The sequence below is a fragment of the Allobosea sp. P4_E12 genome (assembly GCF_056401655.1).
Map to the genome: position 1 here is coordinate 55,871 of NZ_JBFUIY010000011.1, position 54,861 is coordinate 110,731.

General features: G+C 65.3%; 58 protein-coding genes (2 of these 58 only partly in view). 20 read left to right on the top strand and 38 right to left on the bottom strand.

Features of this window, described 5'->3' with window-relative positions:
• The 6 genes from AC1DW9_RS15855 to AC1DW9_RS15880 form a co-directional block, all read right to left on the bottom strand.
• Positions 1-603: the 5' end (the start) of an L-aspartate oxidase gene (locus AC1DW9_RS15855; RefSeq protein WP_441506516.1), read on the bottom strand. 957 nt of this gene lie to the left of the window's left edge; only the first 603 of its 1,560 coding nucleotides appear in the window; it begins with the start codon at positions 601-603; the stop codon falls past the left edge of the window.
• Positions 604-656: 53 nt separating this feature from the next.
• Entirely contained in the window at positions 657-1,760 is a 1,104-nt protein-coding gene (gene nadA, locus AC1DW9_RS15860) for a quinolinate synthase NadA (protein WP_441506515.1), read from the bottom strand.
• Positions 1,761-1,939: 179 nt separating this feature from the next.
• Positions 1,940-2,209: a hypothetical protein gene (locus AC1DW9_RS15865; RefSeq protein WP_441506514.1), complete on the bottom strand. Its 270-nt coding sequence runs from the start codon at positions 2,207-2,209 to the stop codon at positions 1,940-1,942.
• Between the two features lie 8 nt (positions 2,210-2,217).
• Positions 2,218-2,490 (bottom strand): translation initiation factor IF-1, encoded by a 273-nt coding sequence (infA, locus tag AC1DW9_RS15870; protein WP_054207590.1) that lies wholly within the window; start codon positions 2,488-2,490, stop codon positions 2,218-2,220.
• Positions 2,491-2,573: 83 nt separating this feature from the next.
• Positions 2,574-4,019 carry a DEAD/DEAH box helicase gene (locus tag AC1DW9_RS15875; protein ID WP_441506513.1) on the bottom strand — a complete coding sequence of 482 codons (1,446 nt, stop codon included), beginning with the start codon at positions 4,017-4,019 and terminating at the stop codon, positions 2,574-2,576.
• A 190-nt stretch (positions 4,020-4,209) separates the two neighbouring features.
• Positions 4,210-4,419: a cold-shock protein gene (locus tag AC1DW9_RS15880; protein WP_043233725.1), complete on the bottom strand. Its 210-nt coding sequence runs from the start codon at positions 4,417-4,419 to the stop codon at positions 4,210-4,212.
• 363 nt (positions 4,420-4,782) lie between these two features.
• On the opposite strand from AC1DW9_RS15880, the gene AC1DW9_RS15885 reads away from it, so the two are divergent.
• Positions 4,783-4,926: a hypothetical protein gene (locus AC1DW9_RS15885; protein ID WP_476769646.1), complete on the top strand. Its 144-nt coding sequence runs from the start codon at positions 4,783-4,785 to the stop codon at positions 4,924-4,926.
• 3 nt (positions 4,927-4,929) lie between these two features.
• On the opposite strand, the gene AC1DW9_RS15890 is transcribed toward AC1DW9_RS15885, so the two are convergent.
• The 4 genes from AC1DW9_RS15890 to AC1DW9_RS15905 form a co-directional block, all read right to left on the bottom strand.
• On the bottom strand, positions 4,930-5,634 hold the full coding sequence (locus tag AC1DW9_RS15890) for an HAD-IA family hydrolase (RefSeq protein ID WP_441506512.1): 705 nt from the start codon (positions 5,632-5,634) through the stop codon (positions 4,930-4,932).
• 3 nt (positions 5,635-5,637) lie between these two features.
• Positions 5,638-6,459: an alpha/beta fold hydrolase gene (locus AC1DW9_RS15895; protein ID WP_476769647.1), complete on the bottom strand. Its 822-nt coding sequence runs from the start codon at positions 6,457-6,459 to the stop codon at positions 5,638-5,640.
• A gap of 131 nt (positions 6,460-6,590) precedes the next feature.
• Positions 6,591-9,275, bottom strand: a complete 2,685-nt coding sequence (gene ppdK, locus AC1DW9_RS15900) for a pyruvate, phosphate dikinase (RefSeq protein WP_441506510.1) — start codon at positions 9,273-9,275, stop codon at positions 6,591-6,593.
• 177 nt (positions 9,276-9,452) lie between these two features.
• A complete protein-coding gene (locus tag AC1DW9_RS15905) occupies positions 9,453-9,950 on the bottom strand; it encodes a YcgN family cysteine cluster protein (protein ID WP_441506509.1) in 498 nt (165 codons plus the stop codon).
• A gap of 267 nt (positions 9,951-10,217) precedes the next feature.
• Between AC1DW9_RS15905 and AC1DW9_RS15910 the strand changes: the two genes are divergently transcribed.
• From AC1DW9_RS15910 to AC1DW9_RS15920, 3 genes are read left to right on the top strand one after another with little or no spacing between them, the layout of a single operon-like run.
• The gene (locus tag AC1DW9_RS15910) at positions 10,218-12,443 is read left to right on the top strand and encodes a transglycosylase domain-containing protein (RefSeq protein ID WP_441506508.1); all 2,226 of its coding nucleotides are present in this window, start codon (positions 10,218-10,220) and stop codon (positions 12,441-12,443) included.
• Positions 12,444-12,455: 12 nt separating this feature from the next.
• A complete protein-coding gene (locus tag AC1DW9_RS15915) occupies positions 12,456-13,031 on the top strand; it encodes a DUF1214 domain-containing protein (RefSeq protein WP_441506507.1) in 576 nt (191 codons plus the stop codon).
• The gene (locus AC1DW9_RS15920; protein ID WP_441506506.1) at positions 13,028-13,669 is read left to right on the top strand and encodes a DUF1254 domain-containing protein; all 642 of its coding nucleotides are present in this window, start codon (positions 13,028-13,030) and stop codon (positions 13,667-13,669) included. Before AC1DW9_RS15915 ends, AC1DW9_RS15920 begins: the two co-directional genes overlap by 4 nt.
• Here AC1DW9_RS15920 and AC1DW9_RS15925 read toward each other — a convergent pair whose 3' ends face one another.
• A complete protein-coding gene (locus AC1DW9_RS15925) occupies positions 13,670-14,464 on the bottom strand; it encodes a hypothetical protein (protein ID WP_441506505.1) in 795 nt (264 codons plus the stop codon). It lies immediately after the preceding gene.
• Positions 14,461-14,670 (bottom strand): hypothetical protein, encoded by a 210-nt coding sequence (locus tag AC1DW9_RS15930; RefSeq protein WP_441506504.1) that lies wholly within the window; start codon positions 14,668-14,670, stop codon positions 14,461-14,463. The genes AC1DW9_RS15925 and AC1DW9_RS15930 overlap by 4 nt, the downstream gene beginning before the upstream one ends.
• Before the next feature lie 180 nt (positions 14,671-14,850).
• Here AC1DW9_RS15930 and AC1DW9_RS15935 point away from each other — a divergent pair, with 180 nt between their 5' ends.
• On the top strand, positions 14,851-15,984 hold the full coding sequence (locus AC1DW9_RS15935) for a DUF2336 domain-containing protein (RefSeq protein WP_441506503.1): 1,134 nt from the start codon (positions 14,851-14,853) through the stop codon (positions 15,982-15,984).
• A 23-nt stretch (positions 15,985-16,007) separates the two neighbouring features.
• Here the strand turns inward: AC1DW9_RS15935 and AC1DW9_RS15940 are convergent, their stop codons facing one another.
• Genes AC1DW9_RS15940 through AC1DW9_RS15950 form a run of 3 tightly spaced genes read right to left on the bottom strand, consistent with a single transcriptional unit; the run spans position 16,008 to position 18,788 of the window.
• Entirely contained in the window at positions 16,008-16,343 is a 336-nt protein-coding gene (locus AC1DW9_RS15940; RefSeq protein WP_069877409.1) for a DUF1491 family protein, read from the bottom strand.
• A gap of 23 nt (positions 16,344-16,366) precedes the next feature.
• Positions 16,367-16,951, bottom strand: a complete 585-nt coding sequence (locus tag AC1DW9_RS15945; protein WP_441506502.1) for a hypothetical protein — start codon at positions 16,949-16,951, stop codon at positions 16,367-16,369.
• 13 nt (positions 16,952-16,964) lie between these two features.
• Positions 16,965-18,788 (bottom strand): PAS domain-containing sensor histidine kinase, encoded by a 1,824-nt coding sequence (locus AC1DW9_RS15950; RefSeq protein WP_441506501.1) that lies wholly within the window; start codon positions 18,786-18,788, stop codon positions 16,965-16,967.
• Positions 18,789-19,115: 327 nt separating this feature from the next.
• Here AC1DW9_RS15950 and AC1DW9_RS15955 point away from each other — a divergent pair, with 327 nt between their 5' ends.
• Both AC1DW9_RS15955 and AC1DW9_RS15960 read left to right on the top strand, forming a co-directional pair.
• Positions 19,116-19,391 carry a hypothetical protein gene (locus AC1DW9_RS15955; RefSeq protein WP_441488986.1) on the top strand — a complete coding sequence of 92 codons (276 nt, stop codon included), beginning with the start codon at positions 19,116-19,118 and terminating at the stop codon, positions 19,389-19,391.
• 110 nt (positions 19,392-19,501) lie between these two features.
• On the top strand, positions 19,502-19,927 hold the full coding sequence (locus AC1DW9_RS15960; RefSeq protein WP_441506500.1) for a SufE family protein: 426 nt from the start codon (positions 19,502-19,504) through the stop codon (positions 19,925-19,927).
• A gap of 274 nt (positions 19,928-20,201) precedes the next feature.
• Here AC1DW9_RS15960 and AC1DW9_RS15965 read toward each other — a convergent pair whose 3' ends face one another.
• Positions 20,202-20,618, bottom strand: a complete 417-nt coding sequence (locus AC1DW9_RS15965) for a Ros/MucR family transcriptional regulator (protein WP_043233741.1) — start codon at positions 20,616-20,618, stop codon at positions 20,202-20,204.
• A 471-nt stretch (positions 20,619-21,089) separates the two neighbouring features.
• Between AC1DW9_RS15965 and AC1DW9_RS15970 the strand changes: the two genes are divergently transcribed.
• Positions 21,090-23,216, top strand: a complete 2,127-nt coding sequence (locus tag AC1DW9_RS15970) for a S9 family peptidase (protein WP_441506499.1) — start codon at positions 21,090-21,092, stop codon at positions 23,214-23,216.
• Here the strand turns inward: AC1DW9_RS15970 and AC1DW9_RS15975 are convergent, their stop codons facing one another.
• A complete protein-coding gene (locus AC1DW9_RS15975; RefSeq protein WP_441506498.1) occupies positions 23,217-24,611 on the bottom strand; it encodes a hypothetical protein in 1,395 nt (464 codons plus the stop codon).
• A gap of 326 nt (positions 24,612-24,937) precedes the next feature.
• Here AC1DW9_RS15975 and AC1DW9_RS15980 point away from each other — a divergent pair, with 326 nt between their 5' ends.
• Positions 24,938-25,537 (top strand): superoxide dismutase, encoded by a 600-nt coding sequence (locus tag AC1DW9_RS15980; protein WP_069877416.1) that lies wholly within the window; start codon positions 24,938-24,940, stop codon positions 25,535-25,537.
• Between the two features lie 72 nt (positions 25,538-25,609).
• On the opposite strand, the gene AC1DW9_RS15985 is transcribed toward AC1DW9_RS15980, so the two are convergent.
• Both AC1DW9_RS15985 and AC1DW9_RS15990 read right to left on the bottom strand, forming a co-directional pair.
• Positions 25,610-27,271 carry a methyl-accepting chemotaxis protein gene (locus AC1DW9_RS15985; protein ID WP_441506497.1) on the bottom strand — a complete coding sequence of 554 codons (1,662 nt, stop codon included), beginning with the start codon at positions 27,269-27,271 and terminating at the stop codon, positions 25,610-25,612.
• Positions 27,272-27,441: 170 nt separating this feature from the next.
• Positions 27,442-28,272 (bottom strand): ChbG/HpnK family deacetylase, encoded by an 831-nt coding sequence (locus AC1DW9_RS15990; protein WP_476769676.1) that lies wholly within the window; start codon positions 28,270-28,272, stop codon positions 27,442-27,444.
• 163 nt (positions 28,273-28,435) lie between these two features.
• Here AC1DW9_RS15990 and AC1DW9_RS15995 point away from each other — a divergent pair, with 163 nt between their 5' ends.
• Together AC1DW9_RS15995 and murJ are read left to right on the top strand one after the other, a co-directional pair.
• Positions 28,436-29,470: a glycosyltransferase family 2 protein gene (locus AC1DW9_RS15995; RefSeq protein ID WP_441488979.1), complete on the top strand. Its 1,035-nt coding sequence runs from the start codon at positions 28,436-28,438 to the stop codon at positions 29,468-29,470.
• 124 nt (positions 29,471-29,594) lie between these two features.
• Positions 29,595-31,121, top strand: a complete 1,527-nt coding sequence (gene murJ / locus AC1DW9_RS16000) for a murein biosynthesis integral membrane protein MurJ (RefSeq protein ID WP_441489227.1) — start codon at positions 29,595-29,597, stop codon at positions 31,119-31,121.
• A 12-nt stretch (positions 31,122-31,133) separates the two neighbouring features.
• Here the strand turns inward: murJ and AC1DW9_RS16005 are convergent, their stop codons facing one another.
• From AC1DW9_RS16005 to AC1DW9_RS16020, 4 genes are all read right to left on the bottom strand, one after another.
• Entirely contained in the window at positions 31,134-32,114 is a 981-nt protein-coding gene (locus AC1DW9_RS16005; RefSeq protein WP_441488978.1) for an NAD(P)H-dependent flavin oxidoreductase, read from the bottom strand.
• A gap of 5 nt (positions 32,115-32,119) precedes the next feature.
• Entirely contained in the window at positions 32,120-32,986 is an 867-nt protein-coding gene (locus AC1DW9_RS16010) for a branched-chain amino acid aminotransferase (RefSeq protein WP_441488977.1), read from the bottom strand.
• A 125-nt stretch (positions 32,987-33,111) separates the two neighbouring features.
• Positions 33,112-33,429 (bottom strand): AzlD family protein, encoded by a 318-nt coding sequence (locus tag AC1DW9_RS16015; protein WP_113515472.1) that lies wholly within the window; start codon positions 33,427-33,429, stop codon positions 33,112-33,114.
• The gene (locus tag AC1DW9_RS16020; protein WP_476855125.1) at positions 33,416-34,147 is read right to left on the bottom strand and encodes an AzlC family ABC transporter permease; all 732 of its coding nucleotides are present in this window, start codon (positions 34,145-34,147) and stop codon (positions 33,416-33,418) included. Before AC1DW9_RS16020 ends, AC1DW9_RS16015 begins: the two co-directional genes overlap by 14 nt.
• 131 nt (positions 34,148-34,278) lie before the next feature.
• On the opposite strand from AC1DW9_RS16020, the gene AC1DW9_RS16025 reads away from it, so the two are divergent.
• Complete coding sequence (locus AC1DW9_RS16025) at positions 34,279-34,887, top strand: 4'-phosphopantetheinyl transferase family protein (RefSeq protein WP_441506495.1); 609 nt, start codon at positions 34,279-34,281, stop codon at positions 34,885-34,887.
• Between the two features lie 8 nt (positions 34,888-34,895).
• On the opposite strand, the gene AC1DW9_RS16030 is transcribed toward AC1DW9_RS16025, so the two are convergent.
• From AC1DW9_RS16030 to pheS, 8 genes are all read right to left on the bottom strand, one after another.
• Positions 34,896-35,636 (bottom strand): TerC family protein, encoded by a 741-nt coding sequence (locus AC1DW9_RS16030; protein WP_441488974.1) that lies wholly within the window; start codon positions 35,634-35,636, stop codon positions 34,896-34,898.
• Positions 35,637-35,654: 18 nt separating this feature from the next.
• On the bottom strand, positions 35,655-36,359 hold the full coding sequence (locus AC1DW9_RS16035) for a TerC family protein (protein ID WP_441488973.1): 705 nt from the start codon (positions 36,357-36,359) through the stop codon (positions 35,655-35,657).
• A gap of 72 nt (positions 36,360-36,431) precedes the next feature.
• The gene (locus tag AC1DW9_RS16040) at positions 36,432-37,511 is read right to left on the bottom strand and encodes a tartrate dehydrogenase (protein ID WP_069877427.1); all 1,080 of its coding nucleotides are present in this window, start codon (positions 37,509-37,511) and stop codon (positions 36,432-36,434) included.
• A complete protein-coding gene (locus AC1DW9_RS16045; protein ID WP_441506494.1) occupies positions 37,508-38,305 on the bottom strand; it encodes an alpha/beta fold hydrolase in 798 nt (265 codons plus the stop codon). Before AC1DW9_RS16045 ends, AC1DW9_RS16040 begins: the two co-directional genes overlap by 4 nt.
• 359 nt (positions 38,306-38,664) lie before the next feature.
• Complete coding sequence (gene pheT / locus AC1DW9_RS16050; protein ID WP_441506493.1) at positions 38,665-41,088, bottom strand: phenylalanine--tRNA ligase subunit beta; 2,424 nt, start codon at positions 41,086-41,088, stop codon at positions 38,665-38,667.
• Positions 41,085-41,501: an ASCH domain-containing protein gene (locus AC1DW9_RS16055; RefSeq protein ID WP_441506556.1), complete on the bottom strand. Its 417-nt coding sequence runs from the start codon at positions 41,499-41,501 to the stop codon at positions 41,085-41,087. The genes pheT and AC1DW9_RS16055 overlap by 4 nt, the downstream gene beginning before the upstream one ends.
• 2 nt (positions 41,502-41,503) lie before the next feature.
• Entirely contained in the window at positions 41,504-42,691 is a 1,188-nt protein-coding gene (locus AC1DW9_RS16060; protein WP_441506492.1) for a ceramide glucosyltransferase, read from the bottom strand.
• Positions 42,692-42,719: 28 nt separating this feature from the next.
• Positions 42,720-43,802 (bottom strand): phenylalanine--tRNA ligase subunit alpha, encoded by a 1,083-nt coding sequence (gene pheS, locus AC1DW9_RS16065; protein WP_476769749.1) that lies wholly within the window; start codon positions 43,800-43,802, stop codon positions 42,720-42,722.
• A 129-nt stretch (positions 43,803-43,931) separates the two neighbouring features.
• Between pheS and AC1DW9_RS16070 the strand changes: the two genes are divergently transcribed.
• From AC1DW9_RS16070 to AC1DW9_RS16085, 4 genes are all read left to right on the top strand, one after another.
• Positions 43,932-44,366 (top strand): hypothetical protein, encoded by a 435-nt coding sequence (locus AC1DW9_RS16070; protein WP_441506490.1) that lies wholly within the window; start codon positions 43,932-43,934, stop codon positions 44,364-44,366.
• A gap of 3 nt (positions 44,367-44,369) precedes the next feature.
• Positions 44,370-44,885: a hypothetical protein gene (locus tag AC1DW9_RS16075; RefSeq protein ID WP_441506489.1), complete on the top strand. Its 516-nt coding sequence runs from the start codon at positions 44,370-44,372 to the stop codon at positions 44,883-44,885.
• A complete protein-coding gene (locus AC1DW9_RS16080) occupies positions 44,882-45,478 on the top strand; it encodes an SCO family protein (protein WP_441506488.1) in 597 nt (198 codons plus the stop codon). Before AC1DW9_RS16075 ends, AC1DW9_RS16080 begins: the two co-directional genes overlap by 4 nt.
• Before the next feature lie 147 nt (positions 45,479-45,625).
• A complete protein-coding gene (locus AC1DW9_RS16085) occupies positions 45,626-46,387 on the top strand; it encodes an LOG family protein (protein ID WP_441506487.1) in 762 nt (253 codons plus the stop codon).
• 59 nt (positions 46,388-46,446) lie between these two features.
• Here the strand turns inward: AC1DW9_RS16085 and rplT are convergent, their stop codons facing one another.
• The 4 genes from rplT to AC1DW9_RS16105 form a co-directional block, all read right to left on the bottom strand.
• Positions 46,447-46,821, bottom strand: coding sequence for a 50S ribosomal protein L20 (gene rplT / locus AC1DW9_RS16090; RefSeq protein ID WP_043233082.1), 375 nt, complete (start codon positions 46,819-46,821; stop codon positions 46,447-46,449).
• A 28-nt stretch (positions 46,822-46,849) separates the two neighbouring features.
• Entirely contained in the window at positions 46,850-47,050 is a 201-nt protein-coding gene (gene rpmI, locus AC1DW9_RS16095; RefSeq protein WP_043233081.1) for a 50S ribosomal protein L35, read from the bottom strand.
• 201 nt (positions 47,051-47,251) lie between these two features.
• Positions 47,252-47,581, bottom strand: a complete 330-nt coding sequence (locus AC1DW9_RS16100; protein WP_476769747.1) for a VOC family protein — start codon at positions 47,579-47,581, stop codon at positions 47,252-47,254.
• Between the two features lie 102 nt (positions 47,582-47,683).
• On the bottom strand, positions 47,684-48,577 hold the full coding sequence (locus AC1DW9_RS16105; protein WP_441506485.1) for a LysR family transcriptional regulator: 894 nt from the start codon (positions 48,575-48,577) through the stop codon (positions 47,684-47,686).
• A gap of 96 nt (positions 48,578-48,673) precedes the next feature.
• Here AC1DW9_RS16105 and AC1DW9_RS16110 point away from each other — a divergent pair, with 96 nt between their 5' ends.
• Positions 48,674-49,669: an aldo/keto reductase gene (locus AC1DW9_RS16110; RefSeq protein ID WP_441506484.1), complete on the top strand. Its 996-nt coding sequence runs from the start codon at positions 48,674-48,676 to the stop codon at positions 49,667-49,669.
• A gap of 149 nt (positions 49,670-49,818) precedes the next feature.
• Here the strand turns inward: AC1DW9_RS16110 and AC1DW9_RS16115 are convergent, their stop codons facing one another.
• Entirely contained in the window at positions 49,819-51,042 is a 1,224-nt protein-coding gene (locus AC1DW9_RS16115; protein ID WP_441506483.1) for an MFS transporter, read from the bottom strand.
• Positions 51,043-51,159: 117 nt separating this feature from the next.
• Here AC1DW9_RS16115 and AC1DW9_RS16120 point away from each other — a divergent pair, with 117 nt between their 5' ends.
• Both AC1DW9_RS16120 and AC1DW9_RS16125 read left to right on the top strand, forming a co-directional pair.
• Positions 51,160-51,765, top strand: a complete 606-nt coding sequence (locus tag AC1DW9_RS16120; protein ID WP_441506482.1) for a TetR/AcrR family transcriptional regulator — start codon at positions 51,160-51,162, stop codon at positions 51,763-51,765.
• Positions 51,766-52,015: 250 nt separating this feature from the next.
• Positions 52,016-52,309 (top strand): GYD domain-containing protein, encoded by a 294-nt coding sequence (locus AC1DW9_RS16125; RefSeq protein ID WP_441488959.1) that lies wholly within the window; start codon positions 52,016-52,018, stop codon positions 52,307-52,309.
• 192 nt (positions 52,310-52,501) lie between these two features.
• Here AC1DW9_RS16125 and infC read toward each other — a convergent pair whose 3' ends face one another.
• Both infC and AC1DW9_RS16135 read right to left on the bottom strand, forming a co-directional pair.
• Positions 52,502-53,044 (bottom strand): translation initiation factor IF-3, encoded by a 543-nt coding sequence (gene infC, locus AC1DW9_RS16130; RefSeq protein ID WP_069877443.1) that lies wholly within the window; start codon positions 53,042-53,044, stop codon positions 52,502-52,504.
• A gap of 107 nt (positions 53,045-53,151) precedes the next feature.
• Complete coding sequence (locus AC1DW9_RS16135; protein ID WP_476776306.1) at positions 53,152-54,369, bottom strand: glycosyltransferase family 4 protein; 1,218 nt, start codon at positions 54,367-54,369, stop codon at positions 53,152-53,154.
• Positions 54,370-54,481: 112 nt separating this feature from the next.
• Here AC1DW9_RS16135 and AC1DW9_RS16140 point away from each other — a divergent pair, with 112 nt between their 5' ends.
• Positions 54,482-54,861, top strand: the beginning of a protein-coding gene (locus tag AC1DW9_RS16140) for an alpha/beta hydrolase (RefSeq protein WP_441506481.1). Its footprint extends 394 nt past the window's final position; the window shows 380 of its 774 coding nt (coding positions 1-380); the start codon lies at positions 54,482-54,484; its stop codon lies off the right edge, out of view.

Sequence of the window (54,861 nt, forward strand, 5' to 3'; positions counted from 1 at the left end):
CGCGTAGAGATGGCCGATGCCTCCCGTGGCCAACACGGTCGCGACGGCATGAAATCGCGTCGCCTCGCGCGCCGCCCCGTGCTCGCCGCGCGCCAGCACACCCGTGCAGGCGCCATCGGTAAGAAGCAGGTCCTCGGCAATGAACCCTTCCCGGACGGTGATCGAAGGCGTCTGCCGCACCGTCGCAATCAGCGCCTGCATGATCGCGGCGCCGGCACCATCGCCGCCGACGCGGACGACACGATGCTCCGAATGCGCGGCCTCGCGCGACTGCACGAGTCGCCCGGCGAGATCGCGATCGAAGGGGACGCCATAGGACAGAAGATCATGGACGCGTTCGGCAGCCTCATTGGCAACCATATGCGCGACGGCCTCGTCGACGATGCCGGCACCCGCCGCGATCGTATCGGCAGCGTGTTTGCCGGCCGTGTCGCCCTCGGACATCGCCGCGGCAATGCCGCCTTGCGCCCAGCTCGAGGAAGAGCCCTCGCCGAGCGGGCGCGGCGCCAGCACCGTGCAGGGCAGCGGCGCCAGTTTCAAGGCCGTGAACAGCCCCGCCAGCCCGCCGCCGACGATGAGGATATCCGCTTGGATGTCAGGCATGAGGGCCAATCCGCCGCCAGCGCCCCTCCCCCTGAAGGGAGAGGCATGCGGGTTTACATCGTCAGGTTGACCATTCGCTCAACCGAGCGCCGGGCCTTCTCGGCCATCGCCGGATCGATCACCACCTCGTGCTGCATATAGACCAGCGACTCGAGGATCTTGGGCAAGGTAATGCGCTTCATATGCGGGCAGAGATTGCAGGGCCGCACGAATTCGACGCCCTTCGTCTCGGCTGCAACATTGTCCGCCATTGAGCATTCGGTGACGAGCAGGACGCGGCCCGGCAGCTCATGCTTGACCCAGTCGATCATGCCCTTGGTCGAACCAGCGTAATCGGCAACTGCCACGACTTCCGGCGGGCATTCCGGATGGGCGACGATTTTGATGCTCGGATCGGCCTCGCGGTAGCGCACGAGCTCTTCGGCGGTGAAGCGCTCATGCACCTCGCAGGCGCCTGCCCAGGAGATGATCTTCACCTTGGTCTGCGCCGCGACGTTCTTCGCCAGATACTGGTCAGGCACGAAGATGACTTCCGGCACGCCCAGGCTCTCGACCACCTGCACGGCATTCGACGAGGTGCAGCAGATATCGACCTCCGCCTTCACATCGGCCGAGGTGTTGACATAGGCGACGACCGGACGGCCGGGATAGCGCTCGCGCAACAGACGGATATCGGCGCCCGTGATCGAAGAGGCCAGCGAGCAGCCGGCCTTCATGTCCGGCATCAGCACGATCTTGTCGGGGCTGAGCAGCTTCGAGGTCTCGGCCATGAAATGCACGCCGCCCTGCACGATGACCTCTGCCTTGGTCTTCGAGGCCACCTTGGCGAGCTGCAAGGAGTCGCCGACGATGTCGGAGACACAATGGAAGATCTCCGGCGTCATGTAGTTATGGCCGAGGATGACCGCGTTGCGGACCTGTTTCAGCTCGTTGATCGCCTTGATCGTCGGCGCGAAGAAGGGCCACTCCACCGCCGGAATGACGGCCTTGACCTTCTCGTAGAGATGCGCGGTCGCGGCCTCGACCTCAGGCGTCCAGGTCAGGTCTGGCATCGGCAATGGTCGGAAGCGCGGATCGTCCCTGCGGCGCGCGACAGTGACCGGGGCGACAGCGTTGTCGGCCTCGAAGCCCCGAGTCTTTTCCAAGCCCAAAGACATGGCATCCTCCTCATCCCTGCGATGCCGGAGCTCCGCTCCGGGTCGCCGCCGGCCTGTTGCTAGCCAGCTATGCTCGTTTTGAGCATAAGGATATTAGCACGTCTCCCCGATGCTGACCAGCACTCGGCATCCCGCGCCAGCGCGCGGTCCTTCATGTGTTTGGGGAATATGGCAGGCAGTCAGGCGATGCCGCCGGTGACCAGCGCCAGGACGCCAAGACCGAGCACGAAGGCCAGGATCCGGGCGGGCATCCCGACAAGGGCGCCGGGCGGACGGCCCGTCACGAAACCAAAGACGACTTCGATGAGGCCGAGCCCGATCAGGACGAACAGATAGCGCGGGAAAGCTGCCGATCCCGCCAGCCATCCAATGTGAGCCGCGAGTGCGACAAGGCCTCCGAGGCCTGCGCCTGCAGCGAGGAAGAGCAGTTCAACCCGGCTGAAGCGCATGCTGTGGCTCAACGCCGACGGAAGTTCTGATTGCGCGGCGGCCCACCCGGAGCCGGTCCCGCCGTCTTCTGACGGAAGTTGATGCGGCCGCGATCAAGATCATAAGGCGACATCTCGACGACGACCCGGTCTCCGGCGATCGTGCGGATGCGGTTCTTCTTCATCTTGCCGGCCGCGTAGGCCAGGATCACATGGTCATTGTCGAGCTTCACCCGATAGTTTCCATCGGGCAGCACCTCGACCACCGTGCCGTCGAACTCGAGAAGTTCTTCTTTCGCCATTCCTTGGTCCTTCTTCTGCGCCTTGGGCGGACGACCGGATCAGAGGGATCCGCCGGCCCGATCGTCCCCTGGCTATCCGCGCGTCAGTTCGCGCGGCGCCGGGCGCCGCCATTGCGACGTTGCTCTGTTCTTTGCTGCAAGAACGCGACGCCGCCAAGTCCTTCCTTGCCGGCAACGCTGTCTTTTCGCGCCGAAGGCGCCTCAGTGCGCTGCGGCGGACGGTCATTGCGCGGAGTCTCGCTGCGCTGACCGGCGGCATGCTGGGGCTTGCCCGCCTGCTGCGGCTTCGCGCCCTGGCGCTGGCCCTGCGGCCGGCCATGATCGCGCCCGCCACCGGAGCCCTGGCCATTGCGGCCGCGACCCTGGTTCTGCGGCGGCTTCTTGGGCGTGCGACCATCCCAGTGCGGCACCTCGCCGACCGGGGTCAGCGAAACGCGGGTCAGCTTCTCGATCGCCGCCAGATCGCCGCGCTCTTCCGGGGTGCAGAAGGCAATGGCGACGCCGGTGGCACCAGCGCGCGCGGTGCGGCCGATGCGGTGGACATAGGTTTCCGCCACGTTCGGCAGGTCGAAATTGACGACATGGCTGACGCCGTCGACATCGATGCCGCGCGCCGCGATATCGGTCGCGACCAGAATGCGCAGTTCGCCATCACGGAAAGCGCCGAGAGCGCGCTCGCGCTGGCCCTGGCTCTTGTTGCCGTGGATGGCAGCCGACTTGATGCCGGACTGCTCGAGCTGGCGCACGACCTTGTCCGCACCGTGCTTGGTGCGCGTGAACACGATCGCGCGCTCCATCTCCGCCACGCCGAGCGTCTTCGCCAGCAGCGCCGGCTTGTGGCCGGGATCGGTGAAGATGACGCGCTGCTCGACCTTCTCGGCAGTCGTGGCAACCGGCGTCACCGCGACCTCGACCGGATTGGTCAGATAGGCCGAGGCGATCTCGCGGATCTGCTTCGGCATGGTCGCCGAGAACAGAAGCGTCTGGCGCTTGGCCGGGATCAGCGTCGCAATCCGGCGCAGGGCATGGATGAAGCCGAGATCAAGCATCTGATCGGCCTCGTCGAGCACCAGGAACTCGATCTCGCGCAGCGAGACTGCGCGCTGGTCGACGAGATCAAGCAGGCGGCCGGGCGTGGCGACGAGGATGTCGACGGTCTGGCCAAGCGCACGGATCTGCTTGCCGACTGGCACGCCGCCGAAGATCACGGCCGATTTGACCGTGGTGAACTGGGCGTAGGTGCGGATGCTGGTCTCGATCTGCGCCGCAAGCTCACGCGTCGGGCTCAGGATGAGTGCGCGCACCGAACGCGGCTGCATGCGCCGGGGGTTGTTCAGCAACCGGTGCAGCATCGGCAGCGAGAAGGCGGCCGTCTTGCCCGTGCCCGTCTGGGCCGCGCCGAACAGATCCTTGCCTTCGAGAATAGGGGGGATGGCCTGCGCCTGGATGGGCGTCGGCTTGGAATAACCTTCAGCCGCGAGCGCCTTGAGAAGCTGCTCGGCGAGGCCGAGGTCTGTAAATTGTGTCAAAACAGGTCTTTCTGAAGCCGAAACGCAAGGGGCGCATGTGGAAACCGGCTGCGCCACCGAATGGGTTCGGCATTGAAGTACGTCATTCCGCCCGGCGAACCGCTAGCCACTGCGCCGAAAGGTATTGTTGTAAAGGTATCGATAGAGAGAGCCGGGAGAGTGCGAGCACCCTCCCGGTCAGTATTCAGCCTCAGGCGACGACGAGGTTGCCGGCCGAGGACTTGCCGGTCTTGCGATCGGCGATCAGCTCGAAGGAGACGACCTGACCATCGCGAAGTTCGCGCAGACCAGCACGCTCGACAGCGCTGATGTGGACGAAAACGTCCTGGCCGCCGGCCTCAGGGGTGATGAAGCCATAGCCCTTGGTGGTGTTGAACCACTTCACGGTGCCCTTGTTCATAGGGTAGTCCTTACGTTTCAGATCCGCGTTCGTATGTGGAAGACACGACTTGACGCGCGGACGCCTCGCCGTGGCCTTGATAACGATGTGTGGTGGATCTGAATCGTGCCCGCCGACCGGGAAATCCCGCGCGGAGGATTGGCCAGAACCCGGCCGCATCTCGTCTTACATGGGCGGCACTAGCATAAATTGCAATGCGGGTCCAGCGCAGCGCCCTGATGCGCAACGGCGCCCCCTTCCCGGCATCCGCGCAAGACGGGAGCATCGGAGAAGGCGGCCCGCGGAGGCCCGCTCTGCGTCGAGGCTGCATCCCTCGACCCGTCGCATCAACGTCTTCGTCGGCGTGCCGACAGAATAACCGCAATGAGCGATGTCAATCGGCAGGCCGAACTCTTTGCCGATCTGGTCTTCGAACGGGGACTGCTCGCTTGCGCCCTGGAACGGATGCCTTCCGGGCCGCTCCTCAGCTTTGACGCGGCGGATGGTCCGACCAGGGGCCGTCGCTAGCGCTCATTCGATCTCGCCCAGAAGCCCGACGAGGCCGCCAAGATCCGCCAGGCGGCGATAGCGCTGCTCCGCGACCGGTTCCTCGGCATGTTCGAGCACCCAGGTCAGCTCATGCGGCACATGCACAGCCCAGGCCCCCGCCTGCAGCGCCGGCACGATGTCCGACTTCAGCGAGTTACCCACCATCATCGCATGTCTCGGCCCGTCACCATGACGCGCGAAGATGCGTTCATAGGTCGTGACACTCTTGTCGCTGACGATCTCGACCGCCTGGAAGAAATCGCCCAGCCCGGACTGGGCGAGCTTGCGTTCCTGATCGAAAAGATCGCCCTTGGTGATCAGGACCAACCTGTATTCGGAGGCCAGCGCCTCCAGTGTTTCCTGTGCCCCCGGAAGCGTCTCGACCGGATGCGCCAGCATCTCGCGCCCGGCGGCAAGGATTTCGGCGATGACGGAAGCCGGCACATTGCCGCCTGTGACCTCGATCGCGGTCTCGATCATCGAGAGCGTGAAGCCCTTGATGCCAAATCCGTAGAAGCCGAGATTGCGACGCTCGGCGTCCAGCAACCTGCCGGAGATTTCGGCGGCTTCGCCGTGCTCGCCGAGCAGGGCGACGAAACGCTCCTCCGTCAGCCGGAAGAACTGCTCGTTCTGCCAGAGCGTGTCATCGGCATCGAAGCCGATCGTGGTGAGCGCGCGAGACGGCACGGTTCAGCCCTTCAACTCGGAGATGAAGCGGTCGAGCTCGGCATTGAAGCGCGCCGCATCCTCGAAATAGACGGAATGGCCGGTTTCGGGAACGCTGACGAAGCGGCCCCTGGGAGCATGGGCAGCGACCGCCGCGACGCCACAAGGCGGGACGACGAGGTCGTCGGCGCCGGACAGGAACAAGGCTGGACAATCGAGTGCGGCGAGGTCGGACGGCGGGCGGTTGCGCGCCTCCCAGATGCGTTGCCGAACCAGCGCCTTGTCCAGACCTGCATTGATGCGGTCGATCGATTTGTAGAGTTCGTAGAGCGCCGGCAAGCGTTTCGCGAAGGCTTCGCCGCAGGCAGGATGGATACCGCTCCTGGCCCAACGCGGCAGTGTCTCATCGACACGCTGCTGCCAGGCCGCGAGTTCGCTCGAGATATTCCTTCCGGCCTTGCCGAAATCGAGCGTGCCGGTGGTGCAGGCCATGACGAGCCCGCTCACCCGACCGGGGTTCGCCAGCGCATAATCCACACAACTCCAGCCGCCCATGGATTGCGCGACCAGAACCGGCCGCTCCAACGACAGATGGGTGATCAGCGCGGCGAGGTCGCCGGCATAGTCTGCCGGATCGGGGCCTCCGGCCACCGGCTCCGACGGCGCGAAACCGCGATGAGCGAAGGTGACGCAGCTGTACTGCGGACTGAAATGAGCGACCTGCTGCCACCAGGACAAATGATTGCCGCCCAGTCCATGAGCGAAGACGATGGGCGGGCCAGAGCCCGTGACCTCGTAATAGAGCTTGCCGAAGGGGCGGGAGAGTTGGCCGATACGCGTCTGCATGGCGCGAAACTAGACCGGCGGCCGTTCTCGCGGCAATGCAGGATTGTCGGTCTCAGGCCGAGCATGGCGCAGGCCCGGGACCGACGTCCAGGAGATGGTCGGCTCGAGGCCGACCATCAGGATCTCCCTGCTCAGGCGTCCTTGGCCTTGATCGCGCCCAGTGCGGCTTGCGCCGCGGCCAGGCGTGCGATCGGCACCCGGAAGGGCGAGCAGGAGACGTAGTCGAGACCGATGCTCTCGCAGAAGCCGATCGAGGCGGGGTCGCCACCATGCTCGCCGCAGATGCCCAGCTTGATCCGCGGACGGCTCCGGCGACCGCGCTCGACCGCGAGCTTGACGAGTTCGCCGACGCCCTCCTGGTCGATGGTGACGAAGGGGTCGAATTCCAGGATGCCCTTGGCGGTATAGGAGCCGAGGAAGGAACCCGCGTCGTCGCGGCTGATGCCGAGCGTGGTCTGGGTCAGGTCATTGGTGCCGAAGGAGAAGAATTCGGCGCTGCGGGCGATCTCCTCGGCACGCAAGGCGGCGCGCGGCAGCTCGATCATCGTGCCGACCTGATAGGTGAACTCGGTCTTGCTCTCGCCGATCACGGCCTTCGCCATGGCGTCGATGCGGGCCTTGACGAGGTCGAACTCGGCGACGCCCATCACCAGCGGCACCATCACCTCCGGGATGACCGGCTTGCCGGTCTCGCGCGCCGAGATCACGGCGGCCTCGAAGATGGCGCGGGCCTGCATCTCGGCGATTTCAGGGTACGCCACCGCCAGCCTGCAGCCGCGGAAGCCGAGCATCGGGTTGAACTCGTGCAGCTCGGCCGCCCGGCGCCGGAGCACGTCCGGCGTCACCGCCATGGCGCGCGCCACCTCGGCGATCTCCTCGTCGGTATGCGGCAGGAACTCGTGCAGCGGCGGATCGAGCAGCCGGATCGTGACCGGCAGGCCCTGCATGATGGTGAAGAGCTCGACGAAATCCTGCCGCTGCATCGGCAGGAGCTTGGCCAGCGCGTCGCGCCGTCCCTTGTCGTCGCCGGCGAGGATCATCTCCCGCATCGGCAGGATGCGATCCTCGTCGAAGAACATGTGCTCGGTGCGGCAGAGCCCGATGCCCTCGGCGCCGAAATCGCGGGCCGCGCGGGCATCGCGCGGCGTCTCGGCATTGGCACGGACCTTGAGGCGCCGAACCTTGTCGGCCCAGCCCATCAGCGTGCCGAAATCGCCGGAAAGCTCCGGCTGTTGCATCTTGACCTCGCCAAGCAGAACCTGGCCGAGGGTGCCGTCGATCGTGATGAAATCGCCGGCCCGCAGCGTGGTCGGCCCCACCGTCAGCGTGCCCTTGGCATAGTCGACCCGGATCTGGCCGGCGCCGGAGACGCAGGGCTTGCCCATCCCGCGCGCCACGACCGCCGCATGCGAGGTCATGCCGCCACGCGTGGTCAAGATGCCTTCGGCGGCATGCATGCCGTGGATATCTTCCGGACTGGTCTCGACCCGGACCAGGATGACCTTGCGGCCTGTCTTCTTGGCAGCCTCCGCATCGTCTGAATTGAAGACGATCTCCCCGGCCGCCGCACCGGGCGAAGCCGGCAGGCCGGTCGTCAGCACGCGGCGCTCGGCCTTGGGATCGATCGCCGGGTGCAGGAGCTGTTCGAGGGCGCCGGGCTCGACGCGGCCGATCGCCTCCTCCTCGCCGATCAATCCCTCCTGTGCCAGATCGACCGCGATCCTGAGCGCGGCCTTGGCGGTACGCTTGCCGGACCGGGTCTGCAGCATCCAGAGCTTGCCCTCCTGGATGGTGAACTCCATGTCCTGCATGTCGCGATAATGCTTCTCGAGGATGCCGTAGATCCGGCAGAGCTCGGCATAGGCCGCGGGCATCGCCTTCTCCATGGAAGGCTTGTCCGAGCCGGCGGCCTGACGCGCCACCTCGGTGATGTCCTGCGGAGTGCGGATGCCGGCAACGACATCCTCACCCTGCGCATTGATCAGAAACTCGCCATAGAGCGCGTTCTCGCCGGTCGAGGGATTGCGGGTGAAGGCGACGCCGGTGGCCGAGGTCTCGCCCATGTTGCCGAACACCATCGACTGGACATTGACGGCCGTGCCCCAGGAGGCAGGGATATTGTTGAGTTCGCGGTATTTGATCGCGCGGGCATTCATCCAGGACGAGAACACTGCGCCGACGGCGCCCCAGAGCTGCTCCTGCGGCTCCTGCGGGAACTCGGCACCGAGCGCCTTCTTCACGATGTCCTTGTAACGACCGACAAGCACCTTCCAGTCATCGGCCGAGAGATCGGTATCGAGATGCAAGCCCTTGCGCTCCTTGTAGTCTTCGAGCGCCTCCTCGAAATGGCCGTGATCGACGTCGAGCACGACGTTCGAATACATGGTGATGAAGCGGCGATAGCTGTCCCAGGCGAAGCGGGCGTCGCCCGAGGCCTTCGCCACGGCCTCGACGGTGACGTCGTTGAGGCCAAGGTTGAGGACGGTGTCCATCATGCCTGGCATCGAGGCGCGAGCGCCGGAGCGCACCGACACCAGAAGCGGATTGGCAGGATCGCCGAAGAGCTTGCCGGTGAGACGCCCCATCTCGGCAAGCGCAGCCTTCACCTGCCCGGCGAGATCGGACGGGAAATTCTTGCCATTATCGTAATAATGGGTGCAGACCTCGGTGGTGATCGTAAAGCCGGGCGGAACCGGCAAGCCCAGATTGCTCATCTCGGCGAGGTTTGCACCCTTGCCGCCGAGCAGGTTCTTCATGCCCGCTTCACCCTCGGCCTTGCCGTCGCCGAAGGTGTAGACCCACTTCCCACCAGCCATCACAACTACCTCTTCATCCAGCCGGGCTCAGCAACGCGCCGGCGATCCAAAAGTTTCATGCGAAGCGCCGCCGGCAGAGACAGCCGGGCGGCAGGGACGGGCGAGGTCATGCCGAAAAGCGGATGAACAATCAATGAGCGAGGCTGCAGCAGGATTGCTGCAGATCTGCGACGCTCCTCAGCCACGCAAAGGGTTGCGCGCCGCACGCGGCCAACGCAGCGGCCAATTGACGATACGTTCGGGCAGGTCGTCCTCATCGACGTCATCTTCACTGGCGAAGACCCGGCCGCGCACGGAGACGCCGGCCGTGACGACCGTCTCGGGGTCGCCAGACACCAGCGGATGCCACCAGGGCAGGTCACGCCCCTCCCCGACCAGCCGATAGGCGCAGGTCGGCGGCAACCACGGCAGCGTGCGAACGTCTTCCGGGGTCAGCGTCACGCAATCGGGAACGAGCGTCGAGCGATGGGAGTAATCCTTGCAGCGGCATGTCCCGGCATCGAACAATCGGCAGCCAATATCGGTCGCGTGGATGCGGCCGGTATCGTCGTCCTCGAGCTTCACCAGGCAGCAGCGCCCACAGCCGTCACAGAGCGATTCCCACTCCTGCATGGTCATCTCGTCGAGCGTCTTGCTAAGCCAGAATGGCTCTGGCCGGATGGGTGCGTCCGTCATGAAGGCGCTTATGCGCCCTCGTGGGGTTCGTGGGAAGCGCCGCGATGCCGCGCATCCCAGCTGCACGTCGATCCGGGCGGACTGTTTCGCAATGGCACGGATCGTCTGGCGCGAAACCTGCTGTTCATCTGCTTAAAGGATGACACTGGCCTTCACGCGCGCGAAGGTCGATCCTATGTCCCTACCAAGGGGCACTTTGGGTTGCCAACACCATCCGGTCGCGGCAGGAGATAACCGCAGTTTTTCGTCAGGGTGGCCCGGGCGGCGATGGAGTTCAGGAAGGCAAACTGGACGACCCGTCTCAAGCGCTTCGCGCTTGCCGTCGATTCATGGATCGACGACACGCTCTGGGGCGCGGGCCGTCGCGCGGGCGAAGCCTATGAACGTTTGCGCAGCTATGCCGACCGGCTGACCGTCTCCGGCGGCAAGCGGCTCGCAGCGGAGTTCGCCAGCGAGGGCCTGAATGTCGGGATCGCCGGCGCTCTCGTCATGCTCATGCTCGCAATCCCGGCCTTCCACGAAGGCCGCGAGGAGGCGCTCAAGCATCAAGTCTTCGCGGTGACCTTCCTGGACCGATACGGCTCCGAGCTCGGTCATCGCGGCGCGCGCCATGACGATTCGCTGAAGCTCGAGGAACTGCCGGACCATCTCATCAAGGCCGTCCTGGCAACCGAGGACCGGCGCTTCTACGACCATTTCGGCATCGACATCTTCGGCACCTTTCGCGCGATCACCGTGAACGCGCGCGCCTCGGGCGTGGTGCAGGGCGGCTCGTCGCTGACCCAACAGCTCGCCAAGAACCTCTTCCTGAGCAATGAGCGCTCGCTCGACCGCAAGATCAAGGAAGCGTTCCTGGCTCTGTGGCTCGAATACAGGCTGACCAAGAACGAGATCCTCAAGCTCTATCTCGACCGCGCCTATATGGGCGGCGGCACCTTCGGCGTGGCGGCTGCGTCAGAATATTATTTCGGCAAATCCGTGAAGGATGTCAGCGTGGCCGAGGCCGCCATGCTGGCAGGACTGTTCAAGGCGCCGACCAAATATGCGCCGCATGTCAATCTGCCGGCAGCCCGCGCCCGCGCCAATGACGTGCTGAACGCGATGGTCGATGCCGGGTTCATGACCGCAGGCCAGATCGACAGCGCGAAGCGCAACCCGGCGACCCCGGTCGACCGTAAGCGCGACGTCAGCCCCGATTACTATCTCGACTGGGCCTTCGAAGAGGTTCGCAAGCTGGCTGATGAGGGCAAGATCGGCCCGGACCGGGTCCTGACCGTCAAGACGCCGCATGATCCGGCGATCCAGGATCGCGCCGACCACGCGATCGAGACGGTCCTGCGCCAACACGGCCCGGCCTATCATGCGAAGCAGGCGGCGACCGTGGTGATGGACCCTGACGGCGCCGTGCGCGCGATCGTCGGGGGGCGCGACTATGGTGCGAGCCAGTTCAACCGCGCGACGGCCGCAAGGCAGCCCGGCTCTTCGTTCAAGCCGTTCGTCTATGCGGCAGCACTCTCCGCGGGGCTCTATCGTCCTAACACGATCGTGACCGACCGCCCGGTCTGCATCGGCAACTGGTGCCCGAACAATTACGGACGCTCCTATGCCGGGTCGATGCCGTTGACGGTGGCGCTGGCGAAGTCGATCAACACGATCCCGGTGCAGATGTCGATCGCGATCGGCCGCGCCACCGGCGAGACCCACGAGGCGCGCGCGGCACGCATCGGCCGGATGAAGATCATCGAGACGGCGCACGCCATGGGCTTGACCACGCCGCTGACCGACACGGTCTCGCTGCCCATCGGCGCAGCCGAAGTCACGGTCATGGATATGGCCGCAGGCTATTCCGTGTTCGCCAATGGCGGGCTGCGGGCCAAGCCCTATGCCGCGATCGATATCCATAATTCGCAGGGCGAGCTGATCTACCGGCATGATCGCGACGACGGCACCGGCAAGCGCGTGCTGAGCGTCCAGGTCGCGCAGGACATGAACTTCATGCTGTCCAAGGTTCCGACCGAAGGCACCGGGCGTCGCGCCGCGCTCGACGGCGTCGTGACGGCCGGCAAGACGGGCACCACCAATGGCTACAAGGACGCCTGGTATGTCGGCTATTCCGGCAATCTGGTCGGCGCGGTGTGGTTCGGCAACGACGACTCGTCGGAGACGGCGAATATGACGGGTGGTTCCCTGCCGGCAATGACCTGGAAGGAGATCATGCAGTTCGCCCATCAGGGGCTGGAGCTGAAACCGATCCCGGGTGTCACGCCTGTGACCGACCCGAAGGTCGCAGCACTCGCCAAGGCCAATGCTCCGGCAGCCGATGCCGCAGCGCTGGGCGCCGGCGCAGGACATATGCCGCGCCAGTCCTTCGAGGTTCTCTCGGCGGTCGGCGCGATGTTCCGCACGATCGAGCCGGTGCGGGCGGCAGGACGGACGGCCCAGGCCGGCATCCAGGACCTGACGCCACCGGGTGGCGCAAGCCGCATCCGCTGAACAGGCTTAGCCGTGCGCCTCCTAACGCTCTCCTACATCATCGCACTCGGTGCCGGGCTCGGGCTCGCCTCGGCGCATTATGCCGTCGCGGAGCGCCCTCCGCTCGGACGGCTGCAGGTCGGTTCATGGACCGCCTGGCCGCGCAGCGGCGGGCGTGATGTCGATCCCTATATGCGGGCCTATCTGGCCCGCGGCGTGCATCTGCCCCTTGGCTCCGGCGAAGGGCTCGAGTTCATCGCCGAACGCGACGAGAGCGGCCAGGTGCTCGACGGGCGCTGCCGCTATCTCGTCACCGGAACGACGCCGACGACGCGAGGCTGGACACTGAACGTCACGGACGCCGATGGCCACGCCTTTCACCTGCCGCTCGAACGCAGCGGATTCACCGATGCCGAGATCGTGCGCGACGAGAGCGCCGGTGTCCGGGTGGTTGCCGGGACGACGCCGGAGGCGGGGAACTGGCTGCCATTGCCCATTCGCGGGCGGTTCCAGTTTCGGCTGAGGCTCTATGATACCCCGATCTCTGGACATGCCAGCGAACTGCGCCCCGAGTCCCTTCCCCGCATCGGCCGGATCGATTGCCGATGACAAGTTTCGAGCCCTCCCACGGTGTTTCCGGTCCGGTCGTCGCGAAGGCAAAGCGGGCGATGAATTGGCGTCTGCGCATCACGACCGCGATCCGCCGCTTCGCACTGGCGACGCTGGCCGGGCTGGTGCTGGCCGGAATCGTCCATATCGTGATCGTGCTGCTGATCCCGCTCTTGTCGGAGCGCGATGCGGCAACGGCTTATGCGGCCTTGGGCGCCGGGGGGCAGGCCGAACTGGTATCGGCGCAGACCGCAGGCCTGCCGGCCCCGCGTGATGCCGACCCTGCCCTGGTGACCGCCGTTTGCAGCTATGATCTGAGTGCCGGCCCGATGCGGGTGGTGGCTCGCGTCGGATCACTGCCGCTGGGACTATCGCTGCACCGGCGTGGCGGCGGTGTCGGCTACGCCATCACGGACCGGGCCGCGATCCGCGGGGTTCTGGAATTCGTGGTGATGACCAGCGAACAGCTCGACGAGCGATTGGCACGCGACGAGGAGGGAGAGACCACCCGCGAACTGCGTGTCGTGTCCGACACGGAGCAAGGCCTGATCGTCGCGCGTGTCCTGGCGAAGCTGCCTTCCGACCGGCCCGATGCCGAGGCGATGGCCAAAGGCGTCGCCTGCGGCCTGGCGGATTGATCAGCCCTTGTAGACCACCGGCCTGGACGGCTCGTCACTCCGGAAGGTGCCGATCAGCGGCAACTTGCAGAGGGGCCCGGCCTCGGCCTCGAGCGCCATGATGCTGCGTTCGGCCCTGACCGCGTCGCGCGCCGGCATCTCGACGACGAGATTGGCCAGCGCATAGCGGTAGCTTTCCAGCCGGAAGGCGACACGCTCGCAGACCCAGAGAATCAGGCCTTCATTCTCGATCACGCGCGCCAGGGCCGGATCGTTCTGATCGGGCGGCACGAGAGGCGATGCCTCCAGCGTCTTCATCCGGATCCGGTCTGCCGCTACCACCCTGGCTGCATTGCCCCGGAACGGCCCGATCAGCAGGCGGTCGGCGTGGGCATCCTCGGCCAGCCGATTGTAGCGCGAGGCCTGCGACCGAAAGGAGCCGGATATCAGCGACCGATGATAATCGGAGATGTTGCTGGACTGAGCGGCTGCCGGCAGGATTCGGGCATAGGCCAGATCGGAGACCTGGCGCTCGAAGACATTGCGTTCATGTGCCGGCATGACGAAGCGCCAGGCGCGATCGCGCAACTGCTCCTCGTCGTCTGTCATATGGAAATACGATACGGCCTCGCCACGTGCGATTGCGGAGCCGAGGCCGATGCTTGGCGCAATGGTATCGTTCCAGATACCGGGACGCGGGCGGCCGAAGTCGCCGCTGCCCGGCGCACAGCCCGCTGCCGACAGGGCCACCGCCAGAGCCCATTGCAGGCTCCCCCTGCCCGCACCGGAACGCATACGCCGCAACAGGAGCATCACGCCGGCTGCCTGACACTCTTCGGAGCGGACTTGGCACGGGACCGGGTGCTCGGCTTGCGCTCCGGCCTGCCGGAAGCGCGCGGCTCCGGCGGGCGCTCGTAGCGAACACCGGTGAAGAACAGGATCGTTCCGGCTTCCCGGGGAATGGCCGGGAGCAGGCCAGCAACCCTGCGCCGACGCGGCGCGAAAGGAATGACGACGGCCATGATGCGCCTCCTTGGTTGGCGCCTTGGTTGCGGTCGAGGCAGGGAACGGATGGCACGGCGCGGGCCGGCGCCGGCAGCCGAGGCCCTCAAACCGCATCAGGCCCCGACATGGTTAACGCCACATTAACGCGTCGGGCATAAGTTGACGGAAACCACCCGAGTCTCCGACGAGTTGTCAGTATGCCGTCCCGAATCTCCGCCGATCTTGCGCAGCTCGCTCGTCTCGCGCGTGACGGCGGGCTCGATCTCAGCCAGGTTTCACTGCGTGTGAAAGCCGATCTGCTGATGTCGACTGCCCAGCCCTCCAGCGAGGATCTGGAGGCGTTTCGGGAGATGGCACTCGCCCTGATTCCCGCCATCGATGAGGGCACAGCCATCATCCTGGCGCGCAAGCTTGCCGGGTGGCGCCATGCGCAGGCTGATGTCCTGCAGGCGCTCAAGGCACGCGGTGGGGCTGTTCTGTCGACGCTGATGCGCCATGGCGGCCCGATCTCGCCCTCCGAGCTCGAAGACATTGCAGCCCATGGCGACGCAGCAGCTGCCATTGTCGTTGCCGAACGGGCCGACCTGCCGGCCAAGGCCAGCCTGATGCTGGCGGGTCGGGGCGAGCGGGCAGTCGATCTGGCGCTCCTCGCCAACCCGTCCGCCCCCCTGCCCCGGCCCGTGCTCGACCTCCTGCTCGACCGGGCGCGAGACGATGCCGCCTATGTGCCGGGCCTGCTTGTGCGGCGAGACATCAACAGCGCAGATCTGATCCCGCTCTTCCTGCATGCCGGAGCCGAACGACGCCGCGCCACAATCGAATCGCTTGCGGCGCTGGAGGCGGTCAGCCCATCGGAGAGACGCCCGGCGCCGACGCCGGAGACCTTTGCAGGCTGGCTCGCCACCGCCGAACAGGATCGCGATGGCCTCTTCGGTGCGCTCTCGAGCCAGCTGGGCACGGGCATCCGTCTCGCCGAGGCAATGGCCCGCGATCACTCGCGCGACCTGACGGCACTGACCTTGATCGCCGGCGGCGTCAGCGTCGAGGACGCGACGCGCCTCCTGATCCGGCTTGGCGACGATGCCGCCCATTCGGTGGAGCGCATTTTCGCCCTGGTGGCGCTGATGCGCTCGGTCACCCCAGGGGTGGCCTATCGGCTCGTCATGCAGATATCCGGCGAGAGCAAGGGTCTGTCCAGCCGCAAGGGCCAGCACCAGCCCCTCCTCGACCCGAGTGGAACGCCTGCCCGTTCCGGCGCCGCCAGGCCCGAAACTCGCTCGGTCCTCGACGAGGTCAGACGCGGACTTCGCGGCGGGCGCGAGCACGGCTGAGCGTTCGTATACGCTGCCGGGGGTCAGCCCTCGGCAAGGGCCAGTCTGGGATCGCCCTTCCGGTTCTCGATCTCGACGAGCCAGAGGTCCGGATCGAAACGACGTTCGCGCTCCACCCGTTCCTCAACGCTTAGCGGGTCGGAATCGAGGATCAGCTGAAAGCGGCGTGCGCCGCTCTCGTCCGCCAGCGCCTGCGGCGCAGGCCCGTAGAGCGCGGCGGTGCCGTCAAGCCGGTCGAGTTTGACGAAGATCGCCCCGGCCTCGCTGGCACCGCGGCGGCGCAGGACGGCATCGAAGCCGTCGAGTGCCGCCTGCCGCAAATAGGCTGAGACCCAAAAATCGCTGGTAAGACGCGCCATCGTCGGAAGGTACGCGATCTGCCTCAGTTTTCCACGGTGCGGCGCGGCGAAGCCGGCTTGGCCGAAGCCACGCCCCGGATTTCCGCCGGAGGCCGCATGTCGACACCGTTGATCAGATCGGCGATCGGATCCCGGTCACGCACCGGGGCGGGAGCACGCTGTGCGGCCGCCTGGGCCGGCGCAGGGCGCGGGGCCGCATTGACGGATGCCGGTGGACGCGGCGCCGCTTCACGAGCCGCCTGCGTCAAGCCGCCCGGGCGCGAAGGGGGCAATTGCGCGGGCTCCGCCGGAACGGATGCGGCCGGAGCGGGAGCGGCAGGGGCCTGCTCGGTGCGCCGCTCCGCGTTGCGCGGCGACGGGGTGGCCGTCGTGGATTGTGAGAGGATTGGCGAGGGATGACGCGCCTTCTGAAACAGGAGCGCGTTCATCAGGATGGCCGCGGCGGCAGCCGAGAACAGGGTCAGGATCAGGCTACGACCCGGGCGACGCAAGGTTGCGCGCCAGATCCGCATCAGGAAGGACGCCTTGCGGCGAGCCGGCGGGGCGCGTCTCGCCGGAGCGGACAGGGTCGCGTTCGAGTGAGCGCGGGCTGCGAGTGTGACGGACATGGTCGGCTCTCGATCAGGCAGTCAGACGATAGGGTTCTTTGGTTTCGAAGCCGCGGCGCGGCGCTCGGGCGAAGGTAACGATCTTTGCGGGCTCGGAGGCCTGGGCGACGCCGCCAACCGGTAACCTCACCGAGACGCGCGTGCCGACACCTGGAGCGCTCTCCACCGTCAGGCGGCCACCATGCAGGCCGACGAGGCCACGCACCACCGACAGGCCGAGACCGGTGCCCTCATAGGCGCGGTCATAGGAGCCCTTGGCCTGGAAGAAGGGGTCGCCCAACCGTGGCAGATCCGCGGCCGCAATGCCGATGCCGGTATCGGACACCGAAAGATCGAGCATATCGCCGTCACGCACCACGGCCAGCGTGACCCGGCCGCCAGCCGGCGTGAACTTGATCGCGTTCGAAAGCAGATTCAGCAGGACCTGCTTCAGCGCACGACGGTCGCCACGCAGCAACGGCAGATCCGGGCCGATGACGCGTTCCAGGGCAACCTTCTCCGCTTCGGCACGTAGCGCCATCAGCCTGCAGCCGTCCTGGGCAAGTTCCGCAAGATCGAGCGGCTCCTGCTCGATCGCCATGACTCCGCTCTCGATCTTGGAGACATCGAGCAAGGTATTGACGACATCGAGCAGGTGATGGCCGGAAGCATGAATGATATTGGCGTATTCGAGGCGCTTGCCAGCATCGAGCAGGCCGTAACTGTCGGTTCCCAGCATTTCCGAGAAGCCGATGATCGCGTTCAGCGGTGTGCGCAGCTCATGGCTCACCGTGGCGAGAAACTGTCCCTTCTCGTCGCTCGCACGGACGGCCTCGGCATGGCCGCGCGCCCGCTCTTCGTCGAGCGCACGACGCGCGGTGACGTCGCGCATGACGCAAACGACCGCAGCCCCGTCCCGCGGCCCGGCATTCGCGACGCGATGCGCCTGCATCTCGAGCCAGAGGGCCACCGGAGAGGACGGCGTTCCCGGCTCGTCCTGGCGCGGCACGAACAGCGTGCGGAAGCAGGCGCTCGCTGTCCCGTCACCGTGCGCGGCATCGCTGAGCGCCTTGAGGAAAAGGGGGCGGTCGGCGACATGGACACGCTCGAGCAGCCCTCGCCCGATCAGCTCGCGCGGCTCTGCGCCCGTCAAGGAGGCCGAAGCCGCATTGGCGAAGACAACGGCGCCGGTCGCATCATGCCAGGTCACGAGGTCTCCAACATGGTCGAGCAGGAGCTGCGCACGCACGCCGGAGGCGCGATGTTCGCGCATCTCGTCGTCACGCCGCCACAGGAAGCCGAAGGCAACCACCGAGACATGCAGGATTGCGGCAGCAGCCAATAGCGGCATGGCAGCGGAGACCCAGGGAGCCGGCTCCGCGGACAGGCCGAATGCATGCACGATTGCGACCGAAGCCAGGGCGCCGGCAGCGATGGCGCCGGCGCGGGCAACATAAGCCCGCGAGCCGAAGAACATGGCCTCCGCCGGAATGGCGGCGAGCCACAGCAGGAGTGGCGACGCGATCCCGCCGGTCATGCCGGAAAGCGCGACGATCAGGAGCGCCAGCGCTGCGGCCGAAATGCAATGGGCGAGTTCGAGCCGCCCGCTGCGCGAGAGAATGAAGACAGCCAGCAACGGAAGCGTCACCGCAATCAACACAAGCAGTTCAAGCGCGCCCATCGTACCCCGCCAGGCGAGATAGGCCGGAGCCAGGCTCAGGGCCACCGCGCCGAGCGTCAGCCGCGTCAGCATGAAGCGCTCGTGGCGGATGCGCTCAACGGAATTCGGCAGCACCGATGGATGAACCATCGCCGCTACCTGTGTCCTGATCGCCGTCATCGTGATGGGAAAACGCAACGCTCACCTCGGCAGGCCGACTTGCCTGTAACATCCCGATCCTTGCCGAGCCGGGTTTAAGCGGGGTTTAAGGCGATTGCCGACCGAACGCGCCGAACCTGTTCCGCGGAGAGAAATTCGACAAATTGTACAGATAGTTAGAGCAGTTCGGCCGACGAATTTCATCCATTTCGATGTTCGCAGCAGGGTGAACGGAAGCTGAAGATAGAGCTGCGCCTTCGATTCAAATGCATTGCTTACAAATGACGCGATCTTTTGAGATCCGGATCTAGGATGTCTTCGGGATCAGGGGCGAGCCGGCATTGCCGGCAACCGGGGAAACGAGCGATGGCCTATCTTCTGCGCAGCCTGGCGGTGATCGGGGTCATCGCCCTCAACTCACCCGTCCATGGCGGCAAAGCCGAAGATGGCGGCGCGGCTGATACCCTGCGCAACGTGGCGAAGGCTGCGAGCCAGGTCGATGTCAGGACAGTGGCGAATGGCGCCATGGCCGCCCGTGAGGCCGCAGAGATCCTGGCTGGTCTCGATCCGGAAACGCGCTCCCGCTTCCTGGCGCTCACGCTCAGTGCAGCAAACCAGAAACCTCTGGCCACTACCCGCTAGCAGACTCGCACCTATATCTTGAAGGGCGAGCGCTTGACGGGGGGCGCCGGTCGGCCGAAGACGCTCGCCGTTGCCGCCCCGCCCATGGCGCGGCTCCGAGCGGACAGGACATGAGCGCAAGCCTCGACGAGATCATCGCCAATTTCGAGCTGCTCGAAGAGTGGGACGACCGCTACCGGTATCTCATCGAGCTCGGCCGCAGCCTCGCCCCGCTGCCGGAAGAAGCGCATAACGACGACAACAAGGTCCGCGGCTGCGCCAGTCAGGTCTGGCTGGCGGCACGCAGGGAAGGCGGCCCCGGCGCAGGGACGCGCCTGCATTTCCTGGGGGACAGCGATGCCCATATCGTACGTGGCCTCGTTGCGCTGGCACTCGCGATCTATTCGGGCCGCACCGCCCAGGAGATCCTCGCGACGGACGCATTCACGATCTACCAATCCCTCGGGCTCGCAGCCCATCTGACGCCGCAACGCTCGAACGGCGTGCGCGCGATGATCGAACGCATCAAGACGGATGCCCGCAGGGCGGTCGCCTAAGACTGCTTAAGACCGAATGCGGCGGGCGCAGTGAAAGCTGTCGCGCGGCCGGTTAAGCCTCGCCTCCTGCCGCTTCCTCATTTGCTTCGCTGGGGGATGTCGGCGCCCCCAGGCGACGGCTGGGACCGATGAGCCGAGGCACGACGCGATCCCCGCCGAGCACGCCGGCAAGCGGCAGCGCCATGAAAAAGGCCGCCGGGAACCCGGCGGCCAGACGAACTGTTTGGTCGCAAGCGCTGCCCACATTGGCAGCGCCGTCCTCCGCGACAAGCAATCAGCGGCGCTTGCGGCGCTGCTGACCCAAGCCCATTTTCTTCGCCAGCTGCGAGCGCGCCTCGGCGTAGTTGGGAGCCACCATCGGGTAGTCGGGCGGCAGACCCCACTTTTCGCGATACTGCTCGGGCGACATATTGTACTGCGTACGAAGATGACGCTTCAGCGACTTGAACTTCTTCCCGTCCTCAAGGCAGATCAGATAGTCGGCCGTGATGGATTTCTTGACCGGAATGGCCGGCTTGGGCGCCTCGGCAGGCACAACCGGCGCAACACCACCAACAACGCGGCTCAGGGCGGCATGCACATCGCTGATCAAAGCGGGCAGTTCGGACGTAGGAACAGAATTGTTCGACACATAAGCGGACACGATGTCCGCGGTCAGCTCGATGAAATCCGAGCCGTCGTTGTCGGTCATGGCGAAAATACTCCTTATGTGTTCTTGGACAAAAAAATCGTCGGATCGGCCTGAACGTCCCGCGACTGAAGCCTTCGTTCTTCCAGCCCAGCAGCTGGTCAAGAGCTGCCCAAGCCAGAATCACAAAAAGCGAGACGACGAGGAAACGGTTTAATGCATAGAAAACACTCTCGCAAGACAATAATCGATCGCATGAATACATTCAAACGCCCGACTTACTGCACCCACGAACATTGTTCATAGCGTCCGTATTGTGTCGCGGCCATGATCATGCTCGGTCTGGTTGTCTTGCTCGCGCCACACACCGGCCTTACCTGTTCATTGCGCGCGCGAAGTACCCAAGTGTCCTATGCCTACCCGGATTTGAACTCCGAACCTTCGTGAACATCGCAACAAACGACGTTGACTACGCAACGATACCCACATCGCCCTCAATCCTTAACGCCATCTTAAGACAGTGCGAGCCCTGCCGTGACCAAACGCCTCCCCTTGCCTCCCCGTGCCGAGAAGCGGCCGGAGACCCGTACCGTTCACGGAGTTGCGCTGAGCGACGCCTATGGCTGGCTCAGGGCCGAGAACTGGAAGGATGTTCTCCGGGACCCCGGCAAACTGCCTGCAGATATTCGCGCCTATCTTGAAGCTGAGAACACCTATTGCGCAGCATTGATGGCACCGACGCGTGCTCTGCAGCGCGATCTGGTCAAGGAAATGCGCGGCCGGATCAAGGAAGACGATGCAGCCGTCCCACAGCCGGACGGCGCCTTCCTCTATTATTCGCGCTATCGGCGCGGCGGCGAACATCCTCTGATCTGCCGCAAGCCGCGCATCAGGCCCGAAAAGGGCGAAGCCCGCGAGCAGCTCCTGCTCGATGCCGACGCCCTGGCAAAGGGCAAGGACTTCTTCGAGCTCGGCGACGCGGCCCACAGCCCCGATCACAGCTTGCTTGCCTGGAGTGCGGACGAGGCGGGCTCGGAGCTCCACGACATCAAGGTCCGCGACCTTGCCACCGGAGCGGATCTGGACGACCGGATCACCGACACCACCGGCGACATCGTCTGGGCGCCCGATTCGCGCTCCTTCGCCTATGTCCGTCTCGACGCCGATCACCGCCCGTCGCAGGTCTTCCGCCATCGACTTGGCACCGGGATGGACGAGGACGAACTCCTGCATGACGAGCAGGATGCAGGCATGTTCGTCGATATCGACGAGACCCAGTCCGGCCGCTTCCTGCTGATCTCGATCAGCGATCATGAAACCTCGGAGACCCGCTTCGTCGATCTTGCCGCACCGCAGGCTGAGCCGGTCCTGATCGCGCCGCGCGAGACGGGCCGCCAGTACAGCGTCGAGCATCACGGCGACGACTTCCTGATCCTGACCAATGCCGATGCCGAGGACTTCAAGATCGTCTCGGCCCCGCTCGCATCCCCATCGCCGGAGAATTGGCAGGACCTGATACCGCACCGATCAGGCCGCCTGATCCTCAGCCATCTCTGCCTGAAGGATCGGCTCATCCGGCTCGAACGCGAGGATGGCCTGCCGCGCATCGTCATCCGCGACCTCGCCAGCGGCGCCGAGAGCAGCATCTCCTTCGACGAGGAGGCCTATGGTCTCGGCCTCGATGCCGGCTACGAATTCGAAACCGACACGCTGCGCTTCCTCTATGCCTCGATGGCGCGCCCGGCCGAAACCTACGACTACAACATGGCGACGGGAGAGCGGACGCTGCTGAAGCGCCAGGAGGTTCCGTCCGGCCACGATCCGGCGGCCTATCGGGTGCGACGCGTCTTCGCGACGGCGAAGGACGGAGCCAGGGTCCCTGTCTCGCTTCTGCACCGGGCCGACCTTGCCCTCGATGGTTCAGCGCCCTGTCTGCTCTATGGCTACGGCTCCTACGGCGCGGCCATGTCGGCCTCGTTCCGGACCAATCCGCTCAGCTTGGTCGATCGCGGCTTCGTCTATGCCATTGCCCATATCCGCGGCGGCACCGACAAGGGCTGGCGCTGGTATCTCGACGGCAAGCGCGAGAAGAAGACCAACACCTTCACGGACTTCATCGCGGCGGCCGAGATGCTGGCCGATACCGGCTTTACTGCACGCGGCCGCATCGTCGCGCAGGGTGGCAGCGCCGGCGGCATGCTGATGGGCGCAATCGCAAACATGGCCCCGGAGCTGTTCGCCGGCATCATCGCCGAGGTCCCCTTCGTCGATGTGCTCAACACGATCCTTGACGACACGCTGCCGCTCACCCCGCCGGAATGGCCGGAATGGGGGAACCCGATCCGGGACGTCGAAGCCTTCCACATGATCAAGAGCTATTCGCCCTATGACAACGTCCAGGCGCAGGCTTACCCGCCGCTGCTCGCGATGGGCGGGCTCACCGACCCTCGTGTGACCTATTGGGAACCGGCAAAATGGGTCGCGCAACTGCGCGCGACCATGACCGGCGGCGGGCCGGTCCTGCTGCACACCAATATGGAGGCCGGCCATGGCGGCTCGGCCGGGCGCTTCGACTCGCTGAAGGAGGTGGCGCTGGCCTATGCCTTCGCCATCCACACGATCCGCGAGGGATGGCCGGAGCAAGCGGCCGCCAAGAGCTGATCAGCCGCCAAGCCTGCTCTTCTCGCTGGCGAGATAGGTCTTGAGCTCGTCCATCGAGGCGAACTTGTACTCGCCATCGGGCGTACGAGCCTGGATGGAACCATCAGCATACATCGTGAAATGCGTGTCGCCGACCTGATAAGCTCCGACGACGCCCTCGTCGGAGGTCGCCGGGCCGGGCGGCTCGGGAACCGTTTCCGTCTCTTCGCCGGAGATTGCCTCCTCGGCTTCATCCAGCGGCTCGCCCTCAGCCTCGGTCTCCTCGAAGACCGGCTCGATCCGAGATTCCGCCTCAGTCGTGTCCGGTTGGACCTCCGGCGCATCCGCACTCTCGACATCCGGCTCCAGCCGTGGCGCTCCGCTGGTCAGCGGCGGCCAGCGCGGTATCGTAGGCTCATCCGCCACTTGCTCGGGCTCGCCAAAAGTCGGCTCACGCCGGCCGAAGGCCGGTGCCATCCAGGCGGCGGCCTCGTCGATCTCGCGATCGCGCTGATCGAACGATGTTTCTCCCGCCGGCAGATCGGGCTCCGGTTCGGGCTCGAAATCGGGTTCCGGGCGCTGCGGACCGAACGAGAGATGCTGGCGCAAGGCGCCGAAATCATCGGCTTCCACGGGGGGCTTGGCCTCCTCCGGGCGCGGCCTCTCGACCTGCGGCCACCAGGCTGGCGCTTGAGGCGAACGCAGGTCTTCGTCACCCGCCACAGCGCCCGTGTCGGCGTCCTCGACCTCTCCGGCGGCTTCGTCCTCATGCTGCGTCACGAAGGAAGCGGCAATCGACGGGGTGACAACGTCCGGCGCAAGCTCGGGCAGCACCGCTTCCGTTTCATGCGGCTCATGCAGTTCGGCCGTGGGGGCATCCGCCCTGCCCTTTTCGGGCTCCTCGACCGCGTCAATGGCCTCCTCACGCCGGTCAGCGGGCAGCTCCGAGGGGTGCGTGATCTCATCGAACAGATCGCTGATCACAGGCTCAGGCAAGTCCTGGGCGGCAGCGGGAGCATCCTCAGCGCCACCGCGCATTGAAGCTGCCAGGGCCCCGCCGGCGGCGACAAGCCCGGCCCCTGCTGCCACGGTGCCAAGGCCCGGAAGCGTCGACCGGGCTTCGCCCGGGATCGTCCGTACATCGTCATCCATCTCCACCGATGCCCGCGCCGCGTCAGCGGCGGAAGGCCCGGCTGAGGCCACCGTCAGCGCACCGGCAATCGCCACCCTGACGCGGCGCAGTTCCACCAGGACCCACGACAGGGCAAGCAGGATGATCCCAGCAGCGACAGCCACGCTGCCGGCTATGACCAGGGTGAAGCCCCGCTCGAGCACGAGGTAGGGCCAGCCATTAACGATGGCAGCGATGCCACCGGCAAAGAACCCCAGGCCCAACAGAACGAAGATCGTTATCAACGCAGTACCCTCAGTATCCACCGGAGGCAGGCGGCTTCATCGCCTCTCCGATCATCTTCTAACTTATTGAATAAGAGACTGTTTCACAATTCGCACTGAACTATGCCTGCAAATGGCCTGTTCATTGTGCCCCGTCCCGCATGTTTCGGGCCGTTTGCTCCGACGCAATATCATGGCCCACGGCGCGCCAAGCCGGTTGCCGGCCGGAAGCGGGAGGCTTAACTATCGCGTGGAATGGCGGCTGATCCGCCGGGCTGGCAAGTCCCAAGCCGTTCATGACGAAGCCATTCTCAGCAGTGTGATTTGACAGCCTAAGGAGAGGCCAAATGACCTTTACCCTTCCCGATCTGCCCTACGCCCATGACGCGCTCCAGCCGTTCATGTCGCGGGAGACGCTGGAATATCACCACGACAAGCACCACCAAGCCTATGTCACCAACGGCAACAACGCGATCAAGGGCACCGAATTCGAGGGCAAATCGCTCGAAGAGATAGTCAAGGGCTCCTACGGCAAGAACCCGGCTGTCTTCAACAATGCCGGCCAGCACTACAACCACCTCCATTTCTGGAAGTGGATGAAGCCCAATGGCGGCGGCAAGCTGCCGGGCGCGCTGGAGAAAGCCGTCGTCGATTCGTTCGGCTCCGTCGACAAGTTCAAGGAAGACTTCGTTGCGGCTGGCGTTGGCCAGTTCGGCTCCGGCTGGGCCTGGCTCGAGGTCAAGGGCGGCAAGCTCGCGATCAGCAAGACCCCGAATGGCGAGAGCCCGCTGGTTCACGGCGGCACGCCGATCCTCGGCGTCGATGTCTGGGAGCACTCCTACTACATCGACTATCGCAACCGCCGTCCCGACTACCTCAAGGCCTTCCTCGAGAGCCTGGTGAACTGGGACTACGTTGCTGAACTCTACGACGGCGCCAAGGCCTGACGGCAGCGCAGTCGTGACCCTATGCGACGGGGCCCTTTCGGGCCCCGTTTTGCATTCTTGGTAGGGTGACGGTCAGGCCGCCACGCTGTGCAGGAATTGGTCGACCGTCGCGCGCAGTCGCAATGCCTGGGCCGCAACCTCGCCAGCGGCATCCCGAACCTGCCCCGCAGATTGTCCGGTCTCCTCGACGCTGTCCGCGAGCACGCTGAGATCGCTCGACACCGACAGCGCTGAAGAGCTTGCCATCGCAACGCCGCTGGCAATCTCGCCGGTCGCGATCGCCTGCTGCTCGATCGACGTTGCGACCGCGTTCGTGAAGTTCTCGATCGCGCCCATTCGGTTGGCGATGTTCAAAATGGCGCCGACGACCTCACCGGTCGCCCCCTGGATGGCGCCAACCTGTGTCACGATCCGATCTGTTGCATCCGCCGTCTGCGCCGCAAGACTCTTCACCTCCGACGCAACGACCGCGAAGCCACGCCCAGCGTCGCCGGCGCGCGCAGCCTCGATCGTCGCGTTGAGCGCCAGCAGATTCGTCTGTGCGGCGATATCCCGGATCAGATTCACCACCTCGCCGATCGCGCGAGCCGTTTCGTCCAGCGCTTGTACCGAACCCGCGGTGTCGCGCGAGGCTGAGGCTGCCTCGACGATCTCGGTGCGGACATGCCGGATCTGAAACTCGACCTCGCGGATGGCCGCGCCCATCTCTTCGGCGGCCTGTGCGGCGTTCTCGACATTGGCCGAGGCCCCGTGCGAGTTCTGGGCGGCGCGGGCCGCACGTCCCGACGACTCTGCCGCAACACGCGCCAGGCCATCCGACGCTTCGCTCATCCGTTCGGCGTTGTTCTTGAATGCCTCCAGCGCGGCACCAACCTCGCCCCGGAACAGGGCAATCGATTCGTCGACGCGGCGCTGCTGGTAGCGGCGTTCGGCCTCGGTGACGTGCTGGGCCTCCTGGAGGGCCGCACGCTCTCCCAACCGGACCTTGAGCACGCTGAGCGCCTGCGCRATCGCGCCGATCTCGTCCCTCCGGTCTGCCGCGTCGATCGGTGTATCGAGCTTGCCGTCGGAGATGCTGACGATGGCCTGGGTCATGCTCTTCAGCGGCCGCATCGTGCGCGACAGGGAAACCCAGAGCAGTGGTCCGAGAATGAGCAGGATCAGAACGCCGATGCCGATCGTGACGAACTGCTCAAAGGAGGCCCGCGCATTGAGGCGCGTCTTGTCGAACCGGACGGCGACATAGCCGACCTGCTTCTGGTTCGGCCCAATCCGCACCGAACGAAGCTGGACGAGGTAGACATTATCCTCAAGCTGAAGAGTATCGCGCTCCTTCAAGGCATCCCAGGGCTCGCGCCCAAGCGCCGCCGCCAATGAGCGTGGGGTGAGCGAAAGCCTGCTCTCGGTCGATTCGCCGGCGCTCGCCAGGGCAACGATGTCATCGGCGACGAAGCCGGCATTGAAATCGGGGTCCTGACGCAGCGATTCGAGGATGTATCCCAGTGTCGTGGTGTCACGGGACAGAATTAGCGCCGGAGCGGCATTCGTGACCATGCTGGTCAGCGCAGCGATCTTGTGCTCGAGATCGTCGCGGGTCTGGGCCTGATTATAGCGTGATGCCACGATCACGAGGATGAGGATGGCCGCCGCGACGATGGCAATCGCCGCCCCAGCGATCCTGCTGCCGAGCGAGAGCGAACCGCGTGTTCCAGCCGAGCGCTTCGATGCAACCATCGCGATCGCCCCAGATCGCTTCAACCATGCCATAGCGCCGAGATCTCCGCCGGAGGCTGCAAGGGTAGGATCCGAACGGACCGGTGCTTACAAACTGAGCGATCACGGTAAATTTTCGATTGCGTAGGGTTAGCTTCGCGGCAAAGTTTTTAGCCGGCACCGACCTGTGGTCAAAACAGCTCCGAGAAGCGCGCAATTCTGAAGCCCGGCGGAGGCACGAACGCGGCAAGGGCAGCGTGTTCGAGCGCGCGCGTGGCGATCACCGGATCGAGCCGCGCCAGTTCGTCATCGATATGTCCGGGATGACACATCACAAGATGTGCCGCTCCGGGCGCGATCAGGAAATGGCGCAGATCCGCGCCGAAGTCGCGTTCGGAATCGAATGGCGAAACGCCAGAGAAGCCCCGGTTGACCGGGATCCCGCGCCGCAAGGCCTGCGAGCGCAGGCCCACGGCCAGACCAGCGATCACCAGTGCCTTGCCTACCGCCACCCCGCGCTGGCGGATCGCCCGGGCCGAGTCGGCCGGATCGCGCAGATAGACCGTCCCTTCCGGGTAGTGGCGCTGGATCGCCCGCAGCACCGCTCCGCGGACGCCCGGCAGCACGTGGACGTGCTGATGGCCGTCGACAAAATCCGGTGCGTGGCCCAGCGCGTCCTCGAAGGCTTCGAGCTGACGGCCGATCTCGCCCGCGATCTCGGCGCGGGCTGCGGCCGAGGTCGCCGCCGCCCGCGCGAGATCGCCGAGCCTTGGGAACATGCCCGCTGGCGCGACCCGATGCATCGGCCCAAGCGGGGCAGCGCAGGTCAGATTGAGATGCAGCCCGAGATCAGCCCTGCCGGAAAAGCTGCCCAGTTCGGAGGCAAGGCGCTGCCAATGCGGCCGGTTTGTCATTGCGCCCGTCGCCGAGAGCTTTCCAAGCGCAAGCAATTCCAGGATCGAACGGCTGACGCCTTCGGTCATGGCAAAATCATCGGCACAAAGAACGAAACGGATCGTCATCGATTTCGTTGTCCAGGGTTCATCCGCGATGGTGTAAGGGGCCCGTCGTAGGACTTGTGAGCACAACAGCTTTACGGTTCTGTGCCCATCGCGTCACCCGTGTCGAGCCCGGCTTCGCCGGAAGGCGGGGCCGGCCCGTCCTGGCCGGATCAAGAGGTCAGTCGTGTCGGAAACTTCGCCCGCTCCCAGCCTCGCAGTGCAGCGCCCCGCGCCTGCCCGGCCGGAGCTCTCCATCGTCGTCCCCGTTCACAACGAGGCCGATAATCTGCCGCTTCTCGTCGAGCGCCTGAAATCCGTGCTGACAGGCGTGGTTTCGTCCTGGGAAATGATCTGCATCGATGACGGCAGCCGCGACGGCTCGCTCTCCGTGCTGCGCCTGCTGAACGCCAGCGACCCGCGCATCAATGCCGTGTCGTTCAGCCGCAATTTCGGCAAGGAGATCGCCATCGCCGCCGGGCTCGACCATGCTTCGGGCGATGCGGTGGTGATCATGGACGCCGATCTGCAGCATCCGCCGGAAACCATCCTGACCTTCCTCGCCAAGTGGCGGGAAGGATATCTCAACATCTACGGCCAGCGCGCCGACCGCTCGGGCGAGAGCCGGCTGAAACGCGGCTTCGCCAAGGCTTTCTATCGGGTCTTCGCCAGTTTCGGCGAGACGGAGTTGCCGGAGGGCGCGGGCGATTTCCGCCTGCTTGACCGCCGTGTTGTGGACGCATTGCGCGCCCTGCCGGAGCGGGCACGGTTTTCCAAGGGTCTCTATGCCTGGGTCGGCTTCCCCTCGACCGGCGTGACCTTCGAAGTCGCCGAGCGCCAGCACGGCGTCACCAAGTTCAGCTTCCGCAAGTTGTTCAGCTTCGCCTTCGACGGGTTGTCCTCGTTCTCGACCGTGCCGCTCAAGATAGCGACCTGGACGGGGGTGATCATCGCCCTGATCTCGACCTTCAGCGCCTTGTTCTTCCTGTTGCGGACGCTGCTCTACGGCACCGACCTGCCTGGCTTCCCTTCGCTGATCGTGTCGATCATGTTCTTCTCGGGCATCCAGCTGATTTCGCTCGGGCTGATCGGCGAGTATGTCGGACGCATCTTCGCGGAAGTGAAGCGCCGGCCACTCTACCTGATCGGCGAGCGGGTCGGTTTCAACGCGCGCGCCGTCGATCATCCGCGCGGCGACGCATTGCCGCCATTGATCCGCTAAGAATGGTGCAGACGATTCGGCTTGTTCCGGCGCAGGCGAGCGCGCCTTGGGGCAAGAGCGAGGCCTGGAGTTCGAGCATGACGCCGTCCGCACGCCGGAAACCACATCCCGGCCTCATGCGCTGATGTTCAGGAAGATCCTGTCCGTTGGCGGCTTCACGCTGCTCTCCCGCCTGAGCGGTTTCCTGCGCGACATCGCTCTCGCCGCCGTGCTCGGCGCCGGCGCGATGATGGATGCTTTTTCCGTCGCGTTGCGGCTGCCCAATCATTTCCGCGCGATCTTCGGCGAGGGCGCCTTCAACCAGGCCTATATCCCGGCCTATGCGCGCATCAGGCAGCAGACCGGAGACGCCGCGGCGGCGCTCTTCGCCAACCGCGTCTTCACGCTGAACCTGATCGTGCAGGTCGTTCTGCTCGCACTCGCCCTGCCCCTGATGCCCGAGGTCGTGCGCCTGCTCGCGCCCGGCTTTGCCAACGATCCTCAGCGCTTCGAGCTTGCGGTCGCGCTGACGAGGATCACCTTCCCCTATCTGCTCTTCATCACGCTGGTGACGTTGCTCGCCGCGAACCTGAACGCCGTCGACCGTTTCGCAGCCGCAGCGGCAGCGCCGGTCCTGCTCAACATCTGCCTGATCGCTGCACTGTTCATCGCCTTCCTGTTTCCGAGCGCAGCCTATGCCGCCGCCTGGGGCGTCGCCGTCGCGGGCCTGCTCGAATGGCTGCTGCTGGTGCTTGCGGCCCGGCAGGCCGGCGTGTCGACGGCGCTGACGCGCCCGCGTGTCGATGCCGATGTGAAGAGCTTTCTCAAGGCTTTCGGCCCGGCCGTCATCGGCTCCGCCGGTGTGCAGATCGCGCTCTTCGCCGACACGATCATCGCCTCCCTGCTGCCGCGTGGCGCCTATGCCTCGCTCTACTATGCCGAACGGCTCTACCAGCTGCCGATCGGCGTGATCGCGATCGGGGTGGGTACGGTGCTGTTGCCGACCATGAGCCGCCTGATCGCGGCCGGCGATATCCACGGCGCGGACAAGGCGCAGAACCGGGCCGTGGCGCTGACGCTGGTCATGGCCGCCCCCTTCGCCGCAGCCTTCCTCGCCATCCCGGAGCTGATCGTCTCGGCCCTGTTCGAACGCGGCCGTTTCGATGCGGCAGCAAGCCAGGCGGCGGGCGCAGTGCTGTTTGCCTATGCAATCGGGCTCCCGGCCATCGTGCTGATCCGCTCGCAGGTCTCCGCCTTCCAGGCTCGTGGCGACACCACGACGCCAATGCTGGTTTCGCTTGCCGCCATCGCCGCCAATGTCGCGCTCAAGCTGCTGCTCTGGCGCGATTTCGGCGCGCCCGGGCTTGCGTTGGCGACGGCAACCGGAGCCTGGATCAATGTCGGTGCCTTGTTCGTCCTGGCGCTGCGCCGCGGCTGGACGAAACCGGACCGGCAGCTTCCCGGGCTGATCGTCATCACCCTCGCAGGTGGTGTGATTGCCGGGCTGGTCGCCCGTGTGCTCGCGCCCGGTGTCCTGGCCGCACTGGCGCATGTCCCGGTCGAGCCGCGCCTTCTGGCACTCACCGCGATCGGGCTGGTGGCCGCGAGCCTCTATCTCGTGATCGTTGCTGGCGGGTTGAAGGCGGCAGGCCTGTTCCGGCTCCTGCGCTGACCGGCAGATTCGTCAGGCCCTGAGCCGGGCTGCTCCGGAGCGAATGCGCGCGGCGGCCTCCGCAACCATGCGCTCGACGATCTCGGCTGCCGTCGGGATATCCGAAATCAACCCGGCAGCCTCGCCGAAGATCACTGCGGCGCCCTGCGGATCGCCGGCCATGAAAGCCGCCTTGTAGGCCGGGGCCTCCGCTTCGATCACGTCCTTGAGTTCATGGTCCCGGCCAACCCATTTCGCAATGAAGGCGTTGGCGCTGACCCGGATATCGAACGGTCTTGGCCAGTCGAGCTGGCGGACGATATCGGGGAGCGACGAGCGCACGGTCTCGTCCCCCGTCGCGGCGACGGCGACCGCATGGTGATTGGCGTGAACCAAGGCCTCACGGCTCGCCCAGAAACGCGTACCGACCAGAACGCCGTCTGCCCCCAGCATCAGGGCCGCCGCGAGTCCACGGCCATCGGCGATGCCGCCCGCCGCCAGCAGCAAAGTATCAGGGCTTTCGCGTGCGAGCAGATCGGCCACTTCCGGCACGAAAGGCAGGGTCCCGCGCGCTTGACCGTGACCACCGGCTTCGGCGCCCTGCGCGACGATGACGGCTGCGCCGGCCCGCAGCGCCTGCCGGACATGAACAATCGACTGGCACTGGCAGATCATCGGCACGCCAGCCGCCGCGATCTCGCCCGCAAAGGGTGCAGGATCGCCAAAGGAGAGCATCAGCGCCGCAGGCTGATGCTCGAGAACCTTGCCAAGCAAATGCGGCTGCCTCGCAAGCGACCAGGTGATGAAGCCGCAGCCGGTCCGGGTATTGCCGGCTGCGGCGAATTGCTGGTCCAGCCAGGCATCATCGCCGTAACCGCCGCCGATCAAGCCCAGCCCGCCGGCGCGCGTTACAGCGGCGGCCAACGCCCCGCCCCCGGCCAGAGCCATCGGCGCGGACAGGATCGGATGATCGATCCCGAAGCGCTCGGTGAGCCGGGTGGCGAGGCACGCCACAGTGACTAGGCGGTCTTGGAGTGCGCGAAGTCCATGTAGAGTTCGCGCGCCTTGCGGAACAGCGGGCCGGGCTGGAGCGCGGTGTTGTCGATCCGGGAAACCGGCATGACCTTCGAGTAGTTGCCGGAGATGAAGATCTCGTCGGCCTGCTCGAAATCGCTGTAGCGCAGGCTGGTCTCCTCGACCGTGATACCGTCCTGGCGCAGCAGCGAAATGACGCGCTGGCGGGTGATGCCGTTCAGGAAGGTGCCGTTCGCGACCGGGGTCTTCACCACGCCGTCCTTGGCCATGAAGATGTTGGACGTCGCCGTCTCCGCGACATTGCCAAGCATGTCGAGCACCAGCGCGTTGTCGAAACCGGCCGCCTTGGCGGCGCGCAGGACACGGGCATTGTTGGGGTAGAGGCAGCCGGCCTTCGAGTCCGTCGGCATGGTCTCGAGCGTCGGGCGGCGATAGGCGCCCTGCGTCACCGAGAAGCCGTTCGACGGCACCGGCATCGGAGCCTCGAAGAGGCAGAGGCAGAACTTGGTCGACTCAGGGTCGGCCATGATGGTCGAGAGACCGTCTGCCTCGCCCCAGTACATCGGCTTGACATAAAGCGCCGTGCCCGGGGCGAATTTCTTCGCGCCTTCATAGGTCTTGGCGATGATCTCCTCAGCCGACATCGTCGCCTTCAGGCCGAGCGCATGGGCCGAGCGGTTTACGCGAGCCGCATGCTTGTCGAGATCGGGCGCCTTGTCCTCGAAATAGCGAGCCCCGTCGAAGACGGTCGAAGCCAGCCAGCTGGCATGGGTCCGCGGGCCCATGATGCCCGGATTTCCCTCATGCCATTCACCTTCGAACCAGCTCCAGGTTTGCGAATACCAAGCCATAACCATCCTCGATTTTGTCAGTGTTATTGACCGACACCGTCTGCCGCCCCGCCGCGCGCGTCAACATGCCGAAGGCCCTCCGGCAATGACGTCATGTGATGGAAGCAATGCAGCCGGGTGATGGATCACAAGCCAAAGGCGCGGGCGAGCGAAACCACCGCCATGCCGACGACAAGTGCCAGAAGCTCGCTTCGGCGCAGTACCATGCTGCCGACAGCGGCCAGCAGCGCCAGCGCCGCAGCAAGCCCCAGACGCTCGACCAATGGCAGCACGGTTGCGACGACGATCGAGCCCGGCAATGCGGCCAGCCCGCGCCGGACATGCGGCGTGAGAGGGATGAACCCCATCAACACCACGCCCGAGATGCGACAGAGATAGGTGGCGATCGCCATGGCGGCGATCGCTGCCCAGGCTCCCCAGCCGGCGAGATCAGGCAGTGTCATCGAGGAAAGCTCCAGCGACCGCGCCAGAGAGCGCTCCGACGATGATGAAGGCATAGCCATCGACCAGCTTGGCCGTGACAAGCGCCACGATGCCCGCAACCAGCCAGGGCCGCGCCGCCTTCCGGCCACGCCAGAGCGGCACGATCATCGCTGCGAAGAAGATCGGCATCACGAGATCGATGCCATAGCGTCGCGGATCACTCACCAGCGAGCCGAGCAGATATCCCGGCACGGTGGCAAGAACCCAGACAACCCAGAGCAGGAGTCCGCCGCCGATCAGCACGCCGAGATCGCGCCCACCCTCGGCGTGATAGCGCGTTCCGACCAGCCAGTTCGCATCGGTGAAGAAGAACAGATGCAAGGCGTTGAGGGCCCGCGGAAAACGCGAGAACCAGGGCTGAAGCGACGCACCTTGCAGCACCATCCGCGCATTCACCGTCGCGGTGACGGCTGCAAGGCCGGCGATCGCCCCCCAGGTCCATTCCGGCCGCCAGAGTTCCATCGCCACGAGCTGCGCGACCCCGGCATAGACAATCGCGCTCATCATCACGGTTTCCAGCAGGCTCAGGCCCTTCGCCGCGGCGGCTGCACCGAAGGCAACCGCGAAAACGATGATGCCCGGGAGCACCACGGAAATCTTGCGGACTCCCAGAATCATGCCGCGCCAGGTCACGGGCGCGCGCGCTTCCTTCGGGAGTGGGTCGGGTGACGACGTCATGCTTCTTCCATGGACCAAGCAGGCCCCGCGTCAACGGGTCCAGGCGGCGCCGTTGCATGAATTCCATGCAGGGCGGCGCAACGCGGATCAACAGAGGCGACGGAACGCCCCGAGCCCGCTAGCATTCTGCCATGCTCTGGCTGACCTCGATCGATACAAAGGCCTCCACACTCCCCGCGGTCTGGCTGATCCCGACCAGCGAGCGACCGGCCAATCTGATGGAGCGCGCGCGGCTCAGACATAGCGTGGCTGGGCTCGTGCTGGACCACCAGCTCGGCCAGCCAGCCGCCACCAGTGAGATCGGCCATGACGAGCGGGGCCGACCGCTGCTCGTCGGCCCCGCTGGCCGCGACCTGCATCTTTCTCTCGCGACGCGCTCAGGCATCGTTGCCGTGGGCCTTGCCGAGCGGCCGATCGGCGTCGATGTCGAGCGGGTGGAACAGCAAACAGAGCCGCCGCTGGCCGTTCTGCACCCCACCGAAAGGGACATTCTGCTTGCCCTGCCTGCGGCTGAAAGACCGCTCGCCTTCGCGCAACTCTGGAGCGCGAAGGAGGCCTATGTGAAGGCACTGGGCACGGGCTTTGCGCACGCGCCCGAACGCTTCTGCGTGAGATTCCTGGCGGAAGGATTCTTCACGGTCGAGGACGCGGGCGTTCGCTCCATCGGTCTCGGAGCGGCCCGCCTCATGAAAAACGGCGACCAGGAAGACCTGGCCGCCGCGATTGTCGTACTTGCCTGAAGGGCGGCTTAGCCGGGCTGGTTCACCGGCTTGCGCTTCAGGACGTAGCCGATGATGCAGACAAGCGCCGCGCCGAGAGCCGCGCTGACATAATGGGGCAGGTTCGCAGGCCCGACGCCGAGCGGGTTGACGTCCGTCGAGACCGCCTTGACCCAGGTCGGCATGTTCACCTGCAGCCATTGCAGCACGGCGATATCACCCAGAATCATCTCTGCCGCGATCCAGCCGAGCAGTGCAGCGCCAATCCAGATCAGGATCGGGAAACGCTCGATGATCGAGGTCAGGAGCTGCGCGCCCATGATGATCAGCGGGATCGAGAGCAGCAAGCCGAAGATGAAGAGCTCAGGGTGGCCCTTGGCGGCGCCGGCGATCGCGATGACGTTGTCGAGGCTCATCACGGCATCGGCGATGGCGATGGTGCGCACGGCCTTCCAGAGATTGTCCGCTGCCTTGATGTCGGTATGCGCTTCCTCTTCACCCTTGGCGAGCTTGACCGCGATCCAGAACAGCAAGAGGCCGCCGACGACCTTCAGATAGGGCACGGCCAGCAGATAGGTGACCACCAGAGCGAAGGCGATACGCAGGCCGACCGCCGCACCCGCGCCGAGCCAGATGCCGACCTTGCGCTGATTCTCCGGAAGGGAGCGGACGGCAAGCGCGATCACCACCGCGTTGTCGCCGGACAAGAGCAGATCGATCCAGATGATCTGCAGCAGCGAGATCCAGAATTGGCTCGACGAAAAATCCATTTTACGGTCAGTCCTCTATCAAGTTGCCGGGTCGGGCCGGCGTGATTTCAGCCAATAGCCAAGGCCGAGAACCAGCAGCGCTCCAAGGATCGCCGCCGGATATTCAAGCTGGTGCATCACTGCTGCACCAAATTGCGATGCGAACCAGGGGTCGCTATCGAGCATCTCGCCCGCGACCCAGCCGAGCAGCCCCGCCCCCGCCCAAACCAGGAGCGGGAACTGGGCCAGCAGGCGGGTGATGAGAGAGGCCCCGACGACGATCAACGGGATAGAGATCACCAGCCCCGCCACCAGGAGCGGAATCGAGTCCTTGGCGACCGCAGCGATCGCCAGGACATTGTCGAGGCTCATGACGATATCGGCGATCGCAACCGTCTGAACGGCCTTCCAGAGCTTGCTGCTGGCGGCGATGGCGTCGTCGTCACCCTCGCCATCCTCCAGAACCAGCTTCACGGCGATCCAGAACAGCAGCACCGCCCCGGCGATGCGCAGGAAAGGCGCGCTCAGGAGCGAGGCCACCACGACCGTGAACACGACCCGCAGCAGCACGGCGACAATGGCACCAAGCGCAATGCCCTTGGTGCGTTGCGCCGGTGCCAGCGCCCGACAGGCGAGCGCGATCACAACCGCGTTGTCGCCCGACAGCACGATGTTCAGCACGATGATTTCGAAGAGCTTGCCCCAGAGGAGGGGATCGGCCAGCGAAGCAGCGGTGAAATCCATGGATGAAGCAGCCTCTCGCGGAATATGATCGCTTTCTAGCCAATACCCTGGCTGGAGTCGCGCCCTTCTTGCTCAGCCCAGTGCCTGCTCGACTGCTCTGCCCGCAGCCTCGGTGCTCAAGGTTCCGCCGAGATCGCGCGTGCGGGTCCGGGCGTCTCCAAGGGCACGCTCGATCGCGGCCTCGATGGCCTTTGCGGCCTCACGCTCGCCGAGATGGTCGAGCATCATCGCGCCTGACCAGATCTGGCCGACGGGATTCGCGATGCCCTGGCCGGCAATGTCGGGCGCCGAGCCGTGAACGGGTTCGAACAGCGAAGGGAATTCACGGGTCGGGTTGATGTTCCCCGACGGCGCGATGCCGATCGTGCCGGTGCAGGCCGGCCCGAGATCGGACAGGATGTCACCGAACAGGTTGGAGGCGACCACGACGTCGAAACGGTCGGGATTCAGCACGAAATGCGCGGTGAGGATGTCGATATGGTACTGATCGACCGCGATATCCGGATAGTTCTTGGCCATCTCCTTCACCCGCTCGTCCCAATAGGGCATGGTGATCGAGATGCCGTTCGACTTGGTGGCCGAAGTCAGCTTCTTGCGCGGCCGGCGCTGGGCGAGCTCGAAGGCGTATTTCAGCACGCGGTCGACGCCGACGCGGCTCATCACCGTCTCCTGTAGCACGATCTCGCGCTCGGTGCCGGCATACATGCGCCCACCGACAGAGGAGTACTCGCCCTCGGTGTTCTCGCGCACGACAAAGAAATCGATATCGCCCGGCTTGCGGTTGGCCAGCGGGCCAGGCACGCCGGGCATCAGCCGCACGGGGCGGAGATTGACATACTGGTCGAATTCACGCCGGAACAGCAGCAGCGAGCCCCAGAGCGAGATGTGGTCCGGCACCTGCGCCGGCATGCCGACAGCACCGAAATAGATCGCGTCATGCCCACCGATCTGGTCCTTCCAGTCGTCGGGCAGCATCTTGCCGTGCTTTGCGTAGTAGTCGCAGGAGGAGAAATCGAAGCTGTCGCAGCGCAGCTCGAAGCCGAACTTCTTCGACGCCGCTTCGAGCACCCGCAGACCTTCGGGCATGACCTCCTTGCCGATGCCGTCGCCGGCGATCACAGCGATGCGGTAGACGCGATTGGTTCCGGTCATGTGTCTTCTCCGAAGAAAGCCGTGAATTCGGCGGCGACGAGATCGGGGATCTCCTCCGCCAAATAATGGCCACCGGGCAAGGGCCGGCCTTGGACATTCTGTGCACGCTGGCGCCAGAGCGCTAGGGGATCGAAGCAGCGCCCGATCACGCCCTGCTCGCCCCAAAGCGCCAGCAGGGGCTGCTCAAGCTTGCGGCCACCATCCTCGTCGTCATGACGGAGGTCGATGGTCGCAGCCGCGCGATAATCCTCGCAGCTCGCGTGAATCGTCGCCGGATCGGCGAAGCAGCGCAGGTAGTGTTCAAGCGCCTCAGGCGCGAAAGGGGTCAGACCGGCGGAGCCCGAGCCGCATTTCTTCAGCCAATAGGCCTTGGAATCAGCACCGATCATGCGCTCGGGAAAGGGCGCGGGCTGGATCAGGAAGAACCAGTGCCAATAGGCACGCGCGAAGGCGTCGGTGGTATTGGCATACATCTCGCGCGTGGGCGCGATGTCGAGCGTGGCGAGCCTCGTCACACGGCCTGCGTGGTCGAGCGCCAAGCGATGGGCCACGCGCGCGCCGCGATCATGCGCCCCAACGGCAAACCGATCATGTCCAAGCGCAGCCATGACCTCGACCATGTCCTGCGCCATCGCACGCTTGGAATAGACAAGATGAGCGGCATCGGAGACAGGCTTCTCGCTGTCGCCATAGCCACGCAGATCTGCACACACTAGGGTAAAACGCCGCTTCAGCCGGTCCGCGACCTTGTGCCAAAGCGCATGCGTCTGCGGATAACCGTGCAGCAGCAGCAAGGCTGGCCCCTCCCCGCCCGTCCGCACGCGAATTCGCGCACCCGACGTCTGAACGTCGAGCAGGCGAAAGCCAGGGAAAAGGCTGTCCGCAACGGGACATTCGGAGATGGTCATACAGCCAGGGCGCGTTGAAACGATCCGCAGCCGATAGCGCGATTGTTCACGGATTGCGCGGGCGGATTATTACACAATCTGGATCAATAACGCGGCACTGGCCGATCGCCCCACAGGTGCACCAACGCTCTGCCCCGAGACAGCCCGATGACAGGCCTGCCAGATAGGCAAAAGGCGGGCGCGCCCAGTGTCGCTCCCGCCTTCCCGCATGTCGGCTCCGAGGAACCGTGCTCCCGGCCTGAGGATCAGCTCCGCAGAGTCGCGCCGTAGCGCTTGGTCATCTCGGCGACGATCTTGCTGCCGACGGCATCGATCTCGACATCGGTCAGCGTCTTCTCGGCAGGCTGGAGCGTGACGGCAAGCGCCACGGATTTCTTGCCTGCCTCGACGCCCGGCCCCTCATAGAGATCGAACACCGTGACATCGGAGATCAGGCTGCGCTCGGCATTCTGCGCCGTGCGCATCATGTCACCCGCCGCAACCTTGGCATCGACGATGAAGGCGAAATCGCGCGTCAGCGGCTGGAAGCCGGAGAGGCTCAATTTCGGCTTGACCTTGGTCGGCCTGGCCTTCGGCAAAGGCAGGGCGTCGAGATGGATCTCGAAGGCCACGAGCGGCCCCTTCACGTCCAGTGCCTTGAGGATCTTGGGATGGACTTCCCCGAAGGCGCCGATGACGCCCTTCGGCCCGAACTGCAATGTCGCCGACCGCCCCGGATGAGCCCAGGCAGGGCCACCGGCCACGACCTGCAAGCCGCCGACGGGGATTCCGAGACCGGAGAGCAGGGCCATGACGTCGGCCTTGGCATCGAAGGCATCGACAGGCTCGGCCGCACCGTCCCAATGACGGCCGACACCCTCGAGCCGGGCCGTGCCGCGGCGCAAGCCGGCGGCCGCGATCACCTGGCCTTCGGGCTCATCGCTGAAGAAGACCTGCCCGACCTCGAACAATGCGACATCGCCGAAGCCGCGCGCCGCATTGGCCTGGGCCGAACGGATCAGCCCCGGCAGCAGCGAGGGCCGCATGTCGGAGAGATCGGCGGCGATCGGATTGGCCAGAACCAGCTTGGGCGAGCCGCCGCCGAAGAGCGTGGCCGCTTCATGCGAGATGAAGGACCAGGTCACGGCCTCGACCAGGCCACGGCTGGCAAGCAGACGCTTGGCGGCGCGGGTGCGCTTCTGCAGCACGGTGAGAACCGGCTTCACCACCTCTGCCTTGATGCGCGGCAGCGGCGTGGAGGCCACGCGGTCGAGCCCGGCAATGCGCAGGATCTCCTCGACCAGATCGGCCTTGCCCTCGACATCGCCGCGCCAGGACGGCGCCGCGACCTTCACCCGCTCGCCCGCACCCGAGACATGGAAACCGAGCGAGGTCAGCGCGAGCTTCATCTCGACCTGCGGCAGATCGAGCCCAGTCAGACGCTTCACTTCCGACCACGGGAAATCGATCGCGGGGCGCGACTCCGGTAGCTCGCCCTCGAACACCATTTCGGAAGCTTCGCCGCCGCAGAGGTCAATGATCATCACTGTCGCGAGATCGAGGCCCGGCCTGCAGAAATCCGGATCGACACCGCGCTCGAAACGATAGCGCGCATCCGAGTTGATGCCGAGTGCTCGGCCCGAACGGGCGATGTTGAGCGGGTCCCAGAGCGCGCTCTCGACCAGGACATCGACCGTGTTCTCGTCGCAGCCCGAAGCCTCGCCACCCATAATGCCGGCGAGCGATTCGACGCCATGCGCATCGCAGATCACCACCTGTTCGTCGCTCAGCTTGTAGATGCGTCCGTCGAGCGCGAGAATCTCCTCGCCCGCCTTGGCCCGGCGCACCGTGAGATCTCCCCTGACCTTGGCCGCGTCGAAGACGTGAAGCGGCCGGTTGCGGTCGAAGGTCATGAAATTGGTGATGTCGACGAGCGTATTGATCGGCCGCAAGCCGATGGCGCGCAGGCGGGCCTGCAACCACTCCGGTGACGGACCGTTCTTCACGCCGCGGATCAGGCGCAAGGCGAAGGCCGGGCAGAGCTTCTTGTCGTGCGGCGCGAAGTCGAGCGTGACCTTGACCGGGCACGGGAACGAGCCGCGCACCGGCTGGATCGACGGTATCCTCAGCGTCCCGAGACCCGCGGCGGCAAGATCGCGCGCGACACCGCTGACGCCGAGCGCGTCGGCCCGGTTTGGCGTGACCGCGATCTCGATCGTGGCGTCGTCGAGCTTGGCATAGGTCGCGTAGGGCATTCCGACCGGAGCATCCTCCGGCAATTCGATAATGCCGTCATGATCCTCGGAGAGCTGGAGCTCGGCCTCCGAGACCAGCATGCCGTTCGACTCGACGCCACGAATGACGCCCTTGCCGAGGGTGATGTCCTTGCCGGGAATGTAGCTGCCCGGCGGCGAGAACACCCCCTTCATGCCGGTGCGGGCATTGGGCGCGCCGCAGACGACCTGCACGGGCTCGCCGGTGCCGATGTCGACCTGGCAGACGCGCAGCCGGTCGGCATTCGGGTGCTGCTTGGCCTCGATCACATAGGCGATGGTGAAGGCCTGGAGCGCCTTCGCCCTGTCCTCGACGCCTTCGACCTCGAGCCCGACACGCGTCAGGGTCTCGGTGATGGTGTCGACCGTATCGGTGGTGTCGAGATGGTCTTTGAGCCAGGAGAGCGTGAATTTCATGCGTGTGGGTCCATCGGAGCGAGCACTTCCACCAGACGGAAGCGTTCGCAAATCAAGGTCATGTCGGGACTGAAGACGCCGAGGCGTCGGAAATAGGCTTCATGGGCTTGGCGCCATGAGGCCAGAGTACGGTCGTCCTCGCCTTCCTCGAAGGCGAATTCGGCATCGATCTCGTCGAACCGCCGCGTCGTCAGTTCGAGCGTCTCGATGACGCAGACAGGTCGCTTGCCGCCGTCGAGGACGATCCACATCTGGCCGACCTCCGGGCAGTCGGGATCATCGGGCGTGTTCACCGTCGCCCGCTTGCGGCCGCTGACGACGAGCGCGGCCAGTTCGGAGGCCAGCTCCGGGCTGTCGCCAAACGAGAAGCTCGGGCAGCCCCGGTAGCGCTCGGGGATCGTGGTCGTGCCCATGGTCACGTCGCCCCGTCCCGTCGCGCCGAAACCGGCGACAGCTGGGACTGGCCATCGTTCAACCGGTCCTCGCCATCGGTCCTGATCTTCATCGCGTTGCCGCGCCACGTCACCTCGCCCGCGACGAAGGCATAGGCCCAGATCCCCGGGAAGACGATATCGCGCACCAGGAAGGCGAAAGGCAGCCGCCACGACAGGTACCAGCCAACGCCATAGGCCAGAAGCATCTCGCCCGCGTACCAGGGCAGCAGCACGACGCATAGCGCGGCCCAGGCCGGCAGCCCAAAATCTGGCGCCGCAACAACGGCCGCCAGCACTGGCAGCAGCGGTCCCGACAGGATCTCCGGTGCAAAGAATGGCAGGAACGTCACCCGGCGCAGCCTGGCCCAGCGGAACTGGCGCTGCACCACATCGCGCAGGCTGCGCTCGCCCAGGGGCTGCTCGAAGGGCTGGCCGACGAGATGGACATGCTTGCCGGCCCGGCGCACCAGCTTCGTCGCCGCTGCATCTTCGGCGATCTCCGCCCCCAACGCTGCAATGCCGCCATTGGAGTCGAGAAAGGGCTTGTTCCAGAGCATCGACTTGCCCTGCGCGAAGCCGAAGCCGAGAGCCTCGCCGGCATATTGCCAGCGCGCCTGGAAGGTATTCAGGAAGGCGCATTCGAGTTCGGCGCAGAAGCCCTGCGGGCGCGAACCGGCCGGTGTCGAGCAGACGAGCCCGGTCGTGGGCCGCCACGCCGTCAGCATCCGCTGGATATAGTCCTTCGGCATCAGCACGTTGGAATCGGCGAGAATGACCCAGTCCGTGTCCGCCGCGTCCCAGCCCTTGACGCAGTTATTGAGCTTCGGATTGGCGCTGACGGCGACATCGCCGACGATCAGCCGCACGCGGTCGTCGCCGAAGCGCCTGATCAGATCCTCGATCAGCGGCACGATAGGGTCGTCGCCATCGGCAACGCAGAAGATCGTCCTGTAGCGGGGGTAGTCGAGCACCAGCCCCGAGCTCAACGTCTCGCGGCTGAACGCCTCGAGACCGCGCACCGGCCGCACGATCGTGACGGCCGGGCACTGGTCGAGCAAGGCCGAGCCCAAAGCGCGGTGGCGCAGGCGGAAATAGGCGATCGCGAGGCACAGCAGGTTGAGCGCGACGGCAAGCACCGCGAACAATCCTGCTCCTGCTGCGACTGTCATCCCGCCCTCCCCTGCACGACCGGCTCCCTCACGACGTCAGGCCGCCAGTCAGGGTCGGCAGGTCGAGTGGGCGGAAGCCGTAATGGGAGAGCCAGCGAATATCGGCCTCGAAGAAGGGGCGCAGGTCCGGCATGCCGTATTTCAGCATGGCGATACGGTCGATGCCCATGCCCCAGGCGAAGCCCTGATAGACATCGGGATCGAGGCCGCAATTACGCAGCACGTTCGGGTGCACCATGCCGCAGCCGAGAATCTCCAGCCAGTCGTCGCCTTCGCCGAAGCGGATCTCGCCGCCCTTGCGCGAACACTGGATGTCCACTTCGGCCGACGGTTCGGTGAAGGGGAAGAAGGAGGGGCGGAAGCGCATCTTGACGCTATCGACCTCGAAGAACGCCTTGCAGAACTCCTCGAGCACCCATTTCATGTGGCCAAAATTGGCCTTCTTGTCGATCACCAGACCTTCGACCTGATGGAACATCGGGGTGTGGGTCTGGTCGGAATCCATACGATAGGTCCGGCCCGGGCAGACGACGCGGATCGGCGGCTCCTGCGAGATCATTGTGCGCACCTGCACCGGGGAGGTGTGCGTGCGCAGCAGCTTGCGCTCGCCATTGGCGTCAGGCGCGAAGAAGAAGGTGTCGTGCATCTCCCGCGCCGGGTGGCCGACGGGGAAGTTCAGCTTGGTGAAGTTGAGATCGTCGGTTTCGACATCGGGACCTTCCGCGATCGAAAAGCCCATGTCGCCAAAGATCGTAGTGATCTCGTCGATGACCTGGCTGATCGGGTGGATGCGCCCGCGCGCCTCCGGCCCCTCGCGCACCGGGAGGGAGACATCGATCCGCTCGGCAGCAAGGCGCGCGTCGAGCGCAGCCTGCCCCAACGCCTCCTTGCGCTCGGTGATGGCGCCCTGGACCTTGTCGCGCAGGCCGTTGATCAGCGGGCCCTTTTCCTTGCGCTCGTCCGGCGTCATCGCGCCCAGCGTCTTCAGCAGCGCGGACACCGAGCCCGACTTGCCGAGCGCAGCGATGCGCAACTGCTCGAGCGCGGCTTCGTCCTGCGCAGCGGCGATCTCACCAAGAAGTGAATCGCTGAGGGTATCGATCTCATTCATGCCTGATCTGGTCCGATTGCGAGGCATCTTCTAGGGTGTCATCTTGAGCGATGCTAGGGGCAATCGTGCTGGCAAAGCATCGCAGGTGCGACGGCAGAGACCCTGTTTGGCCGAAATGAGCGCAGCACCATGACAATCCTGTCTCACTGGCGCGCATTGGCATTCCTGATCGTCACGCTGAGCGCCGCTCCGGCAGGGGCACAGGACGGGCAGCGCGTCACGATCACCGGGGAAATCAGCGATACCTGGTGCACGATCAGCGGGCTGATGTTCGCCAGGGGCACAGCCCACCACCAATGCGCAATCTGGTGTGCGCTTGGCGGCATCCCGGTCAACATCCGCGACCCGGCCGGCAATCTCTATCTCATTCTCAAGATCGGCGACGACGATGAGAGCGCCGCCAATCCGCGTGTTGCGCGAATGGCCACACACGAGGTCACAGTCGATGGCGAGCTGCTCGAGCGCGACGGCGTGAAGTACCTGCTCGTCGACAGGATCGCCGACGACAAGGGCGTGATCAGCATGACGCATGAAGAACACGGCATCCAGCCGTTCGGGAACTGAGCGATGCGAATGCTGCGGCACATGCTGGGTGTGGCCGCGCTTCTCGCCGGCATCCCCGTGACAACCGCGCGCGCGGCCGAAGCCTGGAACATCCCGTACGAGACTGCGACAATCCTCAAGGGGCGGGTCGTCGATGCGCTCTGCCATCTCACAGGCCGTTGCACGCCCGGTTGCGGCAGCGGCAAGCGCCAGCTCGGCCTTGTCCTGGCCGACGGCACCTTCCGGCTTGTCGCGAAATCGAACGTCGACTTTGCCGGCTCGGTCCGGGACCTGATCGGTTATTGCGGCCGCGAGATCGAGGCCGATGGCCTGCTGATCGCCAACCCGGCAGTGACAGTATTCTTCGTGCAGGCGGTCCGCGAAGGCCCCTCGCAGCCCTGGATTCCGGCCGAACGCTTCAAGTCCGACTGGGAGGCCCGCAACGGCAAGGCCTCCGAATGGTGGCGGGCCGATCCTGAAGCGAACCGCAGCATCGCCGAAGACGGCCCTTACGGAATCAAGGGACTTCGGCCGAAATGATCTCGCGGCGGGTGCTGCTGGCCCTTGGCGCCATCCTGCCAGCCGCAGGCGCGTTCTCGCAGCAACCGCCTGCATCTGGCGCCAGCCCTATCGACCCGCTCGCCACCCGGTTCGGCGGCCCTTTCACGCTCATCGACCACACCGGCAAGCGCGTGAACGACACGGATTTCCGCGGGCGGTTCATGCTGGTCTATTTCGGCTTCACCCGTTGCACCGATACCTGCCCGGTCGATCTTGCGATCATCGCGCAAGCGCTCGACGCCATCGGCCCGCAGGCCGAGCGGCTCGCGCCGCTCTTCGTCACGGTCGATCCGGCCCATGACACGCCCGCCACGATGGCAGCCTATGTCACAGCCCTCCATCCGCGCCTGATCGGACTGACCGGCAGCGAATCGGAGATTGCCGCGATCGCCCGCGCCTACAAGGTGCATCGCCGCAAGCTCACGCTGCCGCATCATGGCGCCGCGGAGTACGCCGTCGATCACGGCTCCCTCACCTATCTGATGGACCGCGAGGGGCGCTTTCTGACCCTGCTGCCGCACAATGCCGGCGCGCCACGTCTCGCCGAGATCCTGAACAAGTACCTCGGCTGAACACGTGCTTGGCCTCAACACCTGCTTGGCCCGAACAAGTGCTTGGCCCGAACAAGTCCCGGGCCTGGCGGAGCAGCCCTGCCAGCGATGCAGGCGACAGTGCCGCCGGGATGCGGCTATGCAGGTGGCATCATGGAGACAGACATCATGCCCGACAGCCAGGCCCAGAAGAATTCCCCCTCGTACCGCCTGGCGGCGCTCGACCCCGATTTCATCCTTGGCGATTCGACACGCGGCGTGCGCTTCATGCTCGAATACCAGAAGGCCGAGGACCATTTACGCGCGCGCGGCATCATCTCGACCGTTGTCGTCTTCGGCTCGGCCCGCGTCCGGGAAGGTGACCGCTGGTACGAGGCGGCGCGGCAATTCGCCCGCATTGCCTCCGAGCGGGGCGGCGCGCTCATCGACGGCGAGAGCGGGCGCCATCATGTCATCGCCACTGGCGGCGGGCCGGGCATCATGGAAGCAGCCAATCGCGGTGCGACGGAAGCGGGGGCGCTCTCGATCGGCTTCAACATCACCCTGCCGCACGAGCAGGAGCCGAATCCGTGGTCAACGCCGGACCTGACTTTCCGCTTCCACTATTTCGCGATGCGGAAGATGCACCTGGCAATGCGCGCCGCGGCGCTCGTCGTGTTTCCCGGCGGATTCGGCACGCTCGACGAACTCTTCGAGATCATGACGCTGAAGCAGACGGGCAAGATGCCGGCCGTACCGATCGTGCTCTATGACAGCGCCTTCTGGCGTGACCTGCTCAATCTCGATGCCATGGCCGCGGCAAAATTCATCCGCCCCGAAGATCTTTCGCTGTTCTGCTACGCCGATACGCCGGAGGAAGCCTACCAGCGTGTCGTCGACGGTGCGGGCCAGAACTGGGTCCTTCCCGCAAACGACAGCATGCAGAGCTGACAACGAAAAAGGCCGGCATCGCTGCCGGCCTTTTCCAATTCACTTCGCCGAGGCGAAACTCAGGCGGCCTTGGCTTCCGCGCCGAGGGCACCCTTCACCGTCTCGACCACGGCCGCGAAGGCGGCTGCGTCGTCGATGGCCAGCGCCGACAGCGTCTTGCGATCGAGCTCGATACCGGCCTTGGCGAGACCGCCAATGAAGACCGAGTACGTCAAGTCATGCTCACGCACCGCAGCGTTGAGGCGCTGGATCCAGAGCGCGCGGAACGAGCGCTTCCGGTTCTTGCGGTCGCGATAGGCATACTGCATCGAACGATCGACGGCCGCCTTGGCAGCGCGGATCGTATTCTTGCGGCGGCCATAAAAACCCTTGGCGGCCTTAAGTGTCTTCTTGTGCTTGGCGTGGGACGTTACGCCCCGTTTCACGCGAGCCATGTGTGATCTCCGGAAAGGTTAGAGGGCGTCAGCCGTTCGGCAGGAAGTATTTTTTCACGTTGGCGGCATCGCCCTCGAAGAGGGTTGCCGTGCCGCGGTGATTGCGGATCTGCTTGTTGGTCCGCTTGATCATGCCGTGACGCTTGCCGGCCTGGGCGTAGAGCACCTTGCCGGTTCCGGTGATCTTGAAGCGCTTTTTGGCGCTCGACTTCGTCTTGATCTTGGGCATTTCAGCTCCTCAATGGTCGCGGACGCGCGAGATGCGCCGCTTCGATTTTGCTTGCTGGAAGCAAAGAACGACCGCCACGGCAGCCCTTATCAGCCGGGCGATCGAAGGGCGCGCATATGACAGAAAAGCCCGGGGCTGGCAAGTGCAGGCGCCACTCATGCCTAAAAGGCCGCATGGCGAACCGGAACGGGTTTATCCCGATCAGCCCAGCTTTTCGGCGCGAGGCCCTCTGATCCCGATGCAATTGCCCCAAGGATCGCGAACCTGGCACATCCACAGATCACCGTCGATGGCCAGCGGCCCGCGATAGAGAACCGCGCCGACCGCCTGCAAATGGGCAAGCGATCGCTCGAAATCCTCCACCCGCCAATAGACAATCGAGCCGGTAGCGCCGCTGGCCACCTTCGTGTCATCCGGAACGATTTCAAGTTGCGTCTCGCCAATCTGCAGAAAGGCGAATCCCGAAGGCTGGCTCGTCGCCGGAACGGCGCGGGGAAATGCGCTGCGATACCAAGCGAGCCCCGCGACCACGTCCGAGACGTGAACCAGAACGGCCGAAATAGAACCCGTCACGGAAATCCTCGTGGTCATGATCGGAAGGGAGCCCAACGGGCCCGGAAGCGTGCGGCAGCGCTACCCCTTATCAGCGCGGAAGAAGTCGATGAAAGCCCGCAGCGCCGGGCGCATCTGCCGGCGGCTCGGATAATACACGTAGAACCCGTCGAAGGGTGGACACCAATCCTCCAGAACAGACACCAGCCTGCCCTGCCCGAGCCCATCGCGGACATAGTCATCGAAGAGGAATGCGATGCCGGCACCATCAAGCGCGGCCTGGAGGACGAGCCGGTCATCGCCCAGGATCAGCGGCCCCGTGACTTCGGGTTCGACGACGAGACCGTCCTTCTCGAACTCCCAGCGATAGATCACGCCACTTTCGAAGCGGAAGCGGATGCAGCGATGCCCGGGCAGTTCGTGCGGCGTCAGCGGCATGTCACGCCCGGCGAAATAGGCCGGGGCCGCAACCGCGACGCCACGCATGCGCGGCCCGATGCGAACGGCGATCATGTCGCGCTGCAGGCTCTCGCCGAGCCGGATCCCGGCATCGAACCCGCCCGCGACGACATCAGCGAATCTGTCGTCAATGACGATCTCGAGCACGATTTCCGGATAGGCCGCGGCAAAGGCGCCGAGCTTCGGCGCCAGTACCAGATGAGCGGCGGTGCGCGGCACGGTGAGGCGAAGATTGCCGGCGGGCTCGTCGCGCGAGGCAGCTGCCACTTCCAGCGCCAGGGCGATCTCCGACATCGCCGGCAGCAGCCGTTCCAGAAGCTGCGCCCCGGCCTCGGTGGGAGCGACGCTGCGCGTACTGCGCGCCAGCAAGCGCACGCCGAGCCGGGCCTCCAGCAGCGACACGGCATGGCTGACGGCGGACGGCGCAATGCCGAGCTCGCGTGCCGCGCCACGGAAACCCCGATTGCGGGCGACGGCCGCCAGGACGGCGAGATGCGGGAGATCAGCGCGGTTCATTGATCTGTTTTATCGAACAGGCCGTGCTTTCTCCAGGTGATTATCGATCAGTGGCGCAAGCCTCATCTGTATCGGATCACAAAAGAGGAGCCCGTGATGCAAACTCGCAAGCTTGGTCAAGAACTCGAAGTCTTCCCCGTCGGCCTCGGCTGCATGGGGATGACCTTCGCCTATGGTGGCCAGGAAGAGAGCGCCGCGATCGCCACCTTGCGGCGCGCCGTCGATATCGGAGTGACCCTCTTCGACACCGCCGAAGTCTATGGCCCATTCGAGAACGAGGTCCTGCTGGGCAAGGCGCTCAGGCCTGTGCGCGACCAGGTGGTGATCGCCACGAAGTTCGGGTTCAGGATCCTCGAAGAGGGCAAGGGACCGGAGCGCATGGCGGGGCTCGACAGCCGGCCGGAACATGTGAGGGCCGTGGCGGAAGCCTCGCTCAAGCGGCTCGGGATCGACGTGATCGATCTCTATTACCAGCACCGCGTCGACCCGAATGTGCCGATCGAGGATACGGTCGGCGCCATGGCCGATCTCGTGCGCGAGGGCAAAGTCCGAGCGCTCGGCCTGTCCGAGGCCAATGCCTCGACGATCCGCCGGGCGCACGCGGTGCATCCGATCGCGGCCGTCCAGAGCGAATATTCGTTGTGGAGCCGCGAGCCTGAAGACGGCGTGCTCGCCGTCTGCCGTGAGCTCGGAATCGGGTTCGTGCCCTACAGCCCGCTCGGCCGCGGCCTGCTCACCGGCACGATCCGGACGCTCGACGAGTTGGGCAGCGAGGACTGGCGCCGGACCCTGCCACGCTTCCAGGCCGAAGCGTTGGAAGCCAACGCGGCGCTCGTCGAACGGCTGGAACGCCTGGCCGCGAGCAAGAACGTCACCGCCGCGCAGCTTGCGCTGGCCTGGGTGCTGCATCAGGGGGACTTCATCGTGCCGATCCCCGGTGCGCGCAAGATGACCCATCTGGAGCAGAACAGGGCGGCGGCCGACATCGTCCTGACCACCGACGAAACAGCAGCCATAGGCGAAGCGCTCACGCCGGCCGACGTGGCGGGCAAACGCTACACCGACGCCGCGCTCGCCCTCGTCGACGGCTAGCCCTGTCGGGCATCGTTCAGGAGGCGCGCTCTGCGCGCCTCCTTCTTCGACGAGCGCTCACGCAGGCCAATGATGGCAGGCCCCACGGATCGGATGCTCCGGCGCGGCTACAATGATGCGAAGGCTCTGCCCCTTTCGGCGTTCTGCCCCTAAGGGCCGATACAGGCTGCGGCCTCACGCAGGACGGGCTGCGGCTTCTCACCATGCAGGCGGCGATAACCAAGCAAGGCCGTCGCGAGGGCAACGCCGCCTGCGGCAACCGAAATCCAGAAACCACTGCGCGCGCCAAACCCGTCGATGACCCAGCCTGAGGCGGAAGAGCCCACCGCCATGCCGATACCGATGCCGGTCATGGCCCAGGTGATGCCCTCGGTCAGTTTCGCAGCCGGGACGAGGCGCTCGATCAGGCCGATCGAGACGATGATCGTCGGCGAAACGGCAGCGCCGGCCAGGAACACCACGACGGCAAGGCTGCCGATGCTGTTGACGGCGAGCAGAGGCAGCGTGGTCACCGCTGCAAGCGCAATCGCAATCAGCAACTGGCTGGCCAGCGACATGCGCAGCCTGAGCGCGCCGAACACGATCCCCGTGATCAGCGATCCCGCGGCATAGCTCGCCAGGACGAAACTGGCGGCAGCCTTGTTCCCTTGCGCCTCGGCGAAGGCAACGGCGGTGACCTCGGCCGTTCCGAAGATCGTGCCGATCGCAATCAGGATGAAGGCGATGATCCGCACCGACGCGAGGCGAATGACCGAGTCACCGCCACTCGCCCCCTGCGGATGCACGGGCGGTTCGGATGCCCGCTGCGCGACGAACAGCGCAGTTCCGACGGTCAGCAGCAGCGTCGCGGCGAGCGGCCCTGCCTCTGGAAAGAAGGATACGCTCAGCCCGATCGCGATGACCGGCCCGGTCATGTAGATGACCTCGTCGACCACCGACTCGAAGGCGAAGGCGGTCCGCAGCTTCGGCGTATCGCGATAAAGCTCGGTCCAGCGCGCCCTGACCATCGCCGATATGCTCGGCATCGTTCCTGACAGCATGGCGAAGACGAAAAGAGCCCAGACGGGCGCTTCGTAGCGGGTCGACAGCATCAGGCCCGATAGCGCCGCAATCGCTGCGAGTGTTGCGGGAATGAGCAGCCGACGCTGCCCGTAGCGATCGACCAGCCTGGAGAGCTGAGGCGCGATCAGTGCGTTGGACAAGGCGAAGGTCGCCGCGACCGCCCCTGCCAGCCAGTATTCGCCGCGCGCCTGGGACAGCATGGTGACGACGCCGAGCGTTACCATCGAGACCGGCATGCGCGCGATGAAGCCCGTCGCCGAGAACGCGATAGCGCCTGGAGCCCTGAAGATCTCGCGATAGGGGTTGGCCATGACGGGCCTCTTTCCAGAAGTTTCTGTACCACTTACATACGGAGCGTATGAAAGTGAAGTAGGAGCCGACCCGGCCCGTGTCAATTGACATACGCCGCGTATGCGAAAGGAACATGGATGGCTCGCAGACCACGCACGGAGATGATCGCCGAGACGCGGGCCAAGCTCCTCGGTGCGGCGCGCCATGCCTTCGGCACCGTGGGCTATGCCGACGCCTCGATGGATGAACTGACCGCCGCCGTCGGACTGACACGCGGGGCGCTCTACCATCACTTCGGTGACAAGAAGGGCCTGCTCAGGGCCGTGATCTCCGAAATCGATGACGAAATGAACGAGCGCCTTCGCATCGTCTCCGCCAGTGCGGCAGATAAATGGGCCGGCTTCCGCGACGAGTGCACCGCCTATATCGAGATGGCGCTGGAGCCGGAGATCCAGCGCATCGTCCTACGCGATGGGCCAGCCGTCCTCGGCGATCCCTGGAACTGGCCAACGCAGAGCGCCTGCATCCGTTCGATGACGGCGAGCCTCGAGACGCTTGTCGCGGACAGGATCCTGCTCGCGATCGACCCCGAGGCGGCCGCCCGCCTGATCTCCGGTGCGACGCAACATGCGGCACAATGGATCGCCCATGCCGAGAACCCGCAAGCCGCCTCTCACCGGGCGATCGCGGCCTTTAATGCCATGCTGGACGGATTGCTGCTTCACCCTGCCGGGAGTGGTTGAGGGGTCGCCCGCCGGAGCCTCGCCCGGGACGCGCCATAGTCGGCGGCGACGGCCGGCAGCGCCGCTGACGGTCACGTTGGAGCATCGGCTGTCCCGAAAACCGCAATCCACTTTTCGGGTCGATGCTTTACACTGGCGCCAGAGGCCCGGCGGATGGCGAAACATCCCGTCCTAGACCGAGCGGCGACGATCGGGCCGCCGCACACGACACTTCCGACGCATGGGCCGGGCCCAGCCAGGGAGAAGCGTGATGACGACCTATATCCTGCTGACCAACTGGACCGACCAGGGCGCGCGCAACGTAAAGGACTCGCCGACCCGCCTCGACACGGCCAGGAAGCTGCTGCGCGACATGGGCGGCGACTTCAAGGCCTTCTTCATGACGATGGGGAAATACGACATGGTCATCGTCTGCGAGGCACCAGACGATGCCGTTCTGGCGCGCTTCTGCCTGCAACTGGCAATGCACGGCAATGTGAGAACGCAAACGCTCAAGGCATTTCCGGAAGCCGCCTATCGCGAGATCATTCGCTCCGTCAGCTAGATCATCGGACCGGATTCATAACCGGTCCGATGATCTGGTCTTCTGTGTTTGCATCGGCCTTTCGGAAAACCGCAATCCACTTTTCGGGCCGATGCCTTAGGACGACCCAGCAGGGATCAAATGAGACAAGGCCCAGCCGAAGCGGCCGGGCCTTGTCTCAACCTGATTCCGAGGCAGGGCGCTCCAGGCGACCTATTTTGGCGCCAGGACCATCACCATCTGGCGACCCTCAAGCTGCCAGTCGCTCTCGACCTTGGCAACATCGACAAGATCAGCCTTGACCCGCTCGAGCACCTTCACGCCGAGGTCCTGGTGCGCCATTTCGCGGCCGCGGAAGCGCAGGGTCACCTTGACCTTGTCGCCCTCCTCGAAGAAGCCGTGCATGGCCTTCATCTTGACGTCGTAGTCGTGCTTGTCGATGCCCGGCCGGAGCTTGATCTCCTTGATCTCGATGGTGCGCTGCTTCTTGCGCGCCTCGGCGGCCTTCTTCTGCTCCAGAAAGCGGAAGCGGCCGTAGTCGAGAATCTTGCAGACCGGAGGCACTGAATTGGGGGCGATCTCGACCAGGTCGAGACCGGCATCCTCGGCAATCTTCAGGGCCTCGAAGAACGACACAACGCCACGGTTGGCGCCGGTATCGTCAATGAGCTGAACCTCACGGACACCGCGGATGTCGCGGTTAGAACGCGGACCGTCTTTGGTCGGGGTTGGGGCAGCGCGGAACGGACGGCGAATGGCTGTATTCTCCTATGAATGGTGCTGTCGGCACCGTTGATCAGACACATTGCATAAAGTCGGGCATTGTCAATGCAAACACGGCAACACCCGCTCAAGTACAGAGCCTAGCGCCCAAGCAAGGCGCAATAGACGTCGAGGGTTTCGCTGACCATGTTCTCGAGCGAAAAGTGCTGCTCGACATGGAGGCGGGCCCGGCGGGCCAGCGCATCGCGCGCCGAGGGGCGCAGCGCCAGCGCCTCCTTGAGGCCCGCGGCCAGTGCAGACGCATCGCCCGGCGGCACGCGCCAGCCCGTGCGCTCGCCGGGAGCCGTCTGCGGCGGCGCGAGTACGGTTTCGGGAACTGCTCCGAGATCGGAGACCACAACCGGAATGCCCATGGCTTGCGCCTCGACCGCAACACGGCCGAAGGCCTCCGGCTCGGTCGAGGGCACGGTGACGACCGCCGCCGCGAGCAAGGCCGCCGGCATGTCGGCGCAATGGCCGACGCGCTTGACCTGTTCTTCGAGCCCGGCCTTGGCGATGGCCTGGTCGAGCTCCCTGACATAGCCATCGCGGCCCTGATGGTCGCCTGCGAAGATGAAGGCGGTATCGTTGTCGCCGCCCTCGCGCAGAAGGCGAGCCGCCTCGATCAGCACACGATGGCCCTTCCAGCCGGTCAGTCGTCCCGGCAAGAGCACGATGCGCTGATGTGGCTCGACGCCCCAGGCACGACGCAAGGCCTGGACTCGTTCCGGCCCGACCGCGGATGGCGCGAAGGCCGAGAAATTGGTGCCGCGATGGACGACACGGATGCGGTCACGCGCAAAGCCGTGCTTCGCCAGAATCAGGTCGGCCGTGTAGCGGGAATTGGCGATGACCACGTCGCCGCGCGCCATGACCGAATTATACTGCGTCTTCACCGCCGAGCGGCTGGCATAGGAGCCATGATAGGTGGTGACGAAGGGCAGCTTGAGCGCACGCGCCGCGGCAAGCGCAACCCAGGCCGGCGCCCGCGAACGGGCGTGAATCAATTCAACGCGCTCCCGTCGGCAGAGCAGCACGAGCTTGCGCACATTGAGCGCCATCGTGACCGGGTTCTTCGAAGCAGCCGGGAACGGCAGCCAGACGCCGCCCTTCGCCTGCAGCTCGGCGACAAGGCGGCCGCCCTCGGTCGCGACGAGCGCGCGCGCGCCCGCTTCGGTCAGCCCCTGGGCGATATCGACCGTCGTACGCTCGGCTCCACCTGCCTCGAGATCGGGGATGATCTGCAGGATGGTCCGCCCGCTCAGGGGATGATTATCCGTCGAAGGCAGCGACGGATGCGCGCCTGACCGCAAGGACATGTTCACCGTTTCAAAAAATCTCTCGGATCGGAGGCGGACAGTATGACAGCGCACAGGGCCGATCCCAGCCTATAATGCCCTGACAGGACAGATTCGTCACAGGAGATTTCAGGTGGAGCAGCCTGCCCCGCAATGGCTTGATGTCGGCAACGGCGCGGACGGCCGCCGCATCGCCTTTCTGGAGCAGCCGGGAACGGGACATCCCGTCGTCTGGCTCGGCGGCTTTCGCTCCGACATGCGGGCGACCAAGGCTGACGCACTCGCGCAATGGGCAAGCTGCAGCGGACGCGCCTTCCTGCGCTTCGACTATTCCGGACATGGCGAGACAGGTGGCGATTTCGGTCGCTGGACCTTGTCGCATTGGCTGGAGGACACGCTCGCCGTCATTGCCGCGCGCTGCGCGGCGCCCCCGGTTCTGGTCGGCTCGTCGATGGGAGGCTGGATTGCGCTGCTCGCGGCCCGGAGACTGCGGGGCACCGCTCTTGCTCCCGC

Excerpts from the sequence above, each read along its gene's own strand:
- murJ (WP_441489227.1), top strand. The coding sequence starts at position 29,595 with ATGTTCAGGAAGATCCTGTCCGTTGGCGGCTTCACGCTGCTCTCCCGC.
- AC1DW9_RS15880 (WP_043233725.1), bottom strand. The coding sequence starts at position 4,419 with ATGAACAAGGGCACCGTGAAGTGGTTCAACACCACCAAGGGCTATGGC.
- rplT (WP_043233082.1), bottom strand. The coding sequence starts at position 46,821 with ATGGCTCGCGTGAAACGGGGCGTAACGTCCCACGCCAAGCACAAGAAG.
- AC1DW9_RS16085 (WP_441506487.1), top strand. The coding sequence starts at position 45,626 with ATGCCCGACAGCCAGGCCCAGAAGAATTCCCCCTCGTACCGCCTGGCG.
- AC1DW9_RS16060 (WP_441506492.1), bottom strand. The coding sequence starts at position 42,691 with ATGACAGTCGCAGCAGGAGCAGGATTGTTCGCGGTGCTTGCCGTCGCG.
- AC1DW9_RS15930 (WP_441506504.1), bottom strand. The coding sequence starts at position 14,670 with ATGGCCGTCGTCATTCCTTTCGCGCCGCGTCGGCGCAGGGTTGCTGGC.
- AC1DW9_RS16010 (WP_441488977.1), bottom strand. The coding sequence starts at position 32,986 with ATGGCTTGGTATTCGCAAACCTGGAGCTGGTTCGAAGGTGAATGGCAT.
- AC1DW9_RS15965 (WP_043233741.1), bottom strand. The coding sequence starts at position 20,618 with ATGACCGACAACGACGGCTCGGATTTCATCGAGCTGACCGCGGACATC.
- AC1DW9_RS15885 (WP_476769646.1), top strand. The coding sequence starts at position 4,783 with ATGAGCGATGTCAATCGGCAGGCCGAACTCTTTGCCGATCTGGTCTTC.
- infA (WP_054207590.1), bottom strand. The coding sequence starts at position 2,490 with ATGGCGAAAGAAGAACTTCTCGAGTTCGACGGCACGGTGGTCGAGGTG.
- AC1DW9_RS16055 (WP_441506556.1), bottom strand. The coding sequence starts at position 41,501 with ATGGGCACGACCACGATCCCCGAGCGCTACCGGGGCTGCCCGAGCTTC.
- AC1DW9_RS16125 (WP_441488959.1), top strand. The coding sequence starts at position 52,016 with ATGACGACCTATATCCTGCTGACCAACTGGACCGACCAGGGCGCGCGC.
- AC1DW9_RS15940 (WP_069877409.1), bottom strand. The coding sequence starts at position 16,343 with ATGGCGCGTCTTACCAGCGATTTTTGGGTCTCAGCCTATTTGCGGCAG.
- nadA (WP_441506515.1), bottom strand. The coding sequence starts at position 1,760 with ATGTCTTTGGGCTTGGAAAAGACTCGGGGCTTCGAGGCCGACAACGCT.
- AC1DW9_RS16135 (WP_476776306.1), bottom strand. The coding sequence starts at position 54,369 with ATGTCCTTGCGGTCAGGCGCGCATCCGTCGCTGCCTTCGACGGATAAT.
- AC1DW9_RS16120 (WP_441506482.1), top strand. The coding sequence starts at position 51,160 with ATGGCTCGCAGACCACGCACGGAGATGATCGCCGAGACGCGGGCCAAG.
- ppdK (WP_441506510.1), bottom strand. The coding sequence starts at position 9,275 with ATGGCTGGTGGGAAGTGGGTCTACACCTTCGGCGACGGCAAGGCCGAG.
- rpmI (WP_043233081.1), bottom strand. The coding sequence starts at position 47,050 with ATGCCCAAGATCAAGACGAAGTCGAGCGCCAAAAAGCGCTTCAAGATC.
- AC1DW9_RS15980 (WP_069877416.1), top strand. The coding sequence starts at position 24,938 with ATGACCTTTACCCTTCCCGATCTGCCCTACGCCCATGACGCGCTCCAG.
- AC1DW9_RS15935 (WP_441506503.1), top strand. The coding sequence starts at position 14,851 with ATGCCGTCCCGAATCTCCGCCGATCTTGCGCAGCTCGCTCGTCTCGCG.
- AC1DW9_RS15945 (WP_441506502.1), bottom strand. The coding sequence starts at position 16,951 with ATGTCCGTCACACTCGCAGCCCGCGCTCACTCGAACGCGACCCTGTCC.
- AC1DW9_RS16015 (WP_113515472.1), bottom strand. The coding sequence starts at position 33,429 with ATGACACTGCCTGATCTCGCCGGCTGGGGAGCCTGGGCAGCGATCGCC.
- AC1DW9_RS16040 (WP_069877427.1), bottom strand. The coding sequence starts at position 37,511 with ATGACCGGAACCAATCGCGTCTACCGCATCGCTGTGATCGCCGGCGAC.
- AC1DW9_RS16025 (WP_441506495.1), top strand. The coding sequence starts at position 34,279 with ATGCTCTGGCTGACCTCGATCGATACAAAGGCCTCCACACTCCCCGCG.
- pheS (WP_476769749.1), bottom strand. The coding sequence starts at position 43,802 with ATGAATGAGATCGATACCCTCAGCGATTCACTTCTTGGTGAGATCGCC.
- AC1DW9_RS16030 (WP_441488974.1), bottom strand. The coding sequence starts at position 35,636 with ATGGATTTTTCGTCGAGCCAATTCTGGATCTCGCTGCTGCAGATCATC.
- AC1DW9_RS16080 (WP_441506488.1), top strand. The coding sequence starts at position 44,882 with ATGATCTCGCGGCGGGTGCTGCTGGCCCTTGGCGCCATCCTGCCAGCC.
- AC1DW9_RS15960 (WP_441506500.1), top strand. The coding sequence starts at position 19,502 with ATGAGCGCAAGCCTCGACGAGATCATCGCCAATTTCGAGCTGCTCGAA.
- AC1DW9_RS15990 (WP_476769676.1), bottom strand. The coding sequence starts at position 28,272 with ATGACGATCCGTTTCGTTCTTTGTGCCGATGATTTTGCCATGACCGAA.
- AC1DW9_RS15865 (WP_441506514.1), bottom strand. The coding sequence starts at position 2,209 with ATGCGCTTCAGCCGGGTTGAACTGCTCTTCCTCGCTGCAGGCGCAGGC.
- AC1DW9_RS16075 (WP_441506489.1), top strand. The coding sequence starts at position 44,370 with ATGCGAATGCTGCGGCACATGCTGGGTGTGGCCGCGCTTCTCGCCGGC.
- AC1DW9_RS16035 (WP_441488973.1), bottom strand. The coding sequence starts at position 36,359 with ATGGATTTCACCGCTGCTTCGCTGGCCGATCCCCTCCTCTGGGGCAAG.
- AC1DW9_RS16105 (WP_441506485.1), bottom strand. The coding sequence starts at position 48,577 with ATGAACCGCGCTGATCTCCCGCATCTCGCCGTCCTGGCGGCCGTCGCC.
- AC1DW9_RS16115 (WP_441506483.1), bottom strand. The coding sequence starts at position 51,042 with ATGGCCAACCCCTATCGCGAGATCTTCAGGGCTCCAGGCGCTATCGCG.
- AC1DW9_RS15910 (WP_441506508.1), top strand. The coding sequence starts at position 10,218 with ATGGAGTTCAGGAAGGCAAACTGGACGACCCGTCTCAAGCGCTTCGCG.
- AC1DW9_RS15920 (WP_441506506.1), top strand. The coding sequence starts at position 13,028 with ATGACAAGTTTCGAGCCCTCCCACGGTGTTTCCGGTCCGGTCGTCGCG.
- AC1DW9_RS15895 (WP_476769647.1), bottom strand. The coding sequence starts at position 6,459 with ATGCAGACGCGTATCGGCCAACTCTCCCGCCCCTTCGGCAAGCTCTAT.
- pheT (WP_441506493.1), bottom strand. The coding sequence starts at position 41,088 with ATGAAATTCACGCTCTCCTGGCTCAAAGACCATCTCGACACCACCGAT.
- AC1DW9_RS16110 (WP_441506484.1), top strand. The coding sequence starts at position 48,674 with ATGCAAACTCGCAAGCTTGGTCAAGAACTCGAAGTCTTCCCCGTCGGC.
- AC1DW9_RS16070 (WP_441506490.1), top strand. The coding sequence starts at position 43,932 with ATGACAATCCTGTCTCACTGGCGCGCATTGGCATTCCTGATCGTCACG.
- AC1DW9_RS15955 (WP_441488986.1), top strand. The coding sequence starts at position 19,116 with ATGGCCTATCTTCTGCGCAGCCTGGCGGTGATCGGGGTCATCGCCCTC.
- AC1DW9_RS15905 (WP_441506509.1), bottom strand. The coding sequence starts at position 9,950 with ATGACGGACGCACCCATCCGGCCAGAGCCATTCTGGCTTAGCAAGACG.
- AC1DW9_RS16020 (WP_476855125.1), bottom strand. The coding sequence starts at position 34,147 with ATGACGTCGTCACCCGACCCACTCCCGAAGGAAGCGCGCGCGCCCGTG.